This window comes from Comamonas sp. w2-DMI, assembly GCF_040187735.1.
GTDB lineage: Bacteria > Pseudomonadota > Gammaproteobacteria > Burkholderiales > Burkholderiaceae_C > Comamonas > Comamonas terrae.
Genome location: NZ_JBANEL010000025.1, coordinates 1 through 56,399, shown reverse-complemented (window position 1 = coordinate 56,399; position 56,399 = coordinate 1). Strand labels below are relative to the sequence as shown.

The following is a 56,399-nucleotide window of genomic DNA, read 5'->3' as shown; positions in this document are numbered from 1 at the left end:
TGCTTTTGAACAATCGCCGCATTGCCGCCTGGCTGACAGCTGCTTCCCTGGCTTTCGCCGCCCTCTCGACCGCCGTGATGCCTGCAACTGCGCATGCCCAGGAATTTGTAAGCATCAAGGGCAACAGCGTGAATGTGCGGGAAAAGCCCACGACCCGCTCCGCCACGCTGTGGGAGCTGAGCAAGGGCTATCCGCTGCAGGTGACCCGGCGCCAGGGCCAGTGGCTGCGCGTCCGGGACTACGAGGCCACGCTGGGCTGGGTGCATGCGCCGCTGACGCAAAAGACGCCGCATGTCGTGGTCAAGGCCCGCACCGCCAATCTGCGCGCCGGCGCCGGCCAGAACCACCGCGTGGTCGGCAAGCTCGAACAGCACGAAGTGGCGCGTACGCTGAAGAAACAGGGCAGCTGGCTGCAGGTGCAGCGCAGCAACGGCCAGAGCGGCTGGGTGGCCAAAAGCCTGGTCTGGGGCTGGTGACCTGCCCCCGGAGTCGAAAGGCCTGCAATGCAGGCCTTTTTTCGCAGGTGAATTCGTGCGTGAAAGGCTTCAGGGCTGCACGACGATCTGCGCCCTGGGCGCATAGCCGTGGTTGAGCGGCCCATGGCCGCGGCCGGTGTAGACATCGGCCCCGGCCGCGATCGCCCCCAGGATGTAGCTGCGCGCCTCGGTCACGGCCTCTACCAGCGGCAGGCCCTGGGCGAGGAAGCAGGCAATCGCCGACGACAGCGTGCAGCCGGTGCCGTGGCCGTTGTGGGTGACGATGCGCTGCGACTGCAGGCGCAGATACTCGCCGCTGGCCTGCCCCTGCCGGCCCAGCACGTCCATCACCAGATTGCCGGGCAGATGGCCGCCCTTGAGCAGCACGGCAGGCGCACCGGCGCCGCCCAGCGCGAGCAGATCGGCCACGGCGGCGTCCAGCGCTTCGATGCCGTCGATGCTGCGGCCCAGCAGCAGTGCGGCTTCGTCCAGGTTGGGCGTGACCACCGTGGCCAGAGGGAACAGCTCCCTGACCAGCACCCGGGCCGTCTCGGGCGCGATCAGGCGGTCGCCGCTGGTGGCCACCATCACCGGGTCCAGCACCACATTGCGGATGCCGTGGCGGCGGATCGCGTCGGCAACCACCTGCACCACCTCGGGCGTGGCCAGCATGCCGATCTTGACGGCGTCCACGCCGATATCGCCCACCACGGCATCGATCTGGCCGCGCACGGTATCGAGCGGAATGCCGTGGATGCCCGTCACGCCCAGCGTGTTCTGCACCGTGATCGCCGTGATCGCCGTCATGCCATAGCAGCCCAGGGCGCTGCAGGTCTTGAGATCGGCCTGGATGCCGGCGCCGCCGCCGCTGTCGGAGCCGGCAATGGAGAGCACGCGCGCATAGCGCTTGCGTGCTGCCGTGGAGGAGGATTCGGAAGCGGTGGTGGAGGCGGTCACTGTCATGGACAAAAATTATCGCCCATGCGACCAGTCGAAACGCGGTGTTTGCAGTTGTGCTGTAATGCCTGCTGACGGACGAAACAGGGGTGTCCCATGCGGCGCGCGGCTGATGCCGCGCCTCCAGACCGGATGTGCGACTGAGAAATACCCTGGGGCTGCGGTCTCCAAGACCCGAAAGCTGCTGCCACCCGCGCGGCCTGCCCCCTGCACCCGATCCAGGTCATGCTGGCGTGGGGAGTTTCAGCACTACTGCATACGCACCGCGTTTTGTCCTGCACTTGGGGATGCATCCCTGCAGGTCGGCAGATGTGGCCTCCATGTGCGCCTTGACGGAAAACGAACAGCACATGTCCTTGCTTGAAGCTTCTTCGCGCGTTGCAATCCTGGGCGGCGGCCTGATGGGCCGTTTGCTGGCCCTGGCCCTGGCCCGGCGCGGCCATGCGATCGACCTCTACGATGCCCAGGGCCCTGCCGGCGAAGGCGCCGCGGCCCGTGTGGCGGCGGCCATGCTCGCGCCCCTGGCCGAATCGGCGATCACCGAGCCCGGCGTGGTGCGCATGGGCCAGCACGGCCTCAAGCGCTGGCCCGAACTGCTGGCCCAGCTCGATGCCCCGGTCTTCCACCAGCAAAACGGCACGCTCATCCTCTGGCACCGCCAGGACCAGGGCGACGCCCAGCGCTTCTTCGGCGTGCTGGAGAAGAACCGCCGCATCAATCCCAGCCTGCCGGCCATGCAGTCTCTGGCCGGTGCCGAGCTGCAGGCCTGCGAGCCGGCCCTGCAGAGCCGCTTCACCCAGGGCGTCTACCTGCCCGGCGAAGGCCAGCTCGACAACCGCCAGCTGCTGGCCGCGCTGGTGAGCACGCTGGAGCACATGGGCGTGAAGCTGCACTGGAACAGCCCGCGCGAACTCTGCGACTTCGCCCCCGGCACGGCCGGCCAGCCCGATTTCGTTTTCGACTGCCGGGGCCTGGGCGCCCGCACGCAGTGGAGGCAGCTGCGCGGCATCCGCGGCGAGGTCGTGCGCGTGCATGCGCCCGAGGTGACGCTGCAGCGCCCCACGCGGCTCATCCACCCGCGCTACCCCATCTACATCGCACCCAAGGAAGACCATCTGTTCGTGATCGGCGCCACCGAGATCGAATCGGACGACATGTCGCCGGCCTCGGTGCGCTCCACGCTGGAACTGCTGAGCGCCGCCTACACCGTGCACCCCGGCTTTGCCGAGGCCCGCATCGTGGAGATCGCCACACAGTGCCGCCCCACGCTGCCCGATAATCTGCCCGCCGTACGCCTGCTCGCGCCGCGCGTGATGGAAGTCAACGGCCTGTACCGGCATGGCTTCATGATCTCGCCGGCCATGCTGGACGTGGTGCTGGAGCTGATCGACGAGGACGGCGACTCCGCGCTGGCGCGCGAATTCGATGTGGCCGTCCACCGCGAATCCGAGCACGCACTTGCCGCGCACTGAGCCGGCGATTGCAGGCCATGTGAACTTTGGCGCACAGCTCTCCCACCCTGGCCATATGCAAGCCCGCAGCCGCCAGCGCTTACCGTTGGAGCCCTCGTGCAGCAGACCCGCCGGCCGCTTCGGCGGCCCGCTTGCCCGTTTTGCCTGTTTTGACCGTTTGCCCACCATGAAGATCACCATCAACCAGCAAGCCACCGAACTGCCCGCCTCCGCCACCGTGGCCGATGCGCTGGCGCAGTTGCAGGCCAGGCCCCCCTTTGCCGTGGCAGTCAACACCGTTTTCGTGCCCAGGACCCAATATGCGGTCCATGCGCTGCAGGACGGGGACCGGATGGAAGTCATCTCCCCCGTGACGGGAGGATGACCCGCTGAGGCACCGCATGCCTTCCCACCCAAGGAGACGACGCCTTCGCCGGGGCGGCCCCGCCGCAAGGCGGCTATTGCCCGGTGTCTCTGGCTCGGGCCGTGTCAGCTTCAGGTGCTGCAGGCCGTAATTTGAAGATTGAAGAGAAAAGTGATGAACCATTCGACAACCACCGCCGACGATGCCCTGGTCCTGTACGGCCAGCGCTTTGAAAGCCGCCTGCTGCTGGGCACTTCGCGCTACCCTTCGCCCACCGTGCTGGAAGCCGCCGTGCAGCGCTCGCGCCCCGCCATGGTCACGGCCTCGCTGCGCCGCCAGGGCAGCAATGCCGCCGAAACCGGCGCCAGCTTCTGGGAACTGCTGCGCAAGCTCGACGTGCCCGTTCTGCCCAACACGGCCGGCTGCATGACCATCCAGGAGGCCGTGACCACGGCCCAGATGGCCCGCGAGGTGTTCGACACGCCGTGGATCAAGCTGGAGCTGATCGGCGACGACTACACGCTGCAGCCCGACACGCTCAACCTCGTGGAAGCCGCCTCCATCCTCATCAAGGACGGCTTCCAGGTGCTGCCCTACACCACCTACGACCTGGTGCTGTGCCAGCGCCTGGTGGACGTGGGCTGCCAGGCCGTCATGCCCTGGGCCGCGCCCATCGGCACGGGCCGCGGCCCTGTCAATCCCTATGCGATGCAGATGCTGCGCGAGCGCCTGAAGGTGCCGCTGATCGTGGACGCCGGCCTGGGCCGACCTTCCCATGCCTGCACCGTCATGGAATGGGGCTATGACGCCGTGCTGCTCAACACCGCCGTGGCCCTGGCCGAAGACCCCGTGGCCATGGCCGGCGCCTTCGCCGATGCCGTGAACGCCGGCCACGCCGCCTGGCGCGCCGGCGCCATGGCCGAACAGGTGGCCGCCCAGCCCAGCACGCCCGTGCTGGGCACGCCCTTCTGGCACCACGAGTAAGCAGACGCAAGGCCGCTCATGAACACCGCTGAAAACCAGGCACTGGCCCAGGCCATCATCCACCACCACGGCGCCACGTTTGCCGCGCAGGCACCCGACGGGCAGATCGACCATGTGCAGCTGACCGCCCAGCCGGTTCCCCCCGCGCTGCGCAGCGAGCCCGCCTATCTGGCGGCGCTGCAGGCCTGCAGCGCGCTGGGCTTCATCGCCGTGGATGCCGAAACCCTGGCCCAGGCCTGGCAACGCCAGGCCGAGCGCAGCAACCAGTTCGACGCCACGCACTGGCCCGACGATCCGCGCGACTTCGGGCTCGCCGGCACAGACCCAGCCCAGGCTTTTGCCCGCTGCCCGCGCGAGCTGGGCCTGTACGGCGTGCTGCCCACGGCCGAATGGGTGGGCCGCATGGCGCGCGCCGGCGTGCCCACGGTGCAGCTGCGCTTCAAGTCGGATGACCGGGCCGCCGTGGCCCGCGAGGTGAAGGCCGCCGTGGCCGCCGTCGAAGGCACGGACGCGCGCCTGTTCATCAACGACCACTGGCAAGCAGCGCTGGATGCCGGCGCCTATGGCGTCCATGTGGGCCAGGAAGACCTCGACCTCATCGGCCACCGCGACCTGGAGACCATCCGCACCTCCGGCACGCGCCTGGGCGTCAGCACCCACGGCTATGCCGAAATGGTGCGCGCCCACGCCGTGCAGCCCAGCTACATCGCGCTGGGTGCGGTGTTCCCGACCACGCTCAAGAAGATGGCTACGGCCCCGCAGGGGCTGGCGCGCCTGGCCGCCTATGTGCGGCTCATGCAGCAGTATCCGCTGGTGGCCATCGGCGGCATCTCGGCCGATCTGTTCCCCGCCGTGCGCGCCACGGGGGTGGGCTCGGTGGCCGTGGTCCGCGCCCTGGTCAATGCACCGGACCCGGAAGCCGCGGCCGCGCATCTGCTCGAGCGCATGAAGGCCTGAACCGGGCGGCCCGCGCGCCGCTTCCTGCAAGAACTACGCTTTCGATAGCTGCCGGCGCTTTGTCCACAAGCGCCAGCAGCTTTTTTCATTGCCATTTTGCTTACACCCAAGCGCCGGCTCCCGCCGCATCGGCCGGCAGCACCGCCCTGCCCGCGTCCACCACGGGCATTCATGCGCGCCGTCCTCTGGCACACTGCATAGCCGATTTCGCCATTGACGCAAGCCCCGTTCGCGCCACGCGCGGACACGCAGGCGACAGGTGCAGCACCGGCATCGCCGAAGCGCCCGGTCCCACACGCGACAATGAACCAGTCTTCAGTCACGCATTAGACAGATCATGGACGACCCGATTCTTACTATGGAAGAACGTGAAGCGATCAATTCCGGTCGCTGGTTCTCATCCCTATCGCCCTCGCTTCGGCACGACATTCTTCGATGCGCCTACGTCAAACGATTCCGAGATGGCTCGCTCATCTGCGCCCGCGGCGAACCGCCCGAGGAGTGGATCGCCTGCGCCAAGGGCGCGGTGCGCGTGAGCTCCACCTCGATCACGGGCAAGCAGATCACGCTGACCTATGTGGAGCCTGGCATCTGGTTCGGCGACGTGGCCATCCTGGACGGCGACAAGCGCACGCACGACGCCTATGCGCATGGCGAGACCACGCTGCTGTGCGTCTCCAAGGCCGACTTCAAGCGCATCCTGGGCCTGCATGTGGAATTTTCGGAAGCCATTCTTCGCCTCAATGCGCGCCGCGTGCGCCAGCTCTACGGCCTGGTGGAAGACCTCAACACCCTGCCGCTGCGCGCGCGCCTGGCCAAGCAGCTGCTGCACCTGATGCGCAGCTATGGCGTGATGAGCCTTTCGGACAGCAGCGAGATCCGCATCGGCCTGCATCTGGCGCAGGAGGAGCTGGCCCAGCTGCTGGGCGCCTCGCGCCAGCGCGTGAACCAGGAGCTCAAGTCCATGGAGCGCGAGGACGTGATACGCATCGAGCCGGGCGGCCTGGTGGTGCGCGACCGCGACACGCTGCTGCGCATCGCCGATACGGATCACTAGCCCCCCTGAGCCGCTTTGCGGCTTCCCCCCCACGGGGGGACGACACCTTCGCTGCGAGGCGGCTCTTGCTCGGTGTCCCTGATCTAGGCCATGCCTGTTTTGAGGACAGCCACCGTCGGCTACCCCTCGTTTCTACGCCGCTTTCGCGGCAATTCCCCCTCTCCTATGCAGATGCTCGCTGCGCTTTTTTGGCGCAGCGTGGCGGCTTGCGTGCGCCCACCACAAATCGAACAAAGGACTGAACATCCATGAGCACTTTTGACCATTTCGTCGGCACCCGCCCCGTTTCCGAGCAGCATGCGTTCGATGTCGCTGCGCTCACGGCCTGGATGTCCGGCCATGTCGACGGCTTTGCCGGCCCGCTGCAGGTGGAGATGTTCAAGGGCGGCCAGTCCAACCCCACCTACAAGCTGATCACCCCGGGCAAGCAGTATGTGATGCGCTCCAAGCCCGGCCCCGTGGCCAAGCTGCTGCCCTCGGCGCATGCGATCGAGCGCGAGTTCCGCGTGATGAAGGGGCTGGCCGACACCGACGTGCCCGTGCCCCACATGTACGCGCTGTGCGAAGACGAGTCGGTCATCGGCCGCGCCTTCTACATCATGGAATGCATGGAGGGCCGCGTGCTGTGGGACCAGTCGCTGCCCGGCATGACGAGCGCCGAGCGCGGCGCCATCTACGACGAAATGAACCGCGTGATCGCGGCGCTGCACAGCGTGAAGTTCGCCGAGCGCGGCCTGGCCGACTACGGCAAGAGCGGCAATTACTTCGAGCGCCAGATCGGCCGCTGGAGCAAGCAGTACGTGGCCTCCATCACCCAGCCGATTCCCGAGATGGACAGGCTCATGGAATGGCTGCCCGCCCACATGCCGGCCAGCGCGCGCGACGAGAGCCGCGTCTCCATCGTGCATGGCGACTACCGCCTGGACAACCTGATGTTCCACCCCACCGAGCCGCGCGTGATCGCCGTGCTGGACTGGGAGCTGTCCACGCTGGGCCATCCGCTGGCCGACTTCAGCTACCACTGCATGGCCTGGCACATCCCCACGGCGCTGGGCCGCGGCATTGGCGGGCTGGACCTGGCGGCGCTGGGCATTCCCGCCGAATCCGAATACATCCGCCGCTACTGCGAACGCACGGGCATCACCGATCTCGACACCCTGCACAAGGACTGGAACTTCTACCTGGCCTACAACATGTTCCGCATCGCCGCCATCCTGCAAGGCATTGCCAAGCGCGTGGAGGCCGGCACGGCCTCCAGCGCCCAGGCCAAGGCCTCGGGCGACACGGCCCGCCCCATGGCCGAACTGGCCTGGTCCTTTGCCCAGCGCAGCTGACCCCTGTAACGACAACGCCCCTCTCACCCATTCTCACTGCCCGACAACAAAAGGAGCACCCATGGACTTCGAATACTCGCCCAAGACCCGGGACTTGCAGCAGCGCCTGCTCAAGTTCATGGACGACTACATCTACCCGGCAGAGAAGGAATACGCCGACGAAATGGCGGCCAAGACGGCCGCCGGCAAGCGCTGGACGCCGCTAGAGACCATCGAGAAGCTCAAGCCCAAGGCCCAGGCCGCCGGCCTGTGGAACCTGTTCCTGCCCGTGGACAGCGCCGCCGCCTCCGGCTATGACGGTGCGGGCCTGACCAACCAGGAATACGCGCCGCTGGCCGAGATCATGGGCCGTGTGCCATGGTCCAGCGAGGTCTTCAACTGCTCCGCCCCCGACACCGGCAACATGGAAACCATCGCGCGCTACGGCAGCGCGGAGAACAAGGAGCGCTGGCTCAAGCCCCTGCTGGAAGGCAAGATCCGCTCGGCCTTCGCCATGACCGAGCCTGAAGTCGCCTCGTCCGACGCCACCAACATCTGCACGCGCATCGAGCGCCAGGGCGACGAATACGTGATCAACGGCCACAAGTGGTGGATCTCGGGCGCCGGCGACCCCCGCTGCGCGGTGTTCATCACCATGGGCAAGACCGATCCCGAAGCGCCCAAGCACTCGCAGCAGAGCATGATCCTGGTGCCCGCCGACGCCAAGGGCATCCGCATCGTGCGCCCGCTCAACGTCATGGGATATGACGACGCGCCCCACGGCCACATGGAGATGTACTTCGAGAACGTGCGCGTGCCCGCCAGCAACATCCTGCTGGGCGAAGGCCGCGGCTTCGAGATCGCCCAGGGCCGCCTGGGCCCCGGCCGCATCCACCACTGCATGCGCCTGATCGGCCTGGCCGAGCGTGCGCTCGAGCTCATGTGCAAGCGCGCCTCCAGCCGCGTGGCTTTCGGCAAGACCGTGGCCCAGCAGACCGTGACGCAGGAGCGCATCGCCGAGGCACGCTGCAAGATCGACATGGCCCGCCTGCTCACGCTCAAGGCCGCCTGGCTGATGGACGTGGCCGGCAACAAGGTGGCCCGGACCGAGATCGCCATGATCAAGGTCGTGGCCCCCAGCATGGCCTGCCAGGTCATCGACTGGGCCATGCAGGTGCATGGCGGCGGCGGCATGTGCGACGACTTCCCGCTGGCCAGCGCCTATGCCCATGCACGCACGCTGCGCTTTGCCGACGGCCCCGACGAAGTGCACCGCAACGCCATCGCCAAGTGGGAGCTGGGCAAGTACGGCGCCTACGGCAGGAACGCCGAGGCCCCCGTCACGCGCGGCGGCTGATTCTTCATCCTTCCTCCAACGGCGTCGGACACGCCGCTTGCCCCGCTGCCCCGGCCGCGGGGCATTTCAGATTGCTACATTTTTCATAGCTCATGGCGCAAGCCGTATGCAGGAATAACAATTAAGAACAAACGGATATGAATACAGGCATGCGCCAGACGCTACCTGAAAGATAGCAAGCAGGGATTTTTCCCACGCCACAAAAAAGCGCCTGACCCCGGCCGGGTCAGGCGCTTTTTCACGAATGGCGCAGCGCGGGGACTGCCAGCACTTCCTTGCGTCCCGCGTGCGGGCCTAGAAGCTCTCCCACTCGCCCTCGTCGGCGGTCGCGGCCTTGCTCTGGCCGGACAGGGTCCTGGCCGCAGCAGGGGCCATCTTGGCAGGCGCCGACTTTGCCGCGGCCGCCTTGGCAGGGACAGGCTGCGCCGGCCGGACTGCCGGTGCCTTGGCGACGGCAGGAGCGGCTGCAGCGGCACGGGCCGGAGCCAGGGCCGGCGTCGCGCCCTGGTAGGCGCCGAGCTTGAAGAAGCCCACCACCTCGGCCAATGCCGTTGCCTGGCCGCGCAGGGCGTCGGTGGCTGCGGCAGCCTCTTCCACCAGGGCTGCATTCTGCTGCGTCATCTGGTCCATCTGCGTCACGGCCTGGGACACCTGCTCGATGCCCGAGGTCTGCTCATGGCTGGCTGCGGAGATTTCGCCCATGATGTCCGTCACGCGGCGCACGCTCAGCACGATCTCGTCCATGGTGCGGCCGGCCTCCTCGACCTGGCTGCTGCCTTCCTGCACTTTGGTCACGGAGTCATCGATCAGCAGCTTGATCTGCTTGGCCGCCTCGGCCGAGCGCTGGGCCAGCGTGCGCACTTCGGAAGCCACCACCGCAAAGCCGCGGCCCTGCTCGCCGGCCCGCGCCGCTTCGACGGCGGCATTGAGCGCCAGGATATTGGTCTGAAAGGCGATCGAGTCGATCACGCCGATGATGTCCACGATCTTGCGCGAGGCATCGTTGATGGCCGACATGGTCTGCACCACCTGGGACACGGCCGCGCCGCCGCGCACGGCCACCTGGGAGGCCGCCGAGGCCATTTGGTTGGCCTGCTGGGCATTGGCACCGTTTTGCTGCACGGTGGAAGTCAGCTCCTCCATGGATGCCGCGGTTTCCTCCAGCGAACTGGCCTGCTGCTCGGTGCGCGAGGACAAGTCCTGGTTGCCCATGGCGATCTGGCTGCTGGCCGAGGCAATGGAGTCCGTGCCCTGGCGCACCTCGCTCACGATGCGCTGCAGGCTGGTATTCATGGACTTCAGGGCCTGCAGCAGCTGGCCGACTTCGTCGGTGCTGTGCGGCTCGATCTTGCCGCTCAGGTCGCCTTCGGCCACCCGCTGCGCCAGCTGCACGGCCGACTGCAGCGGCCGAGCGATGGAGCGCGCGATCAGCACGGCCAGCGCAATGCCCACGGCGATGGATCCCAGCACCAGGGCGCCGATCCACCAGCGTGCGGAAGCATACAGGTCGTCGCCCTCCTGGTTGGTACGGTCCGCGTCACGGCTGTTGATCTCGGTCAGCGCATCCAGCTGGGCATTGATGCCGCGGCTGATCTGCACCGACTCGCCCCGCAATATGGCCGCAGCCTCGTCGTTGCGCTGCATGTGGGACAGCTCGACCACCTTGGCGGTCTGCTGCGCATAGCGCTGCAGATCCTTGCCGATGCCCTCCAGCAGCTCGCGCTCCTTGGCTGTCTCGACGTACTGGGCATAGGCCTGGTGGTTCTTGAGCAGCTCGTCCCACAGCTTGGGCATGGTCTTGTCGTAGACCGCCATTTCCGCCGGCTCGGTGGCCATCACGTGCTGCATGGTCTGGGAACGGTAGCGCTGCAGCTGGTAGCGCATGTCCTGCAATGTGCGGGCCGCAGGCATCCAGTGCGTGGCCAGGTCGGTGGCGGTCTGGTTGACCTTGGCGATCTGGAACAGGGCAAAGACGCCCGAACAGGCGCTGAGCACCAGAATGAACACAAACGAAGCCAACAGCTTGTTCGCCAGTTTGAGATTGCGAAAGAAAGTCATAGGGAGGCGGGCGCCGCAATTGCCGACCGAAGGGCTGGCGCCATACAAGAAACGGTGAACAGGGACTCAATACAGCTTCCAGCCCGGGCCCGGAACAACCTGCTTCAGGCCCCTGCCCTGCCGTGCATCCGCTTGCCAACGGCCGGATCGAAAGCTATGGCAGGCTTTTCGGCAGAAGCCGCCAATGCTTGAGCTTTGGCATTCTAGGCCCCATTTGTTAATTTATGTGACAACAGTTTTTGCAAAAACCGCACTTTTCGTCCAACCTGCCCGTGACATTGGCGGGCCATTGCCTCCCATGTGCGCTGCGCATGAGAAAATCGAAAGCTATCTTTAAAGAACACAACGGACACACCATGGAAGCAGAACGCGTCAACTCTATCGGCAACACCCTCGAAGATCTGTCCGAGCGCACGGCAGATCTACGGAGGTATCTTTGACTACGATGCCAAGTACGAACGCCTGCGCACGGTAAACGCATCGCTGGAAGACCCCAACGTCTGGAACGACCCCAAGAAGGCCCAGGAGCTGGGCAAGGAAAAGAAGTCCCTGGACTCGGTCGTGCTGACGCTGCAAAAGCTCACCAGCGAGCTGGCCGACAACTCCGAGCTCTTCGAGATGAGCAAGGAAGAAGGTGACGATGCCGGCCTTGAGACCATCGAGGCCGAGGCCGCCAAGCTGCGCCCGCTGATCGAGGAGCTCGAGTTCCGCCGCATGTTCAGCAACGAGGCCGACCCGCTCAACTGCTTCATCGACATCCAGGCCGGCGCCGGCGGTACCGAAGCCTGCGACTGGGCCAGCATGCTGCTGCGCCAGTACCTGAAGTACGCCGAGCGCAAGGGCTTCAAGGCCACGGTGGAAGAAGAAACCCCGGGCGACGTGGCCGGCATCAAGAGCGCGACCATCAAGGTGGAAGGCGAATACGCCTACGGCCTGCTGCGCACCGAAACCGGCGTGCACCGCCTGGTGCGCAAGAGCCCGTTCGACTCCTCGGGCGGCCGCCACACCAGCTTCTCCTCGCTGTTCGTCTACCCCGAGATCGACGACTCCATCGAGATCAACATCAACCCGGCCGACGTGCGCACCGACACCTACCGCGCCTCGGGCGCCGGCGGCCAGCACATCAACAAGACCGACTCGGCCGTTCGCCTGACGCACATCCCCACGGGTATCGTGGTGCAATGCCAGGACGGCCGCAGCCAGCACAGCAACCGCGACGTGGCATGGCAGCGCCTGCGCTCGCGCCTGTATGACTTCGAGATGCGCAAGCGCATGGAAGAGCAGCAGAAGCTGGAGGACACCAAGACCGACGTGGGCTGGGGCCACCAGATCCGCTCCTATGTGCTGGACAGCAGCCGCATCAAGGACCTGCGCACCAACGTGGAAGTCTCTGCCACCCAGAAGGTGCTGGACGGCGATCTGGACGTGTTCATCGAAGCCTCGCTCAAGCAAGGCCTCTGATCCCTTCGAAAGGAATCGATATGCTGCAACTGCGTGACGGGCAAGCCCCTGCCACCGCCATCCATCGCGCCGACTACCAGGCCCCCGCCTGGTGGATCGACACGGTGGACCTGACCTTTGACCTGGACCCCGCCAAGACCCGCGTGCTCAACAAGATGCGCGTGCGCCGCAACCCCGACGTGGCGGCCCAGCCGCTGCGCCTGGACGGCGACGAGCTGAACCTGGCGCGCGTGCTGGTCAACGGCGCGGGCACCTCGTTCAAGATGGACGGCGACCAGCTGGTGCTGGAGAACCTGCCCGAAGGCGGCGAGCCCGTGGAGCTGGAGATCTTCACCACCTGCGCGCCCATCAAGAACACCAAGCTCATGGGCCTGTACGTGAGCGAGGACACGTTCTTCACGCAGTGCGAGGCCGAGGGCTTTCGCCGCATCACCTACTTCCTGGACCGCCCTGACGTCATGGCCATGTACACCGTGACCCTGCGCGCCAGCAAGGCCCAGTACCCGGTGCTGCTGTCCAACGGCAACCTGGTGGAGTCCGGCGAGCTGGAGGACGGCCGCCACTTCGCCAGGTGGGTGGACCCGCACAAGAAGCCCAGCTACCTGTTCGCCCTGGTGGCGGGCAAGCTGGTCGCACGCGAGCAGCAGATCAGGAGCCGCGCCGGCAACGAGCACCTGCTGCAGGTCTTCGTACGCCCTGGCGATCTGGAAAAGACCGAACACGCGATGCATTCGCTCATGCACGCTATTGCATGGGACGAGGCCCGCTTCGGCCTGTCGCTGGATCTGGACCGTTTCATGATCGTCGCCACCAGCGACTTCAACATGGGCGCCATGGAAAACAAGGGCCTGAACATCTTCAACACGAAATATGTTCTGGCCAGCCAGGCCACGGCCACCGACGTGGACTACGCCAACATCGAGTCCGTCGTCGGTCACGAGTACTTCCACAACTGGACCGGCAACCGCGTCACCTGCCGCGACTGGTTCCAGCTGTCGCTCAAGGAGGGGCTGACCGTCTTCCGCGACCAGGAATTCTCGATGGACATGGCCGGCACGCCTTCGGCGCGCGCCGTCAAGCGCATCGACGACGTGCGCGTGCTGCGCACCGTGCAGTTCCCCGAGGATGCCGGCCCCATGGCCCATCCCGTGCGCCCGGACAGCTATATCGAGATCAACAACTTCTACACGGTCACGATCTACGAAAAAGGCGCCGAAGTCGTGCGCATGCAGCACAACCTGGTGGGCCGCGAAGGCTTTGCCAGGGGCATGAAGCTGTATTTCGAGCGCCACGACGGCCAGGCCGTGACCTGCGACGATTTCTCCCAGGCCATTGCCGACGCCAATCCCGGCTCCCCCCTGGCCGGCAACCTGCAGCAGTTCCGCCGCTGGTACAGCCAGGCCGGCACGCCGCACCTGAAGGCCGCGGGCCAGTACGATGCCGACGCCCGCACCTATACGCTGACGCTGTCGCAAAGCTGCGCCCCCACGGCGGGCCAGAGCGAGAAGCTGCCCTTCGTCATTCCCGTGCAGATGGGCCTGCTCACGGCCGGCGGCCGGGAAATCGCGCTGCAGCTGGAGGGCGAGGATGCCGGTCAGGCCGCCCACAGCCGCATGCTGGTGGTGACCGAGCCCGAGCAGCGCTTCGTCTTCACCAACGTGCCCGAAGCCCCCGTGCCCTCGCTGCTGCGCGCCTTCAGCGCCCCCGTGGTGCTGGAGCACGACTTCAGCGATGCCGACCTGCTCACGCTGCTGGCCCACGACACCGACCCGTTCAACCAATGGGAAGCTAGCCAGCGCCTCGGACTGCGCATTGCGCTGAATGCTCTCAATTCCGCAGCTGCCAGCGCAGACACAGCAAGCACCGAAGGCCAATTCGGCACCGATCTGCTGCCGCCTGCCTTCGTGCAGGCCATGCGCAGCGTGCTGGGCGACGACAGGCTGGATCCGGCATTCAAGGACCTGGTGCTCACGCTGCCGTCCGAAAGCTATATCGCCGAACAACTGGCCGAAGTCGATCCGCAGCGCGTGCATGCGGTGCGCGAAGCCATGCAGCTGCAGCTGGCCAGCGCGCTGCAGCCCGAATGGGAGGCCGCCTGGGAAGCCCACCGCGACACCGGCGCCTACCAGCCCGACCATGTGAGCGCCGGCCGCCGCGCGCTGGCCGGCCGCGCCCTATCCATGCTGTGCCTGAATGCCGCCCGCACCGGCGACACGGTCTGGCCTGGCAAGGCCTACCAGCGCTGCAAGGACGCGGGCAACATGACGGACCGCATGGCCGCCCTCGCCGCGCTGATCCATAGCGCCAGCCCGCTGGCCGAGCAGGCGCTCAAGCGCTTCCACTCCATGTTCCAGCACGACGCGCTGGTGCTGGACAAATGGTTCGCCCTGCAAGGCGGTGCCTGCGACCGCGGCGGCAATGTGCTGCCGGCCGTCAAGGCGCTGATGAAGCATCCGGACTTCCAGCTCAAGAACCCCAACCGCGCGCGCAGCCTGATCTTCAGCTACTGCAGCAACCCGGGCGCCTTCCACCGCGCCGATGCGGCCGGCTACGTGTTCTGGAGCGACCGCGTGATCGAGATCGACGGCTTCAACCCGCAGGTCGCGGCTCGCCTGGCCCGTGTGCTGGACCGCTGGAAGAAGCTGGCCGAACCCTACCGCACCGCCGCCCGCGAAGCCATTGCGCGCGTGGCCGCCAAGCCTGATCTGTCCAACGACGTGCGCGAAGTCGTGACGCGCGCGCTGGCCGACTGACCGCATGCCGCTGCCGGATCTGCTGCGCCGCTATGCCGGCCTGGGCCTGAAGGCTCTGGCCGGTGCGGGCATCGGCGCCTCCAGCCTCGCGCTGGCCGCGCCGTCCGCCGGCCCGGCCAAGGCCTTCGAGGCGCGCTTTGCGCCGCTCTACACCACCGTCTTCACCGAGGGCGGCACGTTCAGCGGAAGCGCCATGAGCGCCGACCTCCAGGCGCTGGAGCCACTGCTGCGCCAGCCAGGCACCGCCGCGCGCGACATCTTCCGGCTCTACTACACCGAAGCCAGCGTCTACGCGCGCCGCGGCATGCCTGAGGAGGCGGCCGCAGCCGCACGCAAGGCCCTGGCCGCCCTGCCCGAGCCCGGCTCCGCGGAACTGGCCTATCCGCACTTTTTCCTGCGCCACTCCAGCATCCGCTGGCTGGCAGACAGCGGCCAGCACGATGCCGCGCTGAAGCTGGTGCACAGCATCCAGGCCCGCTATCCGCTGCAGCGCATCGCCAGCCTGCCCCCTGAAATGCGCTGGGACTCCAGTGGTGCCGAACCGCGGGCCCTCGACTTTCCTTCGCAGCTGCAGATCCTCGGCGTATATGAGGACGAAGCTTATGTGCTGCACGAACAAGGCCGATACCGCGAAGCCAAGCAGGCCAATATGCGCCTGCTGGCCGTCGCACGCGAGCGCCTCAAGGCCCTGGGCATGCCGCAGCAACTGCGCGGCGTGCTGACCAATATCGCGCAGAACTGCTATGAACTGGGCGAACTGGACGAAGCCCGTGCGTATCTGCAGGAGCGCCTGCAGATCGCCCTGGCGGCGCAGGACGATGCCACCGTCTACGATTGCTATTTCCAGCTCATGGTGCTGGCCCATGAACAGGGCCAGCCGCAGCAGGCCCGCCAGTGGCTGTCCCGGTATGGGCAGCATGCGCAGATGCGCCGCGATGGCGAGCAGCTGGCGCGGGCCAGGGAGCTGCAAGCCGAGCTCGAAAGCCGGCAGCCCCGGCGCCAGCCCTCCGTGGAAGACCGCCGGACTGCCCCATGATTTTTTCGATCCCGAGCGGATCAGCCGCGAATTTTTAAGGAGTTGAACCATGAAGAAAAACATCAGCCTGACCCGCTATCTGGTCGAGCAGCAACGCGTGGACGGCCTGATCCCCGGCCAGCTGCGCCTGCTGCTGGAAGTGGTGGCCCGCGCCTGCAAGCGCATCAGCTTTGCCGTGAACAAGGGCGAACTGGGCGAAGTCATGGGCACGGCCGGCAGCGAGAACGTGCAGGGCGAAGTGCAGAAGAAGCTGGACATCATCGCCAACGAAACCCTGATCGAAGCCAATGAATGGGGCGGCCACCTGGCGGCCATGGCCTCGGAGGAAATGGAAGGCATCTACGTGGTGCCCAACCGCTACCCCCAGGGCGAATACCTGCTGATGTTCGACCCCCTGGACGGCTCGTCCAACATCGACATCAACATGTCCATCGGTACCATCTTCAGCGTGCTCAAGAAACCCGAAGGCCATCCCGGCGTGACCGAGGAGGACTTCATGCAGCCCGGCACCCAGCAGGTGGCGGCAGGCTACTGCATCTACGGCCCCCAGACCACGCTGGTGCTGACCGTGGGCGACGGCGTGTCCATGTTCACGCTGGACCGCGAGCAAGGTTCCTTCATCCTGATCGAGGAAAACGTCAAGATTCCCGAGGACACCAAGGAATTCGCGATCAACATGTCCAACATGCGCCACTGGGACGAGCCGGTGAAGCGCTACGTTCAGGAGTGCCTGGCCGGCGAAGAAGGCCCGCGCGGCAAGAACTTCAACATGCGCTGGGTCGCAGCCATGGTGGCCGATGTGCACCGCATCCTGTGCCGCGGCGGCATCTTCATGTACCCCTGGGACAAGCGCGAGCCCCAGAAGGCCGGCAAGCTGCGCCTGATGTACGAAGCCAATCCCATGAGCTGGCTGGTCGAACAGGCCGGCGGCGCCGCCACCAACGGCAGGCAGCGCATCCTGGAAATCCAGCCTACACAGCTGCACGAGCGCGTCAGCGTGATCCTCGGTTCCAAGAACGAAGTGGAGCGAGTGACCCGTTATCACTCCGAGGCCTGATTTTCACGCTATAATCTCGTTCTATCGCCGGTGTAGCTCAGTCGGTAGAGCAGCTCATTCGTAATGAGAAGGTCGCGTGTTCGATTCATGTCTCCGGCACCAAGGTAAGTAAAAAAACCCCGCTATCTAAAAGTAGCGGGGTTTTTCTTTGGGCGCCACAGATCCACGGGCAATAGAGGACTCAACCTGCGGCAAGGCACAGGCCGAAGAGATTCACCAGCGGACCTTGTTGTTGATAGGCGCTGCAGTCAGCGCAGCAGGCCTTGAGGTAGCCGGCGAATTGGTACGGTGCTGCAGCTTCGTCGGCTGGCTTGGCGGCTCTCCTGGCGAAGGTAGCCTGACAGCCAGAGGTGCCGCCATGGCCGGTGGCACTGCGGTGGTTACAGCCGTTGGAGCTGCTGCCGGTAGCGCTGCTTCTGCTGGCATCGCAAAAAGTTTGGAATCGGCAAATCACTGAGCCCAACCCACGCCTCCCACACTGCCCCGTAGGGAGGTAATTAGCCCTCCTGTTCTTGCCCCCGCCCCCTCTGAAAAGCTCCCAGAACCAGGCATCGCATGCCGTGGATTCAAGGGGGCTGTGCTCTCAGGCTCTCAACCCGAAAGCCGGCAATAAAAAAGGCAACGTATCTGCATACGTTGCCTTTTGCCAAGCAGGCCGGCGCCTATCAGGCTTCACGGGCCGCGCGCTTGCGGTCATGCTCCTTCAGGAAGCGCTTGCGCACACGCAGGCTGGTGGGCGTGATTTCCAGCAGCTCGTCGTCCTCGATGAACTCGACGCCGTATTCCAGCGACAGCTCGATCGGGGGCGTGATCTTGATCGCATCTTCCTTGCCCGAGACGCGGAAGTTGGTCAGCTGCTTGGTACGGGTGGCATTCACCACCAGGTCGTTGTCGCGGCTGTGGATGCCGATGATCATGCCTTCGTACACCGGGTCGCCGGCCTTCACGAACATGCGGCCGCGGTCATCCAGCTTGCCCAGGGCGTAGGTGAAGATTTCGCCGTCGTCCATGGAGATCAGCACGCCGTTCTTGCGGCCGCCGATTTCGCCCTTGTGGGGCTCGTAGCTGTCGAAGATGTTGGAGATCAGGCCGGAACCGCGGGTCAGGTTCAGGAACTCGTTGGTGAAACCGATCAGGCCACGGGCCGGGATGCGGTATTCCAGGCGCACGCGGCCGCGGCCGTCGGGTTCCATGTTCACCAGTTCACCCTTGCGCTCGCCCAGTGCCTGCATCACGCCGCCCTGGTGGCCTTCCTCGATGTCGGCCGTCACCAGCTCGATAGGCTCGCAGCGCACGCCGTCGATTTCGCGGAACACCACGCGCGGCTTGGACACGGCCAGCTCGTAGCCTTCGCGGCGCATTTCCTCCAGCAGGATGGTCAGGTGCAGTTCGCCGCGGCCGGATACTTCGAAAATGCCGTCCTCGTCGGTTTCCTTGACGCGCAGGGCCACGTTGGAACGCAGTTCCTTCTGCAGGCGGTCCCAGATCTGGCGGCTGGTCACGAACTTGCCTTCACGGCCTGCCAGCGGCGAGGTGTTCACGCAGAAGTTCATGGTCAGCGTGGGCTCGTCGATCTTGAGCATGGGCAGCGGCGCGGGATTCGCAGGATCGGTGATGGTCTCGCCGATGCCCACGTTCTCGATGCCGTTGACCAGCACGATCTCGGAGGGGCCGGCCTCGTTCACCTGCACGCGGTCCAGGCCCTGGAACATATGGATCTGGTTGATGCGGCCGCTGTAGCTCTTGCCGTCGGGACCCGCCATGACCAGCACGTTCTGGCCGGCCTTGAGCGTGCCCTGGGTGATGCGGCCCACGCCGATACGGCCCACGAAGGTGGAGTAGTCCAGCGCCGAGATCTGCATCTGCAGAGGTGCGGAGGCATCGCCCTTCACGGAAGGCACGTGGTCCAGGATGGTGTCGAACAGGGCCGACATGTCCTCGCCCCACTTGGCGCCGGGTTCGCCCTCTTCCTTGGACGACCAGCCGTTGATGCCCGAAGCGTAGACCACGGGGAAGTCCAGCTGCTCGTCGGTGGCACCCAGCTTGTCGAACAGGTCGAACGCGGCATTGATCACCTTGTCGGGATTCGCACCGGGCTTGTCCACTTTGTTGACCACCACGATGGGCTTGAGGCCCAGGGCCAGCGCCTTCTTGGTCACGAAGCGCGTCTGGGGCATGGGGCCTTCCTGCGCGTCGATCAGCAGCACCACGCCGTCCACCATGGACAGGGCGCGCTCCACTTCGCCGCCGAAGTCCGCGTGGCCGGGTGTGTCCAGGATGTTGATGTGCGTGCCCTTCCAGCTCACGGCGCAGTTCTTGGCCAGGATGGTGATGCCGCGCTCGCGCTCGATGGCATGGTTGTCCATCACCGTGTCCACGACTTTCTCGTGTTCGGCGAAGGTACCCGACTGGCGCAGCAGCTGGTCCACCATGGTGGTCTTGCCGTGGTCAACGTGCGCAATGATCGCAATGTTGCGGATTTGTTTGCTCATAATGTTTTCCCAATGCCGCGGCTCATGCGCGCGGCGTGCCTTCCAAAATCTGTTGAATTTCGAGCGGGCTGAGCAGGCGCTCGGGGATCAGCTCCCCGCGTACCACACGACCAACCCCCAATAGGGCATGCGGACGCTCACCATATACGGCGACCGCCGACGCGTCAGCCCAAGACCCTCTGCGACGCAGGCCCGATAGAAAACGCCCTGCATCCTGTTCGCCCAGAGTGACGACGGCATGACGGTGCAGCAATGCATCCACGGGCTGCACCTGGGCCAGGCGCTCCTCTTCGCTCATCGCCTCCAGCGCTTCCAATGTGACGCAGCGCGCCACATCGATGCCGCCGGTTTCCACGCGCCGCAGAAAACGCAGGTGGGCACCGAAGCCCAGGGCCTCTCCCACGTCCTCGCCCAGCGTACGGATATAGGTGCCCTTGCTGCAGGTCACTCTCATCCTGATAGCAGGTTGCGCTTGCTCATCCTGCGTCAACGCCAGATCCAGGGCATGGATCGTGACATCGCGCGCGGGACGCTCCACCTCCAGGCCGGCGCGCGCATATTCGTAAAGCGCCTTGCCATCCTTCTTGAGCGCGCTGTGCATGGGCGGCACCTGCCGGATGTCGCCGGTGAATTGCGCCTGCACGGCGGCCAGCCGCTCGGGCGTGATGGCAGCCACGTCCACGGCACGCTCGCGCACGACCTCGCCCTCGGCATCGGCCGTGGTCGTGGTCTGGCCCAGGCGGGCAATGGCTTCGTAGGTTTTTTCGGCTTCCAGCTGGAGCTGGCTGAATTTGGTGGCAGCGCCGAAGCACAGCGGCAGCACGCCGCTGGCCAGCGGATCAAGCGTACCGGTGTGCCCGGCCTTTTCCGCGCGCAGCAGCCACTTGACCTTCTGCAAGATATCGTTGCTGGACCATCCCAGCGGCTTGTCGAGCAGCAACACCCCATGCACAGGGCGCCGCTGCACCCTTGTGCGTGTGGCGTTCATGTGCTCAGCTTTCTTCAGGGCCGCGCGACGCCACTGCCTTGGCGATCAAGGCGTTCATGTCGGCCGCGCGCTCGGTGGTGCGGTCGTAGACAAAGTGCAGCGTGGGCACGGTATGGATGTGCAGGCGCTTGAACAGGCCGTTGCGCAGGAAGCCTGCGGCCTGGTTGAGCGCTTCCTGCGTCGCTTCGGGGTCGCCCACGAGCACGCTGAAGAACACCTTGGCGTGGGCATAGTCCGGAGTCACCTCCACGCCTTGCAGCGTGACCATGCCCACGCGCGGGTCCTTGAGCTCGCGCGCGATCAGTTCCGCCAGATCGCGCTGGATCTGGTCGGAAACCTTGAAGCTGCGGTTGGGCGCAGCGGACTTCTTTCGAGTAGCCATGGATTACAGCGTACGCGCGATTTCCTTGATCTCGAACACTTCGAGCATATCGCCTTCGCGGATGTCGTTGTAGTTCTTGAGCTTGATACCGCACTCGAAGCCTTCCTTGACCTCGCGGACGTCGTCCTTCATGCGGCGCAGCGACTCGATCTCGCCCGTGTAGATGACCACGTTGTCGCGCAGCAGGCGGAAATGCGCGTTGCGGGTGACATGGCCCTGCGTGACGTAGGAGCCGGCCACCGTGCCGATCTTGGAGGCCACGAACACGGTGCGGATCTCGGCCATGCCGATGATCTCCTCGCGCTTCTCGGGCGCCAGCATGCCGGACATGGCCGCCTTCACCTCATCCACGGCGTCGTAGATGATGTTGTAGTAGCGGATGTCCACGTCGTTGCCTTCGGCCGTCTTGCGGGCCTGGGCGTCTGCACGCACGTTGAAGCCGATGATGATGGCCTTGGAAGCCAGCGCCAGGTTGACGTCCGATTCCGAGATGCCGCCCACGCCGGAGTACACCAGCTGGACCTTGATCTCGTCGGTGGACAGCTTGAGCAGCGAGGCGGCCAGCGCTTCCTGCGAACCCTGCATGTCGGCCTTGATGATGATGGGCAGCGTCTGCACATCGCCAGCGGACATCTCGGCAAACATGTTCTCCAGCTTGGCAGCCTGCTGCTTGGCCAGCTTGGTGTTGCGGAACTTGCCGGCGCGGTAGGTCGCGATTTCGCGGGCACGGCGTTCGTCGCTCAGCACCATGAAGTCGTCACCGGCCTGAGGCACTTCGGACAGGCCCTGGATTTCCACGGGGATCGACGGACCGGCTTCCTTGGTCTGCTTGCCGTCTTCGTCCAGCATGGCGCGCACGCGGCCATAGGTCTGGCCGGCCAGCACCACGTCGCCCACCTTCAGCGTACCGGACTGCACCAGCACCGTGGCCACGGTACCGCGGCCCTTGTCCAGCTGGGCTTCGATCACGATACCCTTGGCGGCGGCATCCACCGGCGCCTTGAGTTCCAGCACTTCGGCCTGCAGCAGCACCTGCTCGAGCAGTTCGTCGATGCCCTGGCCGGTCTTGGAGGACACGGCCACGAACGGCGAGTCGCCGCCGTATTCCTCCGGCACCACCTCTTCCACGACCAGCTCCTGCTTGACACGCTCGGGGTTGGCTTCAGGCTTGTCGGCCTTGGTGATGGCCACCACGATGGGAACGCCGGCCGCCTTGGCGTGCTTGATGGCTTCCTTGGTCTGGGGCATCACGCCGTCGTCGGCAGCGGCCACCAGGATCACGATGTCGGTGGACTGGGCACCGCGGGCACGCATGGCCGTGAAAGCCTCGTGGCCGGGGGTGTCCAGGAAGGTGATGATGCCGCGCGGCGTTTCCACGTGGTAGGCACCGATGTGCTGCGTGATGCCGCCGGCTTCGCCCGACGCCACCTTGGTGCGGCGGATGTAGTCCAGCAGCGAGGTCTTGCCGTGGTCCACGTGGCCCATCACGGTCACCACGGGAGCGCGCGGCAGCTGCTCGGCTTCGGCGCTGGAGACTTCCTCGGCCGTGAAGGCCTCGGGATCATCCAGTGCCGCGACCTTGGCGGTGTGCCCCATTTCCTCGACCACGATCATGGCCGTGTCCTGGTCCAGCGGCTGGTTGATCGTGACCATCTGGCCCATCTTCATCAGCACCTTGATGACCTCGGATGCCTTGATGGACATCTTGTGGGCCAGTTCGGCCACGGTAATGGTCTCGGGCACATGCACTTCGATGGCACGGAATTCGGCCGGTGCGTGCTGCTGGTTCTGCTGGTCGTCGCCACGGCCGCGTCGGCCGCTCTTGGGGCCGCCGCGCCAGTTGGTGCGGCCACCCAGACCACCGGAGCTGTCGCCACGGGTCTTGATTTCCTTCTTCTTGCCTTCGCCAGCCCAGCTGGACGACAGCTTGGCCGACTTGACTTCCTTGCCGGCGCCGGCACCGGCACCGCCGCCAGTGCGGGCACCCGCGCCCGCAGTGGCGCCACCGGCCGTACCGGTAGCCTTGGGGGCATTCTTCTTGGCATCGGCGGCCGCAGGCGCCGCGGCAGCCTTCTTGGGCTCCTCGGGCTTCTTGGCGACCAGCACCTTCTTGGGCGCGGCCATCATGGCGCGGATGGCTTCAGCCTCCGCCAGGGCCTTGCGGCGGCGCTCGTCCAGATCCTTGGCGCGCGAAGCTTCCTCCTCGGCGCGAGCCTTGGATTCGGCTTCCGCCTTGGCGCGGGCCTCGGCCTGTGCAGCCTGGCGGGCAGCCGTTTCGGCAGCATGCTCGCGCTGGGCTTCTTCCTTGACGCGATTGGCTTCTGCAGCCTTGGCAGCCTCGGCGGCTGCATAGGCTGCAGCCCGTTCCTCGGCTTCGCGCTCGCGGCGCTCGCGCTCTTCGCGCTCTTGACGTTCCTTGGCCAATTCTTCTTCCTGATGGCGCAACTGCTCAACCTGCTGGCGAGCCTGTTCTTCACGACGGGCCAGCTCCTGGGCCGCCGCGCGTTCCTGCACTGCCTTGGCCATGCTTTCGGCATTGGCCTGGGCTTCTGCGGGCGTGTCTTCCCGCTTCACGAAAGTGCGCTTCTTGCGCACTTCCACCTGGATGGTGCGTGCACGGCCCGAGGCGTCGGCCTGCTTGATCTCGCTCGTGGACTTCTTGGTCAGCGTGATCTTCTTGCCGCCGCCATGGCTGGCCTGCAGATGGCTGAGCAGGCGCTGCTTGTCGCTGTCCGTCAGCGTGTCGCCGGCACCACCCTTGTCCACCCCGGCCGCCTTGAGCTGCTGCAGCAAGGTATCAGGGGTCGTGTTGCGCTCTTTCGCAAACTCTGCAACCGTATTACTCGACATATATGCTCTGAACCTCCCTGACCTTACTCTTGCCCATCGGCAAACCAGTGCTCGCGTGCCTTCATGATCAGCGCCTTGGCCTCATCGGCGGTCTGTCCGGTGATATCGGTCAGCTCGTCGATGGCCAGGTCGGCCAGATCGTCACGGGTATGCACACCTGCCTGCGCCAGCTTGTCCACCAGTTCAGGCGTGATGCCTTCCAGTGCCAGCAGATCCTGGGATGCCTTGCTCACATTTTCCTCGCGTGCGATTTCCTGTGTCAGCAATGCATCCTTGGCCCGGCTACGCAGTTCGTTCACCGTCTCTTCGTCGAATGCTTCGATCTCGAGCATTTCCTGCAGCGGCACATAGGCCACTTCTTCCAGGGTCTCGAAACCTTCATCGATCAGGATGTTGGCGATTTCCTCGTCCACATCCAGATTCTTCATGAACAGCTCACGGGCCACTGCGGACTCGTCAGCCTGTTTCTGTGCCGACTCGGCGGCATCCATGATGTTGATCTTCCAGCCGGTCAGCTCGGACGCCAGGCGCACGTTCTGGCCGCCGCGGCCGATGGCGATGGCAAGGTTCTCTTCATCCACCACCACGTCCATGGCATGCTTTTCCTCGTCCACCACGATGGACGAGACATTGGCCGGAGCCAGCGCACCGATGACGAACTGGGCCGGGTCCTCGGACCACAGCACGATGTCCACGCGCTCGCCGGCCAGCTCGTTGGTCACGGCATTCACACGCGTGCCGCGCACGCCCACGCAGGTGCCGATCGGGTCCACGCGCTTGTCGTGGGAGAGCACGGCGATCTTGGCGCGCGAACCGGCATCGCGGGCGCAGCTCTTGATCTCCAGCAGGCCCTGCTCGATCTCGGGCACTTCGTTGCGGAACAGCTCCACCATGAATTCGGGCGCCGAGCGCGACAGGATGATGGGGGCGCCGCGCAGCGTGGCGTCCACCTCCATGATCATGGCGCGCACGCGGTCGCCGTTGCGCAGATTTTCCTTGGGGATCATCTCGCTGCGGCGCAGGCGGCCTTCCACACGGCCGGACTCGACGATGATGTCGCCCTTGTCCATGCGCTTGACCGTGCCGGTGAAGATTTTTTCGCCACGGGCCAGGAATTCGTTGAGCAGCATCTCGCGCTCGGCATCGCGGATCTTCTGCAGGATGACCTGCTTGGCAGCCATGGCGCCGATGCGGCCGATGGGCAGCGACTCGACCTGCTCCTCGATGAACTCACCCACCTGGATGCCGGGCACGCGCTCTTCGGCGTCCATCAGCATTTCTTCGGCATCCGGGTTCTGCAGGCCGGCATCGTCGGGCACCACCACCCAGCGACGGAAGGTGTCGTATTCACCGCTGTCGCGATCAATGGCCACGCGGATGTCTACCTCACCCTGGTACAGCTTCTTCGTGGCCTGGGCCAGTGCGGATTCCACGGCACCGAACACCACATCGCGTTCCACGTTCTTTTCACGCGAAATGGCTTCTACCAACATCAACAGTTCGCGATTCATGCGACGACTCTCCTATTTCAATCACACAAAGAGGTCTCTGGTTCCAGCCTCTTTGCCCCTACGATCCGACACAAAGGCCCTGCCTCAAACCGGCTTGGCCGCGCGCCCTTTGAAATTCACAATCGGAGCCAAACGTGCTTCCTTGAGCTCGTCCAGCGTAAAACCCAGTGCCTGCAATGGCGCCGGCTCGCGCTTCTTGCTCACGCGCTGGCCCGGCTTGACCGGCGGCTCGTCGCTCCAGACGATCTGCCAGCCGCCCTCTTCGGTGCGCTCCAGCGTGCCGCGGAATTTCTTGCGATTGGCGCTGATCTTGTCGCCGCCGGCAGCGCCGATGGGCTCCTTGAGCGTCAGGTCCACCACCTCGCCTTCGAAGCGTATGAAATCCTGTTCATGGCGCAGCAGGCGGTCGATGCCCGGGGACGAGACTTCCAGGCGGGCATAGTCCACGCCATCGACCTCCAGCGCGAACTGCAACTGGCGCGTCACCTTCTCGCAGTCTTCCACGGTCACGAACTGTTCGGGAGCCATCCCCTCGGGCTGCACGGGCGCGCCTTCCACCGGCGCCTGCCAAGGCAAATCAATTGTGATGCGCAGTAGACCGCCCGCAGAGCGCTCTATCTCTACCAGGTCATAGCCCAGACCTGTTACGGTTTGTTCAACGATTTGCTGTAGTGCCACGTGTAATCAGTTCAGTCCCGAAATGCCCGGCCATCGATTCCAGTGCCCAGGCCTGCGCCTCATGCGCAAGGCCTGCCTGGCGATCACCAAACAATTGCCCAAAAAAAACGGGCGGTGTGTACCCGCCCGTTTGGTCGTGAAGTCGCAATTGTATCCTCAAACGGCCGTTTTCGCAAAAATGCTTTGCACAAAACGGCGCTCAGCGCAAGACTTCATCCAGGTCCTGCGCCGCCTGCACGCGCGCCAGCAATTGCTGGGCCTCGGCCGCATCGGCAGGACGCGCCGCCGGGTCGTCGGGCAGCGCCTGCAGCATGCGCGCCAGCACCTGCGCCTGGGGCAGAACTGGGCCGAGAAAGCGCGCCTTGCCGCCCTGCGCCACCAGCACGGAGGGAAAAGTCTCGATATCCAGATCGCCGGCCACGTCCTCGCGGTCTTCCACATCCAGCCAGACAAAGCGCATCTGCGGGAACTGGGATGCCAGCGCCTCGAAAGGCTGCTGGTATTGCTTGCAGGTGCCGCACCATGCGGCGCACAGGCACACCACCAGCCATTCGCCCGATTGCGGCGCCTGCTGCTTCATCTGTTGCTCCGGCATGGCGTCGCCGCCCTTTTCCTGCATGGAATCTCCTGTAGAACCTGTACAGCCAGGAAAGCCGCCGCCTGCGGCGAAAAAGCGCCTCGCTCCTGCCGGGCCGGATCGGCCGTTTCCTGTTCACGCCATGCGACGGCTTCGCATGGCAAGCCAGGATGGTAGCCGCTAATCAATACATGGCGCGGCCATCCGGCATTGGCGCCGCACCCATTGCGGGGCGCAATGCTTGAACCCTGGCTCTTATGCCCCATTCTTTCTCTATAGTGAAAGGCGCGGCCGCAAAACCGGACACCGCCCATGCGGTGGCCGGCTGCGGTGCGTCGAGATTTCTTGGGCTCAAAGATTGGTGACTCCATGGATTACAAGGACTACTATCGGATACTTGGCGTGGACAAGAAAGCCTCCGCCGAGGACATCAAGAAGGCCTACCGCAAGCTGGCCCGCAAATACCATCCCGACATCAGCAAGGAGGCCGACGCGGCCGCGCGCATGGCCGAGGTCAACGAGGCCAACGCCGTGCTGTCCGACCCCGAAAAGCGCGCCGCCTACGATGCGCTGGGTGAAGCACCCCGGCATGCGGGCGCAGGTGCCGGCAACGGCGCGGGCTTTCAGCCGCCGCCGGGCTGGGACCAGCAGGGCTTTCATTTCCACAGCGAAGGCACGGGTCCGAACGGGGATGCGGACTTCAGCGACTTCTTCTCGCAGATGTTCGGCCAGGCCGCGCGCGCGCGGCGCAGCCATGGCGGCCATGCCGCACCGGATATGCGCGGCCAGGACCAGCATGCCAGCATCGAGCTGGACCTGGCGGACAGCTACAGCGGTGCCTTGCGCTCGCTGCACCTGCGCACCACGGTGCTCGACGAGCAGGGTCTGCCCACCTACAAGGACAAGGAATTGCAGGTCAGCATTCCCAAGGGCGTGCGCGAAGGCCAGATGATCCGCCTGGCCGGCCAGGGCAACCCCGGCCTGGGCAAGGGCGGGCCGGGCGATCTGCTGCTGGAGGTGCACTTCCGCAGCGATCCGCGCTGGTGGAGCGAAGGCAAGGACGTCTACCAGCGCGTACCACTGGCACCCTGGGAGGCGGAGCTGGGCGGGCCCATTCCGTTCAAGACGCTGGCGGGCGAGCTGGAAGTCACCGTGCCCGCGGGCTACCGCTCGGGGCGCAAGCTGCGCATCAAGGGCAAGGGCCTGCCCTCGGTCACGCCGGGCGATCTGTATCTGGTGCTGGACGTGGTGTTTCCGCCCGCCACGAACGCCGCGCAGAAACAGGCATACGCCGACTTCGCCAAGGCCTTCCCCGGCTTTGATGCCCGCAGTCTGAGCTGAAAGGCAAACCGATGAGCTCCACCAACCACTACCCCTTCTACGAACCCGCAGAACTGCTGGACCTCGCGGCCCTGAGCCTGCAGGATCTGGCCCGCCATTGCCGCACCAGCCCGCAATGGGTGATCGAGCATGTGCAGACCGGCGTCATCCGCTACGACAACGAGGATGCGGGCAGCCCCGCGCAGATCACCGCCGAGCAGTGGCGCTTCAGCAGCCAGACACTGGTACGGGCACGCCGCATTGCCCAGCTGGAGCACAGCTTCGACGCCGACCCGCAACTGGCCGCGCTGACCACGGACCTGATCGAGGAAGTGCACCAGCTGCGCCGGCAGCTCAAGGCCCTGAAGCGCTGAGGCGAAACACCGCCCGAGCCGCTCGCCCGGGCCTCCATGCGCTGCGCGCCACGGGAGGGAACATGCGGGCGGCCGGCACAGGCTCCTGCCGCCCGCCACGGCCTGGCGAGCCCAGCTTCATGGGCCGCGGGCAGTAGCTCCACGAATCACCGATTCCGGCCGGCCCAACAAAAAGCCCCGGGAGCCTGGCTCCCGGGGCTTTTGCGTCGATGGCTGCCGGCAGGGCCGGCATGCCGCCGATCAACCGTGGCGCTTGCCAGGGTTCTTCTTGGTGTGGGTGTGCGCGCCGCGGGCACGGCTCACGCGCTGGCCACGGCCGGGCGTGGGCAGGGTCACGCCATTGGGTGCCTGGGGACGGGGAGTGGCTTTGCGGTCAGCTTCGGTAACGATCTTGTTGCCCATGTCGAATTCTCTACTTGGAAGTTGCGGAAGGTTGGAAACCTTCGATTAGGCCATATCCAGAGCAAGCGCGCCGGAAAAACACTGACTTTCCCATGTGGATTCCTGTGCATCGCATGCAAAACTCCTGAAAATATAGCTGCTTGCGCATTTATTTCCTAGATTTCAGATCTATTTCACCCTGTATTTATTGATTGACAAGCGAAAGCAGCTATCAATTTAAAGATTCCGGCGCCAGTCCTTCTTGCGGCAAGCCCGCTGCCTGCACCAGCTTGCGCGTGTAGGCCTCGCGCGGCGCACCCAGCACCTGCTGCACGCTGCCCGCTTCCACCACCGCGCCCTCCTTCATCACCATCACGTCGTGGGCCATGGCGCGGATCACGTCCACATCGTGGGTGATGAGCAGATAGGCCAGTCCTCTTTGCCTTTGCAGCTGCTGCAGCAGGCGCAGCACCTGCTGCTGGATGGTGACGTCGAGCGCGCTGGTCGGCTCGTCCAGCACCAGCAGCTCGGGCTCCACGATCAGGGCCCGCGCAATGGCCAGGCGCTGGCGCTGGCCGCCCGAGAATTCATGCGGATAGCGCGACAGCAGCCCCGGGAACTGGCTGTCCGTCAGGCCCACGGCGCGCAGCATGGCCACGACCTTGGCGCGGCGCGCCGAAGCGCTCAGCTGCGGCGCATGCACCTGCAGGCCCTCGGCCACGATGTCCTCCACCGTCAGGCGCGGCGACAGCGAGGAAAACGGATCCTGGAACACCACCTGCACCTTGCGGCGCAGGCTGCGGTTGTGCGGCACGTTGCGCGATGCGGGCTGCTGCCAGGCCTGGCCCGCGACGCGCAACTCGCCCTCGTGCGCCAGCAGCCCGAGCACGGCCTGGGCCAGCGTGGACTTGCCCGAGCCCGACTCCCCCACCACGCCCAGCGTGCGCCCGGGCTGCAGCTGCACGTCGGCGCCCTGCACGGCCACGAAGCGCCCCTGGCGAAACCAGCCCTTCACGCCGGCCAGCGGCACCGGATAGCTCACGCGCAAGCCCCGGCCTTCCAGCACGGGCGCCGCCCCGGGGTCCGCCGGCGTCTCGACCACATCGCGCTGCGGCGTGCTGGCCAGCAGCTTGCGCGTATAGGGGTGGACAGGCGCAGCCATCACCTCGGCCACCGGCCCCTGCTCCACCAGCACGCCCTGCTCCATCACGGCCACGCGGTCGGCAAAGCGGCGCACCAGGTTCAGGTCGTGCGTGATCATGAGCACGGCCATGCCTGTCTGGCGCTGCAGATCGCCGAGCAGATCCAGGATCTGGCCGCGCAGCGTCACATCCAGCGCCGTGGTCGGCTCGTCGGCCAGCAGCAGCCGGGGGCTGCTGGCCAGCGCCATGGCGATCATGGCGCGCTGCCGCTGGCCGCCGCTCAGCTGGTGGGCATAGGCCTGGGCGCGCCGCGCGGGCTCGGGAATGCCGGTGGTGGCCAGCAGCTCCACGGCCTGGCGCAGCGCCTGGGCCCGGCTCAGGCCCTGCTTGAGCTGCAGCACCTCGGCGATCTGCGCCCCCATGGTCATCAGCGGGTTGAGCGCCGTCATCGGCTCCTGGAAGATCATGGCCATGTCGCCGCCGCGCACGCGCTGCATCTGGCGCTCGCTCATGGCCAGCAGGTTCTGGCCGTTGAAATAGGCCCAGCCGGAGAGCTTGGCATCGCCGGCCAGCCGCAGCAGCGAAAGCGCGGTGACGGTCTTGCCCGAGCCGGATTCGCCCACCAGCGCCAGCTTCTGGCCCGCGGCGAGATCGAAGCTGACGTTGTGCACCACCTTCTTGCCGGCGAATTCCACCCCCAGGCTGCGCACCGACAGCAGCGGCATCTGCGCGGCGCCGGCCGTCTTGTTCGGAATCTGGTTCATGCCGGCTCCCTGGCTGCATCGGCGCCCTGCGGCGCGGCAGCCGGCGTGCCGGCGGCCTTGCGCGGGTCCAGCGCGTCGCGCAGCGCGTCGCCCATGAAGGTCAGCAGCAGCAGCGTGACGACCAGCACCGCGAAGGTGGTCAGCGAGATCCACCAGGCATCGATATTGTTCTTGCCCTGGGACAGCAGCTCGCCCAGGCTGGGCGTGCCGGGCGGAACGCCCAGGCCCAGGAAGTCCAGCGAGGTCAGCGCCAGAATGGCCGCGCTCATGCGGAACGGCAAAAAGGTGACCACGGGCGTCATGCTGTTGGGCAGGATGTGGCGCCTGATGATCTGCCAGTTGCTCACGCCCAGGGCGCGCGCGGATTTCACATAGTCGAGCTGGCGGTTGCGCAGGAATTCGGCGCGCACATAGTCGGACAGGCCCATCCAGCCGAACAGCGACAGCAGCACCAGCAGCAGCGAGACGCTGGGGGCGAACACGGCGCTGAAGATGATGAGCAGGTACAGCTCGGGCATGGAGCCCCAGATCTCGATGAAGCGCTGGAAGGCCAGGTCGGTACGGCCGCCGAAGAAGCCCTGGATCGCTCCCGTGACCACGCCCAGCGCCACGCCGATGGCCGTCAGCGCCAGCGCGAACAGCACGCTGACGCGAAAGCCGTAGATCAGCTGGGCCAGCAGGTCGCGCCCGCGGTCGTCCGTGCCCAGCCAGTTGGCGCGCGACGGCGCCGAGGGGTTGGGCTCCTGGGCAAAGTAGTTCAGCGTACCGGGGCCATAGGGGTTGAGCGTGAACACGGCCCAGTTGTCGCCGGCGGTCAGGCGGTCGCGGATATACGGGTCCAGGTAGTCGGCCGGCGTCTCGAAATCGCCGCCGAAGGTTTTTTCCGGATAGTCGTTCCACAGCGGCCAGTAGGTCCGGCCTTCGTAGTGCACCACAAGCGGCCGGTCGTTGCTGATCAGCTCGGCGCCCAGGCTCAGCACCACCATCACGCAAAACAGCAACAGGCTCCAGTAGCCCAGGCGGTTGCGCCGAAAGCGCAGCCAGGCGCGCCTGCCCGGCGACAGCGAGGCCGGCGCGGCCGGCGATGCGGACACGAGGGCGGCATCCTCGTTCGAGCCGTCGCGGCCATGGGCCTTCCCGGCCGCGGGCGGCCGGCGGCCGGAGGACAGGCGGCCATGGGCCGAATCGGGAGGGTCAATCAAACTTGACACGCGGATCCACCCAGACATAGCAAAGATCGCTGACCAGCTTGGTCACCAGACCGATCAGCGTGAACAGGAACAAGGTGCCCAGCACCACGGGATAGTCGCGCCGGATCACGCTCTCGTAGCTGAGCAGGCCCAGGCCGTCGAGCGAGAACAGGGTCTCGATCAACAGGGATCCTGTGAAGAAGGCGCCGATGAAGGCCGCGGGGAAGCCCGTCACGATGGGGATCAGCGCATTGCGCAGCACATGGCCGTAGAGCACCTGGCGCTCCGACAGGCCCTTGGCCCGGGCCGTCAGCACGTACTGCTTGCGGATTTCCTCGAGAAAGGCATTCTTGGTCAGCATGGCCGTGACGGCAAAGCTGCCCGCCACCATGGCGATCACCGGCAAGGTGATGTGCCACAGGTAGTCGGCGATGCGCGCCCCCCAGCCCAGCTCCTCCCAGTTGGCCGAAGTCAGGCCGCGCAGCGGAAACCATTGCAGCTGCCCGCCGAAGATCACCAGCAGCGCCACGCCGAGCACAAAGCCCGGAATCGCATAGCCCACCAGGATCAGCAGCGTGGTGGCCAGGTCGAAGCGCGAGCCCGCGCGCACGGCCTTGGCAATGCCCAGCGGCACGGCCACCAGGTAGCTGATGAAGAAGGTCCACAGCCCCAGGCTGGCCGAGACGGGCAGCTTTTCCTTGATCAGCTGCCACACTTCCTTGTTCTGGAAGAAGCTGCGCCCCAGATCGAACCGCGCGAACTGGCCCAGCATCTGCAGAAAGCGCACATGGGCCGGCTTGTCGAAACCGTACAGCGCCTTGATCTGCTCGATGCGCTGCGGGTCCACCCCCTGGGCGCCGCGATAGGCCATGCCGCCGCCCTCGGCCCCGCGGCCGATGCCGGCCTTGGCCTCGGCCAGGTATTGCTCGACCGGGCCGCCCGGCACGAACTGCACGACCACGAAAGTCATGAGCAGCACGCCCAGCAGGGTCGGCACCATCAACAACAAGCGCTTGAGTATGTAAGCCCACATAACATCGCATTATGTCCAGAGAGCTGCAGGCCACGGCGCAAGCCTGTGACGCTTTGCAACCCTATTGACAAGCTCGGCGGCAGGCCGCCCGCCCTGGCTGCCGAGACCATCACCAGGTGACGCCATGCCGCTCAGGGAGCCGGCGCCGTGCGCGGGGGCATGCGCGCCCACCAGGTATTGATCACCCAGGTCTCGCCCGGCGCATAGGCCGGCACCACGGCCGGGCGCACCAGGCGCCAGGAGTCGTACACCATGCGGTGCGTGCCCGCGCTCCATTGAGGAATCAGATAGTGGCCGGCGGCAATGATGCGGTCCAGCGCATGGCAGGCCGGCAGCAGCTCTTGCTCGGACTTGGCCTCGGTCATCTTCTTGATGATGGCATCGACCGCGGGATTCTTCACACCCGGGAAATTGCCCGCGCCCTCGGTGTCGGCAGAACGACTGCCGAACAGGTCGGCGAACTCCTGGCCGGGGTTGTTTGTGCCCTGGTAGGCGATGGAGATGATGTCGTAGTCGAACTTGTCCACGCGCTGCTGGTACAGCGCGAAGTCCACGGGACGAAAGCGCAGCCGTATGCCCAGCTTCTCGAGGTTGCGCATCCAGGGCGCCACCTGCCGGATGCCGCTTTCGCTGCTGTCCAGGTATTCCAGCTCCATGGCTTCGCCCCGGGCATTGCGCAGCACTCCGTCCTGCACGGTCCAGCCCGCGTCGCGCAGCAGCTGTTGCGCCTTGCGCAGGTTGTCGCGCAGGGTCTGGCCGCTGTCGGTGCGCGGCGGCTCGGTCATCAGGCCGAAGGCCGCTGCCGGAATATCCTTTTTCCAGGGCTCCATCAGCGCCAGCTCCCGGTCGTCGGGCATGCCATGGGTCTCGCAGGCCGTGTTGCCGAACAAGCCCTGCACGCGCTGGTAGGAGCCATAGAACATCTGGCGGTTCATCCATTCGAAGTCCAGGGCCAGGCCCAGGGCCTGGCGCACGCGCACGTCCTGCAGCAGGGGCCGGCGCGTATTGAGCACATAGCTCTGGAAGCCCGAGGGCAGGCGGTTAGCGAATTCGCCCTTGACCAGCTGTCCCGAGTCGAAACGCTTGCCATACAGACGCCGCGCCCAGTCGCCTGCGCTGAAAAACCGCATCAGGTCGAACTCGCCGGCCTTGAGCGCCTCCAGGCGGGCCGTGTTGTCGCGGTAGATCTTGACCGTGACATGGTCGAAATTGGCGGTACCCACGCGTACCGGCAGCTTTGCGCCCCAGTAGCCCGGGTCGCGCACATAGGTGATGTCCTTGCCGAAGCGCACCGGACCGATCCGGTACGGGCCGCTGCCGATGGGCACATCCGTCACCACCTGGTCGAAAGGCTTGGGCTTGCCGTTTTCCAGCCCCCAGTCGCGGCTGAAGACGGGCAGTGCGCCCACCACCAGCGGCAGCTCGCGGTTGGGCTGCTTGAAGCGAAAGCGCACCGTGCGCTCGTCAAGGACATCGACGCCGTCCACATCGACGAGCAGCGTCTTGTAGCCGGGCAGCGCATGGGGGCCGGTCAGCGTCTCGTAGCTGTGTCTGACGTCGGCGGCCGTCACCGGCTTGCCGTTGTGAAAGCGCGCCTGGGGCCGCAGCCGGAAGCTGGCCGACAGCCCGTCGGGCGCCACCGTCACATCCTCGGCCAGCAGGCCGTAGCCCGTGGCCGTTTCGTCCAGCGAAGGCGTCAGCAAGGTATCGAACATCAGCTCGGCCAGATAGGCCGGGGCCGATCCCTTGATCGTGAACGGGTTGTATTTGTCGAAGGTCGAGATGCGCAGATTGCTCACCAGCCGCAGTTCACCGCCCTTGGGCGCCTGCGGATTCACATAGGAGAAATGGGCGAATCCCGGCGGATACAGCGGCCTGCCCCAGAGGGCATAGGCATGGTCCGCCCAGGCCGGCGTGCCGGCCCAGGCGCCGGCAAGCAGCAGTGCGAGCACCGCACGCGGCCGGCGCAGTCTCGATCCGGGCCGGACTTCCGCCTCCGCCGCACGGCAGGCATGTCCGCTTGTCTGTGTAAGTCCTGTCAACCAATGGCGCATGCGACAATTCTGCCCCAGACGAGACACCGCCAATCTGGCGGACTCTGACGCCCGCCGGGCCCCGCATGGGCTGCCCGACCCGGGCGGAGCCAAATTCCACCTTTCTTTCTTGGAGAACAACAATGGGTTTTCTCGCCGGTAAAAAACTGCTGATCACGGGCGTTCTGTCCAATCGCTCCATTGCCTACGGCGTGGCCAAGGCCTGCCACCAGCAAGGCGCCGAGCTGGCTTTCAGCTATGTGGGCGAGCGCTTCAAGGACCGCATCACCGAATTTGCGGCCGAATTCGATTCCAAGCTGGTGTTCGACTGCGACGTGGGCGACGACGCCCAGATCGAGAAGCTGTTTGCCGACATCGGCACCACCTGGGGCAAGTTCGACGGCTTTCTGCACTCCATCGGCTTTGCGCCGCGCGAGGCCATTGCCGGCAACTTCCTGGACGGCCTGACGCGCGAGAATTTCAGGATCGCCCACGACATCAGCGCCTACAGCTTCCCGGCCATGGCCAAGGCGGCCCTGCCCTACCTGAACGACAAGTCCTCGCTGCTGACGCTGTCCTACCTGGGCGCGCTGCGCTCCATCCCCAACTACAACACCATGGGCCTGGCCAAGGCTTCGCTGGAAGCCTCCGTGCGCTACCTGGCCGAAGCCGTCGGCCGCACCGAGGACGGCCGCGCCATCCGCGCCAACGGCATTTCCGCCGGCCCGATCAAGACCCTGGCCGCCTCGGGCATCAAGGACTTCGGCAAGCTGCTGGGCCGCGTGGCCGACGCAGCCCCGCTGCGCCGCAACGTGACCATCGAGGACGTGGGCAACGTGGCCGCCTTCCTGTTCTCGGACCTGGCCTCGGGCGTGACCGCCGAAATCACCTATGTGGACGGCGGCTTCAGCCAGACGGCCGGCCTGTCCGCTGACCAGGTGTGAACTTGTAGCCCCCTGAGCCGCTGCGCGGCTCCCCCGAGGGGGACGGCAGCCTCGCGGCGGGGCGGCCCTTGCTTGCTGCCCCTCGCTGGGGCCGCGCCGGTTTTGGCCTCTCGCCGCATCCCAAGCCCTGCAACTGCGGGGCTTTTGCTTTTCGGGAAAGACCTGCATCGACAAACCCCAAGGCCCTGCCTAGCATGCGACGCATCACTCACCCCGGAGGGAAGGCATGCATTACCGCCACCTGCTGCACACCATGCTTGCCGCAACGCTGCTCGCCTGCGGTCTGGTTCTGCCCCCCGGCCTTCAAGCGCGGGATGCCGCACCGGTATCGCCCGCGCTGATGCTGGCCCATGTCTGGCGCCAGGGTCTGCCGCTGCAGGACTACTGGGTCAGCGAGAAATACGACGGCGTGCGCGGCTACTGGGATGGGCAGCGGCTCATCAGCCGCGGCGGCAACCCGATTGCCGCGCCCGCCTGGTTCACCGCCGGGTGGCCCGCCACCCCCATGGACGGCGAGCTCTGGGCCGGGCGCGGCCAGTTCGCCCATGCCCAGGCCACGACGGCACAGGCAGCACCCGACGATGCGGCCTGGCGCCGCTTGCGGTTCATGGTGTTCGACCTGCCCGCCGCCCCGGGCAGCTTCGACCAGCGTCTGCCCATGCTGCAGGCCACGGTCAAGACCATCGACCGCCCCTGGGTGCAGGCCGTGGCGCAGCGCAAGCTGGCCGGCGAAGCCGAGCTGCAGGCCTGGCTCGGCCAGGTGGTGCGCGGAGGCGGCGAAGGCCTGATGCTGCACAAGGGCAGCGCCATCTACCGCAGCGGGCGCAGCGACGACCTGCTCAAGCTCAAGCCCTTCGACGATGCCGAGGCCCGGGTGGTCGGCTACAGGAATGGCAAGGGCCAATGGGAAGGCATGACCGGTGCCCTGGTGGTACAGACACCCGAGGGCCAGCAGTTTGCGCTCGGCGCGGGCCTCACGGCCGCCCTGCGCAGAAACCCGCCGCCGCTGGGCAGCTGGGTCACCTACCGCTACCAGGGCCTGCACGAGAAAAGCGGGCTGCCCCGCTTTGCACGCTTTCTGCGGGTCAGGCAGGAGCTGGACTACCTGCCGGCTGCCGTCCAATGATCACCTTTTGATAGCTGCTTGCGCTTTGCTGGAAAGCGTTCGGGCCGCTTTGGAGCCCAAAGCCACCACGATCAAGGCAGTTGTGCGCCCAGCGCACGCGCGGCTTCCAGCACATTCCTTATGTAGCGCTCGTCATAGCGATGCGCCGGCATGGTCAGCGTCAGAGCGGCCGCCAGCGCGCCGTCCTTGCGGAACACCGGCGCCGATATGCCGGCGATCTCGCTGTGCCGGTCGCCCACCAGCGCCTCGTAGCCGTTGGCGCGCACGCGGGCATAGTGCGCCCTGTCCTTCTTCACCCAGTCGCCCAGCTCGGGATCGAAGGCCACCAGCACCCGCCCGCCCGCCCCCTTGCCCAGCGGCAGCAGGTCGCCCACGCGCGCGTGGTCGCGCACCGGGTGCGGCGAGTCCACGCGGTACAGGCACAGCCTGTCCCTGCCCTGGCGCACATGATAGGCCGCGCTCTCGCCCGTGGCCTGCACCAGGGCGCGCAGCGCGGGCATGACCAGCTTGTCCAGCGAAAAGCTCTGCGCATAGACCGCATGCAGCCGCGCCACGGCAGGCCCCACGGCATAACAGCCGTCGTCCTGACGCACCACCCAGCCGCCATGCTCCAGCGAGGCCAGCAGCCGCAGCACCGTGCTTTTGTAGAGCCGGGTGCGCTCGGCCAGCTCGGCCAGGCCCAGCGCCACATCGCCATCGCGGAAGGCGGCAAGCACGCTCAGGGCCCGGTCCACGGCAGCCACGCCGCCAGGCGCTGCATTTTCGTCGGCCACCGACTCGGTCGCGGATTTGCGCGGCATAGGAACTCCTCGCCTGCGTCTTGACAAGACAGCAAGTCGCAAGCAGTATTTCAATAGAAAGAATTTAGTTCTATCTATTAGAACACTTTATTCAAGCCAATCCAAGCCCCAGGCGCCGCCCCCATGTCATACAAACCCCGTTTCGACGTTCTCATCAGCGAAGTCGGCCCGCGCGACGGCCTGCAGTCCGTGGCTTCCACCATGGCCACCGGTCACAAGCTCGCCTGGATCGATGCGCTGGCCGCCTCCGGCCTGCAGGAGATCGAGGTGGGCTCCTTTGTCTCGCCCAGGCTGCTGCCGCAGATGGCCGATGCCGACCGGGTCGTCGCCCATGCCATCCAGCACCCCGGCCTCACCGTCATGGCGCTGGTGCCCAATCTCAAGGGCGCCGAAGCTGCCATGCGTGCCGGCACGCACAAGATCACGCTGCCCGTGTCGGCCAGCCCAGCGCACTCCATGGCCAATGTGCGCAAGACACCCCAGCAGATGGTCGACGAGGTGCGCGCCATCGCCCGGCTGCGCGACGAGATCGCGCCTCGGGTGCATATCGAGGCCGGCATCTCCACGGCCTTCGGCTGCACCCTGCAGGGCCTGGTGCCCGAGGACGAGGTGATTGCCCTGGCCGTGGCCTGCGTGGCCGCGGGGGCCGACGAGTCGGGCCTGTCGGACACCACGGGCATGGCCAATCCTGCCCAGGTCAAGCGCCTGTTCACGCGCCTGCGCGCCGAGCTGGGCGAGCGGGCCGGCGCCGCCCATATGCACAACACGCGCGGCCTGGGCCTGGCCAATTGCCTGGCCGCCTACGAGGCCGGGGTGCGCACCTTCGATGCCTCGCAGGCGGGGCTGGGCGGCTGCCCCTATGCGCCAGGCGCCTCCGGCAACGTGGTGACCGAAGACCTGGTCTTCATGTTCGAGGCCATGGGCATACGCACCGGCGTAGATCTGGAGCGCCTCATCGCCGCGCGCCAGGCGCTGGCCGCCGGCCTGCCCGGCGAGGAGCTTTACGGCATGCTGCCGCCGGCCGGCCTGCCCAAGGGCTTCGAGCCCCGCAAATACGCCGCGTAGGCAGCCAGCCTGGCCCGGGCCGCCGTCTTCCCAGGGCAGCTCCGCCAGACCGCAGCCACGCATACAAAAAATTACCTTTTTCCTTTTCTTTTCATGAGCGATTCCACCCTCTCCGGCCTTCCCTCCGCCAGCCCGGCCAGCCTGCCGTATTCGGGCATCCGCGTGGTCGAGTTCACCCACATGGTCATGGGCCCGAGCTGCGGCCTGATGCTGGCCGACCTGGGCGCCGAAGTCATCAAGGTCGAGCCCGTGGGCCACGGCCGCAATGGCGACGCCACGCGCAAGCTGCTGGGCTCGGGTGCGGGTTTTTTCCCGCTGTTCAACCGCAACAAGAAAAGCCTCACGCTGGACCTGCAGACGCCCGAAGGCAAGCAAGCCGCGCTGCGCCTGATCGCCTCGGCCGACGTGGTGACCGAGAACTTCAAGCCCGGCACCATGCAAAAGCTGGGCCTGGACTATGAAAGCCTCAGGGAGCGCTTTCCGCGCCTCATCTATGTCAGCCACAAGGGATTCCTGCCCGGCCCCTACGAGCACCGCACCGCGCTCGATGAAGTGGTGCAGATGATGGGCGGCCTGGCCTACATGACGGGCCGCCCGGGCGACCCCTTGCGCGCCGGCACCAGCGTCAACGACATCATGGGCGGCATGTTCGGCGCCATGGGCGCCATGGCGGCCCTGGCCCAGCGCGAGAAAACCGGCAGAGGCCAGGAGGTGCAGAGCGCGCTGTTCGAGAACAACGTCTTCCTGATCGCCCAGCACATGATGCAGTACGCCGTCACCGGCAAGCCTGCGGCGCCCATGCCGGCGCGCATTTCGGCCTGGGCGATCTACGACGTGTTCGAGGTCCAGGGCGGCGAGCAGATTTTCCTGGCCGTGGTCAGCGACGGCGCCTGGCGCGTCTTCTGCGATGCCTTCGGCCTGGGCGAGTGGCGCGACGATCCGCGCCTGGCCACCAACAACGACCGCGTGCAGGCCCGCAGCTGGCTCATGCCGCTGCTGCGCGAAAAAATGGCCGGCTACAGCGCCTCCCATATCGCCAAGGTTTTCGAGGAACAAGGCCTGCCGTTCGCGCCCATCGCGCGCCCCCACGACCTGCTCGAGGACGAGCACCTGAACGCCACGGGTGCGCTGGCCCCCATCGAGCTGCCCGACGGCCGCGCCAGCAAGACCGTGCTGCTGCCGCTCACGCTGGACGGCAGGCACCTTGAAGTGCGCCTGTCGCCGCCCAAGCTGGGCGAGCACAGCCTGGAGATCCTGACCGCGCTGGGCTACACGCCTGCGCAGGCCCAGGCGTTGGCCCAGGGCCAGCCACTTTGAACCGGCAGGCTGCCCTGCCCCACCGGTGCAGGCAGCCATACCGACCGCAGCACTGACCACCGCCGGCGCTGCCGAACCCGCCCCGCCACAAGGCGCATGCGCGCGCCCCGGGGATTGCTTTGCCCGGCCTTTGCCGGGATTCCAGGAGACAAGACCATGATGAACACGCATTCCATCCAGCCCCTTCAAGCACCCGCAGCCAGCCGCCCGGGCCGCAGAGCCTTTGCCGCCGGCGCGCTGCTGGCCCTGGCGTTTGCCGCCGGCCATGCCGTGGCCCAGCCCGGCGAGTGGCCGGCCAAGGCCATACGCATGGTCGTGCCCTACACGCCGGGTGGCGGCACGGATGTCGTCACCCGCCTGATCAGCGAGCGCGTGGCCAACCTCAACCGCTGGGTGATCGTGGTGGACAACAAGCCGGGCGCGGGCGGCAACATCGGCCTGGATGCCGTGGCCAAGTCCGCGGCCGACGGCTATACCTTCGGCATGGGCCAGACGGCCAATCTGGCCATCAATCCGGCACTGCTGCCCAGCATGCCGTTCAATCCCAGGACCGACCTGCTCCCCGTGGCGCTGGTGGCCTCGCAGCCCATGGTGCTGGTCGTCCCCGCAGATTCGCCGTGGAAGTCGCTGCAGGATCTGATCCAGGCCGCCAAGGCCCAGCCCGGCGGCATCCGCCAGGCTCTGGCTTCCACAGGCACCGTAGGCCACCTGGCCGGAGAAATGCTGTCCTTCAAGGCCGGAATCCAGGTGCTCAACGTGCCCTACAAGGGCGCTTCGCCGGCCGTCACCGACCTGCTGGGCAGGCAGACGCACTACATGTTCGGCACGCCCCAGGCCGTGTATCCGCTGATCAAGGGCCAGCGCCTGCGCGCGCTGGCGGTGACTTCGGCCCAGCGCCTGCCCATACTGCCCCAGGTGCCCACGGTGGCCGAATCCGGCTTTCCGGGCTTCGAGGCCGTGGACTGGAAGCTGATCGTCGCGCCAAGGAACACGGCCGCGGGCATTGCACAGAAGATGAATGCCGCCGTGAACCAGGCGCTGCAAGATCCCGGCGTGCTCAAGCAGCTTCAGTCCGAGGGCAGCACGCCCATGGGCGGCAGCCTGCAGCAAGCCCAGGCCTATCTGCAAAAGGAACAGGCCGGCTGGGCCACGCTGATCCGGGACGCGAAGATCACGCTGGAATGATGCTATCGTATTGAAAGCAGCCGGCGCTTGCCTTCGCATGCTTTCAAGCCGATCACATCGAGAAACCAGGCCAGGCAAGCGCCCGCCGCTATCTTTTTATTTAGCAGGCTGGCGCGATGCCAGCAGTTGCCACAGCAGCGCAGCCAGGCCCGCACCCGTGGCATTGGCCAGCGCATCCAGCCATTCGGCGCCGCGCGTGGCAGTGAACATGGCCTGCAGGATCTCGATCAATCCGCCATAGGCCGCACTCAACAGCACCACGCTTGCGGCATGTGCCGCAGACCATGCCCGGCCCCGGCTGCGCGCGCGCAGCGACCCGGTCCACCACAGCAGCGTGGCCAGAACACCATGCAGGCCCGCATGCACCAGCTTGTCCGTGCAGCCAAGGCCTTGCAAAAACAGGAACAGCCGCAGCACAAGGCCGCCGCTGGCGCCCGTTTCATTGAGGCAACCCCACAGCACGAACAGCGCCCATGCCAGGCTGCAGGCGGCCCCGACTCGCCAGAGACGCGATTGGGCAGCGGCCGGGACAATGGAATTCATGGCTTGATTGCGTCAAAAAAAGCCCGGCATGCCGGGCTTTGTTCCAGTTGCATCCATGTCGGCGGTGCAACTGCTGCCTCACAGCGTGCGGCCGAACGGGCCGCTGTCGCCGACCTGCACCGGCTTCTTGCCCTTCCTGGGCGGCTTGGCGGCCGTGCCGGCCACGCGCACGTCCATGTCGGCGGGCGTTGCGGCCTGGCCCTTTGCCTTGGACACGGCCTTGCTCGCCTGTTTGGCCGGGGCCTTGGCGGCGGCTTTCGCAGCCGTCTTGGCACCGGCCTTCACGGCGGGCTTGGCCGCCGTCCGGGCCACAGCCCTGGCGGTTCCAGTCTTGCGGGTTGCAGGAGCCTTCTTCGCAGGCACGGACTTGGCAGGCGCGGATTCGACCACGCAGTCGGCGTAGTAGCGGATCTCCCCATGCTCGTCCTCCAGCTCCACCAGGCCGTGGATGTCGGTCTCGAAGCCCGGACACTCCTTGGCGAATTCGCGCGCGAACACCAGGTAGTCCACGATCTTCTTGTTGAAGACCTCGCCGGGAATCAGCAGCGGGATGCCGGGCGGATAAGGCGTGACCAGGCCCACGGTGGTGCGGCCCACCAGGTGGTCGATCTCCACGCGCTCGGTCTTGCGCTGCGCGATGTGGGCGTAGGCGTCCGATGGCTTCATCGCGGGCTGCAGGTCCGACAGATACATCTCCGTCGTCAGGCGCGCGATGTCGTACTTGGCATACAGCTCGTGCACGTGCTGGCACAGGTCCTTCAGGCCCATGCGCTCGTAGCGGCGGTGCTGCTGCACGAACTCGGGCAGGATGCGCGCCAGCGGCTGGTTGCGGTCGTAGTCGTCCTTGAACTGCTGCAGCGCCGTCAGCATGGTGTTCCAGCGGCCCTTGGTGATGCCGATGGTGAACATGATGAAGAACGAGTACAGGCCCGTCTTCTCGACCACCACGCCGTGCTCGGCCAGATACTTGGTGACGATGGAGGCGGGAATGCCGGTGTCTGCAAAGTCGCCGTCCAGGTCCAGGCCGGGCGTGACGATGGTGGACTTGATCGGATCCAGCATGTTGAAGCCATCGGCCAGATTGCCGAAGCCGTGCCAGTTGTCGAACTGCTTGCCATTCTTGGCCCTGCCCTTGCGCTGGGGGGCCGCGTCATGGCCGCGGATGATCCAGTCCTGGGCCGTGCCCACGCCCTCTTCGGCCAGGGCTTCGGGTCCCCAGACCTCGAACCACCAGTCGTCGTCGCCGAACTCGTCTTCCACCTTGCGCATGGCGCGGCGAAAGTCCAGGGCCTCGAGGATGGACTCCTCCACCAGGGCCGTACCGCCGGGCGGCTCCATCATGGCCGCGGCCACGTCGCAGCTGGCGATGATGCTGTACTGGGGACTGGTCGAGGTGTGCATCAGGTACGCCTCGTTGAACAGGTGGTGGTCCAGCTTCTCGGTCTGGCTGTCCTGCACCAGCACATGCGAGGCCTGGCTGATGCCGGCCAGCAGCTTGTGGATGGACTGGGTCGCATACACCACCGAATGCTTGGGGCGCGCGCGCTTCTTGCCCATGGCGTGATAGCTGCCATAGAAAGGATGGAAGGCCGCATGCGGCAGCCAGGCCTCGTCGAAGTGCAGGTTGGCCACATAGCCGTCCACCATCTGCTTGATGGTCTCGGTGTTGTAGAGCACGCCGTCGTAGGTGGACTGCGTCAGCGTCAGCACGCGCGGCTTGACGGACCTGGCGTCCACGCCCTTGAGCAGCGGGTTCGCGGCGATCTTGGCCTGGATGGATTCGACGCTGAACTCGCTTTGCGGGATCGGGCCGATGATGCCGAAGTGGTTGCGCGTGGGCTTGAGGAACACCGGAATCGCACCCGTCATGATGATGGAGTGCAGGATGGACTTGTGGCAGTTGCGGTCCACCACCACCACGTCGCCGGGAGCCACCGTGTGGTGCCAGACGATCTTGTTCGAGGTCGAGGTGCCGTTGGTCACGAAGTAGCAGTGGTCGGCATTGAAAATGCGCGCGGCATTGCGCTCGGACTCGCCGATGGCGCCATTGTGGTCCAGCAGCTGGCCCAGTTCCTCCACGGCATTGCAGACGTCGGCGCGCAGCATGTTCTCGCCATAGAACTGGTGGTACATCTGGCCCACGGGGCTCTTGAGGAACGCCACGCCGCCCGAGTGTCCCGGGCAGTGCCAGGAATACGAGCCGTCTTCGGCATAGTCCAGCAGCGCCTTGAAGAACGGCGGCTGCACGCTCTCCAGATAGCTCTTGGCTTCGCGGATGATGTGCTTGGCCACGAACTCCGGCGTGTCCTCGAACATGTGGATGAAGCCATGCAGCTCGCGCAGGATGTCGTTGGGCAAGTGCCGGCTGGTCTTGGTCTCGCCGTAGATGTAGATCGGTACCTCTTCGTTCTTTCGGCGCACCTCGCCGATGAAGTTTCGCAGACTGTGGATGATGGGGTCCTTGTCGCCGCCCAGCGTGAACTCCTCGTCGTCGATCGACAGGATGAAGGCACTGGCCCGGCTTTGCTGCTGCGCGAACTGCGACAGGTCGCCATAACTGGTCACGCCCAGGACCTCGAACCCTTCCTGCTCGATGGCCTGCGCCAAGGCACGGATGCCCAGTCCCGAGGTGTTCTCGGAACGATAGTCCTCGTCTATGATGACGATGGGAAAGCGAAATTTCATGGACAGCCTCCGTACCAATCGGGCCTAAAAAACGAAACAGCCGCGAAGTGTAAGGAATATCCTTATTGCGGCTTTGAAACAGGTCGTTTTTTAACCCAGAATGTGGTGCTCTGAACACAGGCCGAAAAAGGAGACTTGGCATGGAATACTCCACCATCTGGTGGTTGATCGCCGGGGTGCTCGTCATTGCAGAATTGCTGACCGGCACCTTCTACCTGCTCATGATGGCCCTGGGTGCCGTTGCCGGCGCCGCAAGCGCGCATCTCGGCATGAGCAATCACACCCAGATCATCGTGGCCGCCGTGCTGGCCGCGGGAGCCGTGCTGGTCTGCTATCTGGTCCGCAAGCGCCGCCCTGCCCGCCTGCCCGCCACCGGCAACCGCGATGTGAACATGGACGTGGGCGAGACCGTCATGGTCGAGCACTGGAATCCTGACGGCACGGCCCAGGTCCGTTACCGCGGCGCCACCTGGACCGTCATCGGCCGCCCGGGCGGGCTGCCCGCTTCCGGCATGCACCGCGTCGCCGAAGTCATCGGCAACCGGCTGCTGGTCGACAAGATATGACGCCGCCGCGCGCTGCCGCGGGCTTGCGCCCGCGCAGGCAGCCGCATCCGATCCACCTTCACCACTTGTTATGAGCCAACGCCCTGCGGGGCAGGAGAGACCATGGAAATTGCCATTGCCATCATCGTTATCGCCATCATCTTTGTGGCCCGCTCGGTCAAGGTCGTCCCGCAGCAGCATGCATGGATCAAGGAGCGCCTGGGCAAATATGCCGGCACGCTGACCCCCGGCCTCAACTTCCTGGTGCCGTTCGTGGACCGCATCGCCTACAAGCACAGCCTCAAGGAAATCCCGCTGGATGTACCCAGCCAGGTCTGCATCACTCGCGACAACACCCAGCTGACCGTGGACGGCATTCTGTATTTCCAGGTGACCGACCCCATGCGCGCCAGCTACGGCTCGTCCAACTACATCATGGCGGTGACGCAGCTGGCCCAGACCTCGCTGCGCAGCGTGATCGGCAAGCTCGAACTCGACAAGACCTTCGAGGAGCGCGACATGATCAACGCCCAGGTGGTCTCCGCAATCGACGAAGCCGCGCTCAACTGGGGCGTGAAAGTGCTGCGCTATGAAATCAAGGACCTGACGCCTCCCTCGGAAATCCTGCGCGCCATGCAGGCCCAGATCACGGCCGAGCGCGAAAAGCGTGCGCTGATCGCCGCCTCCGAAGGCCGCCGCCAGGAGCAGATCAATATTGCCACGGGCGAGCGCGAGGCTTTCATCGCCCGTTCCGAAGGCGAAAAGCAGGCGGCCATCAACAAGGCGCAGGGCGAGGCGGCCTCCATCACCGCCGTGGCCGATGCCACGGCCCAGGCGCTCGAACGCATTGCGGCTGCCATCCGCCAGCCCGGCGGCGAACAGGCCGTGCAGCTCAAGGTGGCGGAAAGTGCCGTGGATGCCTACAGCAAGGTCGCGGCCGATGCCACGACCACGCTGGTCGTGCCCAGCAACATGACCGAGGTGACCAGTCTCATCACCTCGGCCATGAAGATGGTCCAGGTGGGCAAGGGCAACGCTTGAACACGCCATCGCGCCCGACCGCGGCAAATTAGCTGCGGCTTTTTCATTTAGTCCATGAAATTTCTGGTTAGAATAGCAGCTTCAGCGCACGGAGAGGTGGATGAGCGGTTTAAGTCGCACGCCTGGAAAGCGTGTGTGGGTTAATAGCCCACCGCGGGTTCGAATCCCGCCCTCTCCGCCAGAAATTCGAAAAGGCCTTGGAATCCAAGGCCTTTTTCGTTTTGGCATTTCAGCGTCGGAAATGCTTCCTGGATTTGCCGAATGCCAGCCATGGCTTTTCATGACGCCTACTTTCCGGATGGATAGGTCTCGGGAGCCTCCCGTTCGGTGCGCCAGTGCGTGCCCGGCTCCAACGGCTGCACCGCACAGGTGTGGTCGATGTGGATCAATGCATCGAACTGGTCGGGCAGCCGGGCGTGGAAGTAGTGACTGTGGCGTTCGGTCTCGGGCCGGTAGATCACGCCGATGGCCCGCTCCAGCCGGGGCTCGCGCAAGCCCTGTAGATGTGGCCCCGTACGCAGTGGCAAGACAAAACGCTCCATGCCGGTGGCATGCATGAGATGCTCGTAGCTATCCTGGCGCGCAGGCTGCACCGCCATGCGCCGTGTCGGTCCATCCCAGTCCGAAGCGGCCGTCACGCTGCCTCCATGGGTGCTCCAGCCGACCAGGAACGCGTCGCTGCCATGCCGCTCGCGCATCAGCTGGCCGAGGTTGAGTTCGCCGCGCCGCTCGCCCATCTCCGTGGCCCGTGCGTCGCCCAGGTGGGAGTTGTGCGCCCACACCACGATCTTCGGCTGCTCGCCATGCCTGCCAAGATGCCTTTCCAGTGCCTGCAGGGTTTGTGCCATGTGCGCGTCGCGCAGGTTCCAGGACGACACATCGCTCATGTACATCGAACGATAGTAGGCCTCGGCATTGCCAACCAGCCGGGCGTTCTGCTCGGCATCGAATGCATCCTCGGCATCGACCTCGCCGGCACGGGCTGCCTCGTCTATGCGCCGACGCAGATCGAGTAGATTGGCCACGACCTGCTCCGCGCAGCCTGGCATGCCGCGCACCCCGGTCAGCAAGCCGTAGAGCTGGCTGTCCTCGCCGAACTGGTCGAAGCAGGCATAGCGCTCGCGCGCCAGAGCTGCCAGTTCCGGATGCTCGGCTTCCAGATACCTGAGCACCTCCCCCATGGAACTGTGCAGGCTGTACAGGTCCAGGCCATAGAAGCCCTCACGCAGGGAAGATGGCAGGCTCCGGTTGTGTTCGTGCAGCCAGCCGACGAAGTCCACCACATCGGCATTGCGCCACATCCAGGTGGGAAAGCGCCTGAAGCCCCGCAATGCCGCCTCGACCGAGGCATCCTGCCCCCGCCCGCGCACGAAGCGGTTGATGCGGTGCGCATCGGGCCAGTCCCCTTCGACCGCCACGGCGTGGAAGCCCTTGCGCGCGATCAACGCCTGCGTGATGCGGGCACGGCCCGCATAGAACTCGTGCGTGCCATGCGAGGCTTCGCCCAGCAGCACGAAATGCGCGTCGCCGATCAGATCGAGCACCGCCTGGCAATCGCCCTCATGCTCCAGCGGCAGCGCTGCCGAGCGCACCGCGTCCACCAATGCCTGTTCATTCCTGTCGCTGTCCATCATCGAAATCTCCTGGTACGTGTCCAGCCAATGCGGAACGCGCTTCGGCCAGGCACTGGCGGACTTCATCGTCGATGGTCTGCTCGAAATGGCCGTACCACTGGCCTACGGCGCGAAACGGCTCGGGCGTGTTGGCGCAGATGACCGTATCGGCGTCGGCACGCAAGGCCGCGCATGCCCGCCGCGTGGCCACCGGCACCGCAACCACGATGCGTGCGGCCCGCTTCAGGCGCAACGCCTTGACCGCTGCCAGCATGGCGGAGCCGGTGGCCAGGCCGTCGTCGACCACGATCACGGTGCGGCCGCAAACAACCCGCGGCGGCTGCCGGTCTCGGTAAAGCCGCTCGCGCCGTTCGAGTTCCTGCTGCTCGGCGCGTGCCACCACCTCGATCGCCGCATCCGGGATGCGCAGCTGGCGCACTAGGTCTGCGTTGAGCACCCGGATGCCGCCGCTGGCCAGCGCTCCCATGGCGTACTCCGCGTGACCCGGCACGCCGAGCTTGCGCGCCACGATCACGTCCAGCGGGGCATGCAAGGCACGGGCAACCTCGAGGGCCACCGGCACGCCGCCGCGCGGCAGCGCCAGAACCAGCAGGTCCTGCCGGTCGACAAAGGCCATCAAAGCCTGGGCGAGCTCCTGCCCGGCATGTCTTCGGTCGCGAAACACCATGCTCGGCTCCTTCCTGCTGCATGCAGCAGTCCGTCCACGTCCGATGCCGTCGAACGAGTGGCCAGGTATGGCGGCTGCGGCAATTGGCGTTCCCGCAAACCATGCTCCCGAATCACTGCTCAGGCAAGCCTGTCTTGGCTACTTTGACCACTGTCTCCAGGTCTTTGCCTCGCTTGCTGCAAGCCCTGCCGCAAGGGCTGCAGCGGCACGGATGGTGCCCACCACGCTGGAACGCAGAGAGCCGCGTGGAGGCCGCCGGGGCAGGATCCTCAGCCCCGGAGGGACTACCGGCAAAAATGGCGGCCCTATGCAGCCGCTCAGAAAGAGCAGGCTCAGGATTCGGCCGTCAAGGCCACCTTCCAGGCGTCATAGCCATAGACCCAGTCGGCATTGCCTCCGGCACGCAGCCAGTTGTTGCCCCGCGAGCCGACCTGGATCTGGCTGGTGCGCTGCTTGCGCATGGCCTCGTAGTTCTGCAAGGCTTGCGGCACGCCGTCGGCACCTGGCGCGGCATCGAGATTGCGGGCCAGCACCACCGCATCCTCGATCGCCATGCCGGCCCCCTGGGCCATGAAGGGCATCATGGGGTGGCTGGCATCGCCCAGCAGCGATACCCGGCCTTGCGACCAGCGCGGCAGCGGATCGCGCTCGTACAAAGCCGTCTTGAGCACGCTGTCGCATGCATCGAGCAAGGCCCGTGCATGGGGATGGAAGCCCGCATAGAAGCCGCGCAACTCGGCCACGCTGCCTTCGGTGGTCCAGGACTCCTCGTGCCAGGACTCCTGCGCCGTGGTTGCAAAGATGAAGGTATCGCGGCCCTGGTTGAGCGGAAAGGTCACGATCTGGCTGTCCGCAGTCGGCCCCCACCACTTGGTGAAGGCACCGATATCGGGAACATCGCGCACGCGCTCGGTGGGCACCACGGTGCGAAATGCCACCACGCCGGTAAAGCGCGGGCTTTCCGCGCCGAACAAGGCCGTGCGCACCACCGAGTGGATCCCGTCCGCCCCGATCAGCGCGTCCAGCCCGTCGGCCCGCGTGCCGTCGGCAAATTCAACGGAAACACCGGTGTCGGCTTGGGCAATCCGGGTTACACGCCTGGCGAACTTGACCTGCCCGGAGGGAAAGGCATCGGCCAGCGCCGCCAGCAGATCGGCGCGGTGGATAGTGAGCTGGGGTGCACCATATTGGCGCTCGGCCTCATCGCCCATGGTCAGGCGCGAAGTTTCCTCCCCGCTGTCCCAGGTGCGGCTGATGCGGTGCGTGGGGCGGGCAGCCGAAGCCCGTACCGCGGCCGGGATGCCTCCGCCCAGTCCATCCAGGGCGCGTACGGCATTGGGCGTCAGGTTGATGTCCGCACCCACGCGCAGGTATTGCCGGCTCTGCTCGAACACCGTCACCTCGTGCCCGCTGCGGTGCAGCGCATTGGCTGCAGCTAGGCCGCCGATGCCGCCTCCCACAATGCCTATTTTCAATCGTGTCTTGGCCATGCTCGCTCCTTGATATGGGTATGGATTGCTCTGGCCGGCTGCGCAGGCAGTCCGGCCCGGTGCCCGCCAGTGTCGGCAAAGCTGATCTCCACGTGAAGCGCAAAGCATCCATAAAATGGCACAAATCGTCCCGGATCCCCCATGAAGCAAAGCAGCGACCATTTGAGCGACGTGCTGGCCATCTGCCGGGCCGAACGAGCGGTGACGGCCAGCTTTTCATTGCGTGCACCCTGGGCTCTGGCGTCCGAAGGCGTGCCCGGGGCGATGGTCCGGATTGCCCAGGGGCAGCCCTACTGGCTGCAGGTGCAGGGCCAGGCGCCGCTGCAGGTCATGCCCGGCGATCTGGTGCTGCTGCCGCTGGGCAGCCCGCACGTGATCGCATCCGACCTGGCGCTGGCTCCGGTTCCGTTCGCCCGCATGATCGAACGCTTTGCGCAAGGTCCCAAGGATGAGAATCCGCTGACCTTCGAGCACGGCGGCAGCGGGCCTGCGACCCGCATCGACTCGGTACTGCTGTGGATATCGGCCCACGGCCGGCACACCATACTGAATCTGCTGCCGCCGCTGCTGCACATACCCGCCGCGCAGGCCGCCCCGCCGGCCATGCTGGGCAGCATGCTGCAGGCGCTGATAGAAGACTCGCTGGCGCGACGTGCGGGCTGGCGTCTCGCGGCAGCCCGCATGGGCGAACTGGTCCTGGTCCATGTGCTCAGCAACCATTTCGCCACGCAGCAGCACGGGCAGGGCTGGGTGCGCGGCCTGGCCGATGTGCAGATTGCCAGGGCCATGGCTGCCATTCATGGCCGCCCCCGCCATGAATGGAGCCTGCAGGCCCTGGCGCGGGAAGCCGCCATGTCGCGCTCGCGGTTTGCCGAGAAATTCAAGACGCTGGTGGGCGAATCGCCCATGGCCTACCTGCTGCAGCAGCGCATGGCGCATGCCGCACAGCAGCTCGAATCGGGCCTGCCGCTGGCGCAGGTCGCCGAGGATTGCGGCTACGAATCGGAGCGCGTGTTTGCCCGCGCCTTCAAGCGCTGGTGCGGCCTGCCGCCACGCGCCTACCAGCGCAGCACCCGGGCGCTCAGAGAGGAATTCGCCGCGCTGAGATGAAGCCCCCCGCCGCCGGGCCGCCCATTAGGCAAGACTACGTAGGTATTGGCCGCCTGCCGCCCTGCGCGCCTGGCGATTAACTTGCTCGGCTCGCAGGCGTGGCAGAAACGCCATGCCACTGCCCGGCCCTGCTTCAGGCAACGCTTCGGGCAACGATTTCCCTCGCTTCCACAGAATCCACAAGGAGACTTCATGCACCGCCGCCAGATTCTTGCTTCCCTTGCCGCGCTGGGTGCGTTCGCCGGCATGGCAAGCGCTTATGCCGAAACGGGCTTTCCGCAAAAACCCATCACCTTCGTCGTCCCCTACCTGGCCGGCGGCACGACCGATCTGGTGGCCCGTGTCGTGGGCGAGCACATGGCCCGCACGCTGGGCCAGCCCGTGGTGATCGAGAACCGGCCCGGCGCCGGCGGCAACATCGGCATGGATGCCGTGGCCAAGGCCAGGCCCGACGGCTACACCATAGGCTTCGGAGCCATCTCCACCAATGCACTCAACCCGCATATCTACCAATCGATGGCCTTCGATCCGCGCAAGGACTTCACTGCCATTTCCATGCTGGGCTACTCGACCATCGTGCTGGAGGTCGGCAGGAATTTCCCCGCCGGCAACGTGCAGGAGTTCATCGCCTACATCAAGGCCCATCCGGGCCAGCAGTACGGTACGGCCGGTGCCGGCACCAGCATGCATCTGGCCGGCGTGATGTTTGCCCAGATGGCAGGGCTGGACATGACGCATGTTCCCTACAAGGGCAGCGTACCGGGAATCACCGACATGCTGGGCGGCCATCTGCCCGCCATGTTCGACAATCTGCCGGCCTCGCTGCCGCATATCCAGGCAGGCAAGCTCAAGGCCCTGGCAGTGGCCGGCAGCGAGCGCAGCCCCTCGCTGCCCAATGTGCCGACCATCGCGGAAAGCGGCCTCAAGGGCTATGCGGTCGATCCTTGGTTCGGCGTCTACGGACCGGCCAAGGTGGACCCTGCCATCGTCGCCAGGCTCAATGCGGCCATCAACCGGGCACTGAGCGATCCGGCCGTCAAGGACAAGCTGGTGCAGGCCGGCTTCACGCCCAAGGGCTCCACGGCGCAGGATTTCGAGGCGTTGACGCAGTCCGAATACAGGCGGCTGGGCGATGCGGCACGCACGGCCCAGATGCAGGTCAACTGAGGGACCCGTCCCGCCTGCGGCACGTGTTCACAGCAGTTCGTCGGGCAGGAACTCGATCAGAGGCTTGCCGGTGCGTGGACTGGGCTGCACCAGGGCGCGCACGCCATAGACCTCGGCAATGGTGTCAGGCGTCAGCACCTGCGCCGGCGTGCCCCGGGCCACCAGGGCACCCTCCTTGAGCAGGTACAGCCGGTCGCAGTAGTGCGCGGCCAGCGGCAGCTCATGCAATGCGGCCAGCGTGGTCAGGCCCAGGCCGCGGATCAGGTTCAACAGCTCGAACTGGTGGCGCACGTCCAGATGGTTGGTGGGCTCGTCCAGCACCAGCAGCGGGGCTTGCTGGGCCAGGGCACGGGCCATGAGCACACGCTGTTTTTCCCCGCCCGACAGAGTGGAGAACAGGCGTTCGGCCAGCGCCAGGGCGTTCATGCGCCGCAGCGCCTGGTCCACGAGATGCAGGTCCTGCTCGCTGTCGCGCGCAAACGGCGACTGGTGCGGTATGCGGCCCATGAGCACCACGTCGCGCACGCGCATCTCGAATTCGCAGCCGTTTTCCTGCGCCAGCACCGCCATGGCCCGGGCATTGTCGCGCGCACCGGCCTGCCACACGTCGCGGCCGTCCACGCTCACCTGGCCGCTGACGGGGCGCAGCACCCGGTAGACCATGCGCAGCAATGTAGATTTGCCGCTGCCGTTGGGTCCCAGCAGCCCCACGAACTCCCCCGGGGCCACATGCAGGCTGACATCGCGCACGATATGCGCGGCGGCCGCCTGCCAGCACAGCCGCTGCGTGTGCAGTTCCACGGTCATGCGGGCCGCCTTTCACCGCCGCCCTGGCGGCACAGCATCCAGACGAAGAAAGGGCCGCCCAGCAGCGAGGTGATGACGCCCACTGGAACCTCCGCCGGCGCAAAGGCGATGCGCGACAGCACATCCACCCAGACCAGGAAGATCGCTCCGACCAGCGCCGCCACGGGCAGCACGCGGCGGTGCTCGGAGCCCACCAGCATGCGCGCCGCATGCGGCACCATCAGGCCGACAAAGCCTATGGGACCGCACACCGCCACCAAGGTGCCGGTCACCAGCGAAACCAGCAGGAACAGCCGGCGCCGCGTGCGTGTGGTGTCCACGCCCAGCGTGGCCGCGCTTTCCTCGCCGGCCAGCAATGCATTGAGCGCGCGCGCCTGGCCCAGCAGCAAGGCAATGCCGGCCAGCAGCAGAGCGGCAGGCAGGCCCAGTGCATCCCAGCGGGCGCCGGCCAGGCTGCCCAGCGTCCAGTTCAGCACGGAGCCGGCCAGTTCGCGCTGGCCGGCAGTGAGCACGATGAGGCTGGTCAGCCCGCCCAGGCAGTAGGCGATGGCCACGCCGCCCAGGATCAGCCGCGAAGCCAGAATCCGCCCGCTTGCGTGGGCCAGCAGGTAGACGGCCACACAGGCTGCCAGTGCGCCGCCGAAGGCACCCAGCGGCAGGGCCAGCTCGCCCGCAAAGGCCAGGGCACCAAAGGCCAGCACCGTGACGGCGCCGACCGAAGCGCCCGAGGAAACGCCCAGCAGATACGGATCGGCCAGCGGATTGCGCACCATGGCCTGCATGGCCACGCCGACCAGCGCCAGCCCCGCCCCGGCCAGTGCAGCCAGCAGCACGCGCGGCAGGCGTATGCGCCAGACGATCTGGTACTGCGCCGGGCTCCAGTCCCCTGCAGCGAGATCGAGCCCCAGCCGCCAGCCCAGCTCATGCAGCGCGATCTGCCATGCCTTGCAAGGTTCCACATGCGCAGGCCCCAGCGTGATGGACAGCGCCAACGACAGCAGCAGCAAGGCCAGCAGTGCCGCCAGCCAGCCGGCAAGCCGGCGGCGCTGCTGCCGGAATGCGGACATCGCGCCGGAGGTCATGGCATTCGCCCCCCCCGCGCAGCCGGATCCCCGCGCCGGGCATCCAACACGGCTGCCGCTGCCGTCCGCAGGGACCATGGTCCTTGGCATGGCAAGGGGTATGGCAGAAAGATGAAGCAATTCAAGATGGCCCATGGAGTCGGCCGCCTGCCTGCGGCTGGCGGACTCATGCTGCAGCACCGGGCACCGCCAGGGTCCCGCCGCCAAGCCTGCTGCCGCCACGCTGCGCCCCGCAGACGGTCGTTGCAATGCCGCAGGGCATGCTCTTATGCACATGCCACGCGGCGCCCAACAGGCCGGTATCCGGGCTGGCAGATGGCTGGGAGCCGCCGCTTCGCCTTCCCGATGCCATCGCGCGCCCGCCGGGCCACGTGGGACATCAGTGGCCGGCCCTTGCGTTGCAAGGCGCCCTGAAGCGGCTTTCTCTGCTTACCGTTGCGGGGGCAGCCAGGGCTTTGCACCCTGTTCCCGTTGAACCCGGGCATCGCCCGGGCACCTGTTGCATGCATGCCGAAACAGCGGCCCGTCCTGGACAAAGCCGCCGGCGTTCTGCAATGCGCCGCACAGTATAGGGCAGCAAGCCAGGCCGCCCGGCGGCTGCCGTCCCGACTTGCTGACATAGAATCCGGCCCTTCTCTCCTGAGCTTGCGGCTGCGACATGAGCGACTACCTCAAGGCCTTGGCACTGACCTCGGCCATTTCCCTGCTGGCGCAGCCCGTTCAAGCCGCCGCGCAGGGGGCCATTGAGCTGGTCGATGCCCGCCAGAAAGCCATCGCCCTGGCAGGGCCGGCACGCCGCATCGTTTCCCTGCAGCCGTCTTTTACCGAAGCCATCTGCGCGCTGGGCGGCTGCGATGCGCTGGTGGGCGTGGACCGGTATTCGACCTGGCCGCAGCAGGCCGCCGCCATCCCCAAGGTGGGCAGCTTGAGAGACCCCGATATCGAGCGCATCGTGGCGCTGCGCCCCGACGTGGTGCTGGCACGCCCCAACCACAAGGTGGACGAACGGCTGGAAAGCCTGGGCATCCCGGTGCTGACGCTCAATGCCCAGACCTATGACGACATGGCGCAGGAACTGGAGACCCTGGCCATGCTGCTGGGCCGGCCGGGCCGGGGCACCAGGCTGTGGCAGCAGACCCGCGACCGGATCGATGCGCTGCGACGCCAGGTGCCGCGCCAGTGGCAGGGCCGAAAGGTCTATTTCGAACTGCACAGCGGCATGGCCGCAGCGGGCGAGGCATCGTTCATCGGGCAGACCCTGCAAGGCCTGGGCCTGGTCAATATTGCGGGGCGGGATCTGCCCATGTATCCCAGGCTCAGCCCCGAGTACGTGGTGCGCGCCAATCCGGACGTGATCATCACCATGGCCGACATGCCGGTGCCGCCTCCCGCACGCCAGGGCTGGAGCCGCCTGCCGGCCCTGAAAGGCAATCGCTACTGCCGTATTCCCAATGCCGATTTCGAGGTGATGGTACGGCCCGGCCCGCGCATCGACGAGGCGGCCCGACAGATACTGCTATGCCTGCAGCAATTGCCGCCGCCCGGGACAGAATCATCAAAAAGATAGCTGCCTTCGCTTGTTACACCTGGGCTGCAGCCATATTTGGCCTGAAATTCACCAGGGCAGCCTCAGCCGCACGGCACAGCTCCAGGCATCCGCCAGGCGACCGGCGCCGCCAAAGGGCCGGCCGCCATGGGCAGCAGGCTCGCAATCGACCAGCACATGGGCCAGCGGGGGGGCACGCTCCCGCACCAGGGCCAGGACATCGGGGCTGCGGAAATCGCTGAGCACCCAGAGTTGGGGCTGCATCTCGGGCCACCGGGCCAGCATCTGCCATGCTGCCTGGAAGGCCTGGGCCAGGGGCGTGCCGCCCCCCCCCGGGCAGCGGGTCGATCCATTCCGCATTCCAGCGCGGCGCCCGGCGCGGCGGCAGCCGCCATTGCACCTGGCCCGCGCCGAAGCACAGCAGCGCCACGGGCATGCGCTGCAGATAGGCCCGGCACAGCCATTGCAGCAGCAACCCCTTGGCGCGAGCGAAGGCGCCGCTGTCCAACATCGAGGCCGAGCAGTCGAGCGCAAACACCTGCAGCCCCTGGGGCTGGCCCAGGCCCTGGCGCCAGCGCAGGTGCCCGGCCGCCAGCGGCTGGCCGCGGCGCGCGCGCAGCGTGGCGGGCCAGTCGAGCACGGCTCCCGG

The 56,399-nt window shown here is 66.2% G+C and carries 47 protein-coding genes, 2 tRNA genes and 1 riboswitch (1 of these 50 running past the window's edge); of the genes, 26 read left to right on the top strand and 23 right to left on the bottom strand.

What is annotated here, in order from left to right:
- Positions 1-476: the 3' portion of an SH3 domain-containing protein gene (locus V8Z74_RS21320; protein ID WP_349711065.1), read on the top strand. The gene continues 1 nt to the left of window position 1, outside the view; the window shows 476 of its 477 coding nt (coding positions 2-477); its start codon straddles the left edge of the window (only 2 of its three bases are visible, at positions 1-2); its stop codon occupies positions 474-476.
- 69 nt (positions 477-545) lie between these two features.
- On the opposite strand, the gene thiD is transcribed toward V8Z74_RS21320, so the two are convergent.
- Positions 546-1,439: a bifunctional hydroxymethylpyrimidine kinase/phosphomethylpyrimidine kinase gene (gene thiD / locus V8Z74_RS21315; RefSeq protein WP_066470284.1), complete on the bottom strand. Its 894-nt coding sequence runs from the start codon at positions 1,437-1,439 to the stop codon at positions 546-548.
- A gap of 344 nt (positions 1,440-1,783) precedes the next feature.
- Here thiD and thiO point away from each other — a divergent pair, with 344 nt between their 5' ends.
- From thiO to V8Z74_RS21280, 7 genes are all read left to right on the top strand, one after another.
- On the top strand, positions 1,784-2,905 hold the full coding sequence (gene thiO, locus V8Z74_RS21310) for a glycine oxidase ThiO (protein ID WP_349711064.1): 1,122 nt from the start codon (positions 1,784-1,786) through the stop codon (positions 2,903-2,905).
- A gap of 166 nt (positions 2,906-3,071) precedes the next feature.
- Complete coding sequence (thiS, locus tag V8Z74_RS21305; protein ID WP_066470285.1) at positions 3,072-3,269, top strand: sulfur carrier protein ThiS; 198 nt, start codon at positions 3,072-3,074, stop codon at positions 3,267-3,269.
- Positions 3,270-3,422: 153 nt separating this feature from the next.
- Positions 3,423-4,232, top strand: coding sequence for a thiazole synthase (locus V8Z74_RS21300; RefSeq protein WP_349711063.1), 810 nt, complete (start codon positions 3,423-3,425; stop codon positions 4,230-4,232).
- Positions 4,233-4,250: 18 nt separating this feature from the next.
- Positions 4,251-5,189, top strand: coding sequence for a thiamine phosphate synthase (gene thiE / locus V8Z74_RS21295; protein ID WP_349711062.1), 939 nt, complete (start codon positions 4,251-4,253; stop codon positions 5,187-5,189).
- Between the two features lie 337 nt (positions 5,190-5,526).
- Positions 5,527-6,246, top strand: a complete 720-nt coding sequence (locus V8Z74_RS21290) for a Crp/Fnr family transcriptional regulator (RefSeq protein WP_066470293.1) — start codon at positions 5,527-5,529, stop codon at positions 6,244-6,246.
- Between the two features lie 248 nt (positions 6,247-6,494).
- A complete protein-coding gene (locus V8Z74_RS21285) occupies positions 6,495-7,580 on the top strand; it encodes a phosphotransferase (RefSeq protein WP_349711061.1) in 1,086 nt (361 codons plus the stop codon).
- Between the two features lie 61 nt (positions 7,581-7,641).
- On the top strand, positions 7,642-8,916 hold the full coding sequence (locus V8Z74_RS21280) for an acyl-CoA dehydrogenase family protein (RefSeq protein ID WP_066470297.1): 1,275 nt from the start codon (positions 7,642-7,644) through the stop codon (positions 8,914-8,916).
- 294 nt (positions 8,917-9,210) lie between these two features.
- On the opposite strand, the gene V8Z74_RS21275 is transcribed toward V8Z74_RS21280, so the two are convergent.
- Complete coding sequence (locus tag V8Z74_RS21275; protein ID WP_349711060.1) at positions 9,211-10,974, bottom strand: methyl-accepting chemotaxis protein; 1,764 nt, start codon at positions 10,972-10,974, stop codon at positions 9,211-9,213.
- A gap of 356 nt (positions 10,975-11,330) precedes the next feature.
- On the opposite strand from V8Z74_RS21275, the gene prfB reads away from it, so the two are divergent.
- From prfB to V8Z74_RS21250, 5 genes are all read left to right on the top strand, one after another.
- A protein-coding gene (prfB, locus tag V8Z74_RS21270) for a peptide chain release factor 2 (protein ID WP_157081777.1) occupies positions 11,331-12,435 on the top strand; the annotation gives its coding sequence in 2 pieces (ribosomal slippage) (positions 11,331-11,411 and positions 11,413-12,435; 1,104 coding nt in all).
- A gap of 20 nt (positions 12,436-12,455) precedes the next feature.
- On the top strand, positions 12,456-15,188 hold the full coding sequence (pepN, locus tag V8Z74_RS21265; RefSeq protein ID WP_349711059.1) for an aminopeptidase N: 2,733 nt from the start codon (positions 12,456-12,458) through the stop codon (positions 15,186-15,188).
- A 4-nt stretch (positions 15,189-15,192) separates the two neighbouring features.
- Positions 15,193-16,224 (top strand): tetratricopeptide repeat protein, encoded by a 1,032-nt coding sequence (locus V8Z74_RS21260; protein WP_349711058.1) that lies wholly within the window; start codon positions 15,193-15,195, stop codon positions 16,222-16,224.
- 49 nt (positions 16,225-16,273) lie between these two features.
- Positions 16,274-17,281, top strand: a complete 1,008-nt coding sequence (locus tag V8Z74_RS21255) for a class 1 fructose-bisphosphatase (protein ID WP_066470308.1) — start codon at positions 16,274-16,276, stop codon at positions 17,279-17,281.
- A 26-nt stretch (positions 17,282-17,307) separates the two neighbouring features.
- Positions 17,308-17,383 (top strand) — tRNA-Thr (locus V8Z74_RS21250).
- Between the two features lie 563 nt (positions 17,384-17,946).
- Here V8Z74_RS21250 and typA read toward each other — a convergent pair.
- From typA to V8Z74_RS21215, 7 genes are all read right to left on the bottom strand, one after another.
- On the bottom strand, positions 17,947-19,773 hold the full coding sequence (gene typA, locus V8Z74_RS21245) for a translational GTPase TypA (protein ID WP_066470310.1): 1,827 nt from the start codon (positions 19,771-19,773) through the stop codon (positions 17,947-17,949).
- Between the two features lie 22 nt (positions 19,774-19,795).
- Complete coding sequence (gene truB / locus V8Z74_RS21240) at positions 19,796-20,761, bottom strand: tRNA pseudouridine(55) synthase TruB (protein WP_066470312.1); 966 nt, start codon at positions 20,759-20,761, stop codon at positions 19,796-19,798.
- 4 nt (positions 20,762-20,765) lie between these two features.
- The gene (gene rbfA / locus V8Z74_RS21235) at positions 20,766-21,143 is read right to left on the bottom strand and encodes a 30S ribosome-binding factor RbfA (protein ID WP_066470315.1); all 378 of its coding nucleotides are present in this window, start codon (positions 21,141-21,143) and stop codon (positions 20,766-20,768) included.
- Between the two features lie 3 nt (positions 21,144-21,146).
- Complete coding sequence (infB, locus tag V8Z74_RS21230; protein WP_349711057.1) at positions 21,147-23,993, bottom strand: translation initiation factor IF-2; 2,847 nt, start codon at positions 23,991-23,993, stop codon at positions 21,147-21,149.
- 23 nt (positions 23,994-24,016) lie between these two features.
- Positions 24,017-25,504 carry a transcription termination factor NusA gene (gene nusA / locus V8Z74_RS21225; protein WP_066470324.1) on the bottom strand — a complete coding sequence of 496 codons (1,488 nt, stop codon included), beginning with the start codon at positions 25,502-25,504 and terminating at the stop codon, positions 24,017-24,019.
- Positions 25,505-25,588: 84 nt separating this feature from the next.
- Positions 25,589-26,182: a ribosome maturation factor RimP gene (gene rimP / locus V8Z74_RS21220; protein WP_066470327.1), complete on the bottom strand. Its 594-nt coding sequence runs from the start codon at positions 26,180-26,182 to the stop codon at positions 25,589-25,591.
- 199 nt (positions 26,183-26,381) lie between these two features.
- Entirely contained in the window at positions 26,382-26,777 is a 396-nt protein-coding gene (locus V8Z74_RS21215) for a thioredoxin family protein (protein ID WP_502879588.1), read from the bottom strand.
- A 351-nt stretch (positions 26,778-27,128) separates the two neighbouring features.
- Between V8Z74_RS21215 and V8Z74_RS21210 the strand changes: the two genes are divergently transcribed.
- Together V8Z74_RS21210 and V8Z74_RS21205 are read left to right on the top strand one after the other, a co-directional pair.
- The gene (locus tag V8Z74_RS21210; RefSeq protein ID WP_349711056.1) at positions 27,129-28,100 is read left to right on the top strand and encodes a DnaJ C-terminal domain-containing protein; all 972 of its coding nucleotides are present in this window, start codon (positions 27,129-27,131) and stop codon (positions 28,098-28,100) included.
- An 11-nt stretch (positions 28,101-28,111) separates the two neighbouring features.
- A complete protein-coding gene (locus tag V8Z74_RS21205) occupies positions 28,112-28,453 on the top strand; it encodes a chaperone modulator CbpM (protein ID WP_349711055.1) in 342 nt (113 codons plus the stop codon).
- A 240-nt stretch (positions 28,454-28,693) separates the two neighbouring features.
- Here V8Z74_RS21205 and V8Z74_RS21200 read toward each other — a convergent pair whose 3' ends face one another.
- The 5 genes from V8Z74_RS21200 to V8Z74_RS21180 all read right to left on the bottom strand — a co-directional run bounded on the left by V8Z74_RS21200 (position 28,694) and on the right by V8Z74_RS21180 (position 34,915).
- On the bottom strand, positions 28,694-28,855 hold the full coding sequence (locus V8Z74_RS21200) for a hypothetical protein (protein WP_169798035.1): 162 nt from the start codon (positions 28,853-28,855) through the stop codon (positions 28,694-28,696).
- 211 nt (positions 28,856-29,066) lie between these two features.
- Entirely contained in the window at positions 29,067-30,740 is a 1,674-nt protein-coding gene (locus V8Z74_RS21195) for an ABC transporter ATP-binding protein (RefSeq protein WP_349711054.1), read from the bottom strand.
- Positions 30,737-31,834: an ABC transporter permease gene (locus V8Z74_RS21190; protein WP_349711078.1), complete on the bottom strand. Its 1,098-nt coding sequence runs from the start codon at positions 31,832-31,834 to the stop codon at positions 30,737-30,739. The genes V8Z74_RS21195 and V8Z74_RS21190 overlap by 4 nt, the downstream gene beginning before the upstream one ends.
- 100 nt (positions 31,835-31,934) lie before the next feature.
- Positions 31,935-32,963, bottom strand: a complete 1,029-nt coding sequence (locus tag V8Z74_RS21185) for a microcin C ABC transporter permease YejB (RefSeq protein ID WP_349711053.1) — start codon at positions 32,961-32,963, stop codon at positions 31,935-31,937.
- Positions 32,964-33,094: 131 nt separating this feature from the next.
- Entirely contained in the window at positions 33,095-34,915 is a 1,821-nt protein-coding gene (locus V8Z74_RS21180; protein ID WP_349711052.1) for an extracellular solute-binding protein, read from the bottom strand.
- Between the two features lie 224 nt (positions 34,916-35,139).
- Between V8Z74_RS21180 and fabI the strand changes: the two genes are divergently transcribed.
- Both fabI and V8Z74_RS21170 read left to right on the top strand, forming a co-directional pair.
- Positions 35,140-35,940: an enoyl-ACP reductase FabI gene (gene fabI, locus V8Z74_RS21175; RefSeq protein WP_349711051.1), complete on the top strand. Its 801-nt coding sequence runs from the start codon at positions 35,140-35,142 to the stop codon at positions 35,938-35,940.
- A 226-nt stretch (positions 35,941-36,166) separates the two neighbouring features.
- On the top strand, positions 36,167-37,066 hold the full coding sequence (locus V8Z74_RS21170) for a DNA ligase (RefSeq protein ID WP_349711050.1): 900 nt from the start codon (positions 36,167-36,169) through the stop codon (positions 37,064-37,066).
- Between the two features lie 71 nt (positions 37,067-37,137).
- On the opposite strand, the gene V8Z74_RS21165 is transcribed toward V8Z74_RS21170, so the two are convergent.
- Entirely contained in the window at positions 37,138-37,866 is a 729-nt protein-coding gene (locus V8Z74_RS21165) for an IclR family transcriptional regulator (protein WP_349711049.1), read from the bottom strand.
- Between the two features lie 123 nt (positions 37,867-37,989).
- On the opposite strand from V8Z74_RS21165, the gene V8Z74_RS21160 reads away from it, so the two are divergent.
- The 3 genes from V8Z74_RS21160 to V8Z74_RS21150 all read left to right on the top strand — a co-directional run bounded on the left by V8Z74_RS21160 (position 37,990) and on the right by V8Z74_RS21150 (position 41,433).
- Entirely contained in the window at positions 37,990-38,931 is a 942-nt protein-coding gene (locus V8Z74_RS21160) for a hydroxymethylglutaryl-CoA lyase (protein ID WP_349711048.1), read from the top strand.
- A gap of 93 nt (positions 38,932-39,024) precedes the next feature.
- Positions 39,025-40,248, top strand: a complete 1,224-nt coding sequence (locus tag V8Z74_RS21155; RefSeq protein WP_066470349.1) for a CaiB/BaiF CoA transferase family protein — start codon at positions 39,025-39,027, stop codon at positions 40,246-40,248.
- 156 nt (positions 40,249-40,404) lie between these two features.
- Positions 40,405-41,433 carry a Bug family tripartite tricarboxylate transporter substrate binding protein gene (locus V8Z74_RS21150; RefSeq protein WP_349711047.1) on the top strand — a complete coding sequence of 343 codons (1,029 nt, stop codon included), beginning with the start codon at positions 40,405-40,407 and terminating at the stop codon, positions 41,431-41,433.
- A 96-nt stretch (positions 41,434-41,529) separates the two neighbouring features.
- Here V8Z74_RS21150 and V8Z74_RS21145 read toward each other — a convergent pair whose 3' ends face one another.
- A complete protein-coding gene (locus V8Z74_RS21145) occupies positions 41,530-41,976 on the bottom strand; it encodes a VanZ family protein (RefSeq protein WP_349711045.1) in 447 nt (148 codons plus the stop codon).
- A 78-nt stretch (positions 41,977-42,054) separates the two neighbouring features.
- Positions 42,055-44,661 carry an Orn/Lys/Arg family decarboxylase gene (locus V8Z74_RS21140; RefSeq protein WP_349711044.1) on the bottom strand — a complete coding sequence of 869 codons (2,607 nt, stop codon included), beginning with the start codon at positions 44,659-44,661 and terminating at the stop codon, positions 42,055-42,057.
- Between the two features lie 140 nt (positions 44,662-44,801).
- Here V8Z74_RS21140 and V8Z74_RS21135 point away from each other — a divergent pair, with 140 nt between their 5' ends.
- The 3 genes from V8Z74_RS21135 to V8Z74_RS21125 all read left to right on the top strand — a co-directional run bounded on the left by V8Z74_RS21135 (position 44,802) and on the right by V8Z74_RS21125 (position 46,428).
- Positions 44,802-45,227: an NfeD family protein gene (locus tag V8Z74_RS21135; RefSeq protein ID WP_066470353.1), complete on the top strand. Its 426-nt coding sequence runs from the start codon at positions 44,802-44,804 to the stop codon at positions 45,225-45,227.
- Between the two features lie 102 nt (positions 45,228-45,329).
- Positions 45,330-46,247: an SPFH domain-containing protein gene (locus V8Z74_RS21130; protein WP_066470361.1), complete on the top strand. Its 918-nt coding sequence runs from the start codon at positions 45,330-45,332 to the stop codon at positions 46,245-46,247.
- Positions 46,248-46,337: 90 nt separating this feature from the next.
- A tRNA-Ser gene (locus V8Z74_RS21125) sits at positions 46,338-46,428 on the top strand.
- Positions 46,429-46,534: 106 nt separating this feature from the next.
- Here V8Z74_RS21125 and V8Z74_RS21120 read toward each other — a convergent pair.
- The 3 genes from V8Z74_RS21120 to V8Z74_RS21110 all read right to left on the bottom strand — a co-directional run bounded on the left by V8Z74_RS21120 (position 46,535) and on the right by V8Z74_RS21110 (position 50,038).
- Positions 46,535-47,881 carry an erythromycin esterase family protein gene (locus tag V8Z74_RS21120; protein WP_349711043.1) on the bottom strand — a complete coding sequence of 449 codons (1,347 nt, stop codon included), beginning with the start codon at positions 47,879-47,881 and terminating at the stop codon, positions 46,535-46,537.
- Positions 47,859-48,548, bottom strand: coding sequence for a phosphoribosyltransferase (locus tag V8Z74_RS21115; protein WP_349711042.1), 690 nt, complete (start codon positions 48,546-48,548; stop codon positions 47,859-47,861). The genes V8Z74_RS21120 and V8Z74_RS21115 overlap by 23 nt, the downstream gene beginning before the upstream one ends.
- A 332-nt stretch (positions 48,549-48,880) precedes the next feature.
- Positions 48,881-50,038 (bottom strand): FAD-dependent monooxygenase, encoded by a 1,158-nt coding sequence (locus V8Z74_RS21110; protein WP_349711041.1) that lies wholly within the window; start codon positions 50,036-50,038, stop codon positions 48,881-48,883.
- Between the two features lie 141 nt (positions 50,039-50,179).
- Between V8Z74_RS21110 and V8Z74_RS21105 the strand changes: the two genes are divergently transcribed.
- Positions 50,180-51,148 (top strand): AraC family transcriptional regulator, encoded by a 969-nt coding sequence (locus V8Z74_RS21105; protein ID WP_349711039.1) that lies wholly within the window; start codon positions 50,180-50,182, stop codon positions 51,146-51,148.
- Positions 51,149-51,340: 192 nt separating this feature from the next.
- Positions 51,341-52,315: a Bug family tripartite tricarboxylate transporter substrate binding protein gene (locus tag V8Z74_RS21100; protein ID WP_349711038.1), complete on the top strand. Its 975-nt coding sequence runs from the start codon at positions 51,341-51,343 to the stop codon at positions 52,313-52,315.
- 27 nt (positions 52,316-52,342) lie between these two features.
- Here V8Z74_RS21100 and V8Z74_RS21095 read toward each other — a convergent pair whose 3' ends face one another.
- Positions 52,343-53,122: an ABC transporter ATP-binding protein gene (locus V8Z74_RS21095; RefSeq protein ID WP_349711037.1), complete on the bottom strand. Its 780-nt coding sequence runs from the start codon at positions 53,120-53,122 to the stop codon at positions 52,343-52,345.
- Positions 53,119-54,204 carry a FecCD family ABC transporter permease gene (locus tag V8Z74_RS21090; protein WP_502879587.1) on the bottom strand — a complete coding sequence of 362 codons (1,086 nt, stop codon included), beginning with the start codon at positions 54,202-54,204 and terminating at the stop codon, positions 53,119-53,121. Before V8Z74_RS21090 ends, V8Z74_RS21095 begins: the two co-directional genes overlap by 4 nt.
- A 277-nt stretch (positions 54,205-54,481) precedes the next feature.
- Positions 54,482-54,719, bottom strand: a riboswitch (cobalamin riboswitch).
- 143 nt (positions 54,720-54,862) lie between these two features.
- On the opposite strand from V8Z74_RS21090, the gene V8Z74_RS21085 reads away from it, so the two are divergent.
- Positions 54,863-55,771: an ABC transporter substrate-binding protein gene (locus V8Z74_RS21085; protein ID WP_349711036.1), complete on the top strand. Its 909-nt coding sequence runs from the start codon at positions 54,863-54,865 to the stop codon at positions 55,769-55,771.
- A gap of 48 nt (positions 55,772-55,819) precedes the next feature.
- On the opposite strand, the gene V8Z74_RS21080 is transcribed toward V8Z74_RS21085, so the two are convergent.
- Positions 55,820-56,110 (bottom strand): vWA domain-containing protein, encoded by a 291-nt coding sequence (locus tag V8Z74_RS21080; protein ID WP_349711035.1) that lies wholly within the window; start codon positions 56,108-56,110, stop codon positions 55,820-55,822.
- Positions 56,111-56,399: the final 289 nt, after the last annotated feature.

Excerpts from the sequence above, each read along its gene's own strand:
- V8Z74_RS21260 (WP_349711058.1), top strand. The coding sequence starts at position 15,193 with ATGCCGCTGCCGGATCTGCTGCGCCGCTATGCCGGCCTGGGCCTGAAG.
- V8Z74_RS21205 (WP_349711055.1), top strand. The coding sequence starts at position 28,112 with ATGAGCTCCACCAACCACTACCCCTTCTACGAACCCGCAGAACTGCTG.
- V8Z74_RS21280 (WP_066470297.1), top strand. The coding sequence starts at position 7,642 with ATGGACTTCGAATACTCGCCCAAGACCCGGGACTTGCAGCAGCGCCTG.
- V8Z74_RS21285 (WP_349711061.1), top strand. The coding sequence starts at position 6,495 with ATGAGCACTTTTGACCATTTCGTCGGCACCCGCCCCGTTTCCGAGCAG.
- V8Z74_RS21135 (WP_066470353.1), top strand. The coding sequence starts at position 44,802 with ATGGAATACTCCACCATCTGGTGGTTGATCGCCGGGGTGCTCGTCATT.
- V8Z74_RS21300 (WP_349711063.1), top strand. The coding sequence starts at position 3,423 with ATGAACCATTCGACAACCACCGCCGACGATGCCCTGGTCCTGTACGGC.
- V8Z74_RS21145 (WP_349711045.1), bottom strand. The coding sequence starts at position 41,976 with ATGAATTCCATTGTCCCGGCCGCTGCCCAATCGCGTCTCTGGCGAGTC.
- thiO (WP_349711064.1), top strand. The coding sequence starts at position 1,784 with ATGTCCTTGCTTGAAGCTTCTTCGCGCGTTGCAATCCTGGGCGGCGGC.
- V8Z74_RS21130 (WP_066470361.1), top strand. The coding sequence starts at position 45,330 with ATGGAAATTGCCATTGCCATCATCGTTATCGCCATCATCTTTGTGGCC.
- V8Z74_RS21110 (WP_349711041.1), bottom strand. The coding sequence starts at position 50,038 with ATGGCCAAGACACGATTGAAAATAGGCATTGTGGGAGGCGGCATCGGC.
- pepN (WP_349711059.1), top strand. The coding sequence starts at position 12,456 with ATGCTGCAACTGCGTGACGGGCAAGCCCCTGCCACCGCCATCCATCGC.
- V8Z74_RS21200 (WP_169798035.1), bottom strand. The coding sequence starts at position 28,855 with ATGGGCAACAAGATCGTTACCGAAGCTGACCGCAAAGCCACTCCCCGT.
- V8Z74_RS21115 (WP_349711042.1), bottom strand. The coding sequence starts at position 48,548 with ATGGTGTTTCGCGACCGAAGACATGCCGGGCAGGAGCTCGCCCAGGCT.
- V8Z74_RS21085 (WP_349711036.1), top strand. The coding sequence starts at position 54,863 with ATGAGCGACTACCTCAAGGCCTTGGCACTGACCTCGGCCATTTCCCTG.
- V8Z74_RS21185 (WP_349711053.1), bottom strand. The coding sequence starts at position 32,963 with ATGTGGGCTTACATACTCAAGCGCTTGTTGTTGATGGTGCCGACCCTG.
- V8Z74_RS21215 (WP_502879588.1), bottom strand. The coding sequence starts at position 26,777 with ATGCCGGAGCAACAGATGAAGCAGCAGGCGCCGCAATCGGGCGAATGG.
- V8Z74_RS21255 (WP_066470308.1), top strand. The coding sequence starts at position 16,274 with ATGAAGAAAAACATCAGCCTGACCCGCTATCTGGTCGAGCAGCAACGC.
- V8Z74_RS21140 (WP_349711044.1), bottom strand. The coding sequence starts at position 44,661 with ATGAAATTTCGCTTTCCCATCGTCATCATAGACGAGGACTATCGTTCC.
- thiE (WP_349711062.1), top strand. The coding sequence starts at position 4,251 with ATGAACACCGCTGAAAACCAGGCACTGGCCCAGGCCATCATCCACCAC.
- nusA (WP_066470324.1), bottom strand. The coding sequence starts at position 25,504 with ATGAATCGCGAACTGTTGATGTTGGTAGAAGCCATTTCGCGTGAAAAG.
- V8Z74_RS21160 (WP_349711048.1), top strand. The coding sequence starts at position 37,990 with ATGTCATACAAACCCCGTTTCGACGTTCTCATCAGCGAAGTCGGCCCG.
- typA (WP_066470310.1), bottom strand. The coding sequence starts at position 19,773 with ATGAGCAAACAAATCCGCAACATTGCGATCATTGCGCACGTTGACCAC.
- thiS (WP_066470285.1), top strand. The coding sequence starts at position 3,072 with ATGAAGATCACCATCAACCAGCAAGCCACCGAACTGCCCGCCTCCGCC.
- V8Z74_RS21090 (WP_502879587.1), bottom strand. The coding sequence starts at position 54,204 with ATGACCTCCGGCGCGATGTCCGCATTCCGGCAGCAGCGCCGCCGGCTT.
- V8Z74_RS21195 (WP_349711054.1), bottom strand. The coding sequence starts at position 30,740 with ATGAACCAGATTCCGAACAAGACGGCCGGCGCCGCGCAGATGCCGCTG.
- rbfA (WP_066470315.1), bottom strand. The coding sequence starts at position 21,143 with ATGGCTACTCGAAAGAAGTCCGCTGCGCCCAACCGCAGCTTCAAGGTT.
- V8Z74_RS21210 (WP_349711056.1), top strand. The coding sequence starts at position 27,129 with ATGGATTACAAGGACTACTATCGGATACTTGGCGTGGACAAGAAAGCC.
- V8Z74_RS21275 (WP_349711060.1), bottom strand. The coding sequence starts at position 10,974 with ATGACTTTCTTTCGCAATCTCAAACTGGCGAACAAGCTGTTGGCTTCG.
- V8Z74_RS21095 (WP_349711037.1), bottom strand. The coding sequence starts at position 53,122 with ATGACCGTGGAACTGCACACGCAGCGGCTGTGCTGGCAGGCGGCCGCC.
- infB (WP_349711057.1), bottom strand. The coding sequence starts at position 23,993 with ATGTCGAGTAATACGGTTGCAGAGTTTGCGAAAGAGCGCAACACGACC.
- V8Z74_RS21080 (WP_349711035.1), bottom strand. The coding sequence starts at position 56,110 with ATGCGGAATGGATCGACCCGCTGCCCGGGGGGGGGCGGCACGCCCCTG.
- V8Z74_RS21150 (WP_349711047.1), top strand. The coding sequence starts at position 40,405 with ATGATGAACACGCATTCCATCCAGCCCCTTCAAGCACCCGCAGCCAGC.
- truB (WP_066470312.1), bottom strand. The coding sequence starts at position 20,761 with ATGAACGCCACACGCACAAGGGTGCAGCGGCGCCCTGTGCATGGGGTG.
- V8Z74_RS21170 (WP_349711050.1), top strand. The coding sequence starts at position 36,167 with ATGCATTACCGCCACCTGCTGCACACCATGCTTGCCGCAACGCTGCTC.
- V8Z74_RS21290 (WP_066470293.1), top strand. The coding sequence starts at position 5,527 with ATGGACGACCCGATTCTTACTATGGAAGAACGTGAAGCGATCAATTCC.
- V8Z74_RS21165 (WP_349711049.1), bottom strand. The coding sequence starts at position 37,866 with ATGCCGCGCAAATCCGCGACCGAGTCGGTGGCCGACGAAAATGCAGCG.
- V8Z74_RS21155 (WP_066470349.1), top strand. The coding sequence starts at position 39,025 with ATGAGCGATTCCACCCTCTCCGGCCTTCCCTCCGCCAGCCCGGCCAGC.
- V8Z74_RS21120 (WP_349711043.1), bottom strand. The coding sequence starts at position 47,881 with ATGATGGACAGCGACAGGAATGAACAGGCATTGGTGGACGCGGTGCGC.
- thiD (WP_066470284.1), bottom strand. The coding sequence starts at position 1,439 with ATGACAGTGACCGCCTCCACCACCGCTTCCGAATCCTCCTCCACGGCA.
- V8Z74_RS21105 (WP_349711039.1), top strand. The coding sequence starts at position 50,180 with ATGAAGCAAAGCAGCGACCATTTGAGCGACGTGCTGGCCATCTGCCGG.
- fabI (WP_349711051.1), top strand. The coding sequence starts at position 35,140 with ATGGGTTTTCTCGCCGGTAAAAAACTGCTGATCACGGGCGTTCTGTCC.
- V8Z74_RS21100 (WP_349711038.1), top strand. The coding sequence starts at position 51,341 with ATGCACCGCCGCCAGATTCTTGCTTCCCTTGCCGCGCTGGGTGCGTTC.